The organism is Methylotetracoccus oryzae (genome assembly GCF_006175985.1).
GTDB lineage: Bacteria > Pseudomonadota > Gammaproteobacteria > Methylococcales > Methylococcaceae > Methylotetracoccus > Methylotetracoccus oryzae.
In genome coordinates, this window is sequence record NZ_SRSH01000029.1 from 1 (window position 1) to 48,247 (window position 48,247).

Consider the following 48,247-nt stretch of genomic DNA (forward strand, 5'->3'; position numbering starts at 1 on the left):
GCAAGATGCCACCGACCTCGGGGCGATGCAGCGCCTTGCCCAAGCGGCGCAAGGTCGCAACGAATTGCTGGGTGCCTCGAATCAACTCGCCGCGGCCAATGCCAATAACCTGTTGTCGATCCGCACGCTGATGCTGCAGCAGCAGGCCGCCGAGAATGCCCGCAACGCCACGCTGATGAACCGCGAGGCGGTGCAACAGGCGGCCGATCAGGCCGCCCTGGCCGGGCAGTTCGCCCAGAGCCCGGTGCTGAACTATGCGAAGTATTGAGGTGCGTCGCGGCTTGGTCAGCGGGCGGATCCTCTTACCGCTGTTGCTGTTCGTTGCGGTGGATGCCTTCGCCGCCATCGACAATGCGGGAATCCTGACCAACGTCACCGACCGGTTTCACACGGTCGCCGCGACCTGGGGCGGCGTGATCCTGGGCTATGCCGGAACGCTGTTCTGGAGTCTGGCGGTGATCAGCCTGGTCTGGACCGGCGGCACGCTGGTGCTGCGTCAGGCCGACCCGCAGGAGTTCTTCGCCGAGTTCGTCCGCTTCACGCTGACACTCGGGTTCTTCTACTGGTTGCTGCTGCATGGCCCGGCGATCGGCAAGGCGCTCGTCGACACCCTGGTTCGTATCGGTGGGAATGCCATGGGCACCGGCATCACCGCACCCTCGGGCGTGCTCGACCTTGGCTTCGAGCTGGCGTTTAAGACCTACGATGCGATGAGCCTGACCAGTCCCATCGTCTCGCTGGTGGGCATCACCGTCGCCCTGGCGATTCTGGTCATTCTGGCGCTGATCGCGGCCAACCTCACGGTGCAGTTCTGTGCCGCCTGGATCGTGCTCTACGCGGGCTGCATCCTGCTGGGGTTCGGCGGCAGTCGCTGGACCTCGGACATTGCACTCAGTTACTACAAGACCGTGCTCGGCATCGGCCTCAGCCTGATGACGATGATCCTGTTGCTCGGCGTTGGCAGTTCGATTCTGACCCAATATTTCACCGCGATGAGCGGCGGTATCCAGCTGAAGGAGCTGACCGTCATCCTGGTCGTGGTGCTGATCCTGTTCCTGCTGCTCGATCGGTTGCCCGGCCTGATGGCCGGTATCGTCAGTCACGGGTTCAGTCACGCCGGGATCGGCACGTTTGGAGCGGGGACGGCCCTGGCGGTCGGGGGACTAGCCTCTGCCGCCGGTTCGATCGCCGCACACCGCATGGGCAGCGCGCTCCACGGTGCGGCTGAGATGACCGGTGCCAAAGCGCTATTCGAGCGCATCCGTGCCGGACAGGCCGAGGCCGCTTTGGACGCCTCATTGGGTATGGAGTCGCTGGCTGAGGTAACCCCGAGCGAGTCGGGGGCACAGTCAGAGGAGAACACCGCATGAACGCCTTGCCACCCCCGCACCTGGAACAACGCATCGTCTGTTCCGTCGACGCCGCTCAACACTATGCGATTCCGGCCAATGTATTGCTGGCGGTGGCCGAGATCGAAAACGGGCGACCGGGCCAACGCGTCCGCAATACCAACGGTACCGACGATGTCGGTCCGTTGCAGTTCAACACCCAGTATTTGTCGGGACTCGCCCAGTTCGGCATTCAACCGGCCGATGTCGCCGGAGCGGATTGCTATCCGTTCGAGCTCGCCGCCTGGCGTCTGGCGGGTCATCTCGCGCGTGACCGCGGCGACCTGTGGACCCGGGCGGCGAACTATCACAGCCGCACCCCGCGCTACAACGCGATCTACCGGGGAAAACTGGTGAAGGCCGCGGCGCGTTGGGCCCACTGGCTCACCCAGCATGTTGCCGTGCGCGTGATGCCGGTGCACGGACCTAGCGTATTCACCAATCACAGGACTGGTCATGGCCGATAACCGGAATTCTGGTTATTGCCTGCGCGTCCCGGTGCGGACGGACGAAGCCGTCGCCATCAAGAGTCAGGCCCAGCGCTGTGGGCTCTCAACCGCCGCCTATCTCCGTAATCTTGGTTTGGGGCAACCCGTGACCGGCGTGTTCGATGCCGAGGCGGTATTGGCGTTGAGTCGGGCGAACCGGGAACTCGCGCGCATCGGCGAGTTGCTGGAACAGTGGCTCCAGAACGACGACCGGCTCAGTGTCCTGGGGCGCGCTGCGCTGACGCGGAACATCGGCACCGTGCTGGCGGAACTCCGGACACTGCAGGCGACGCTACTCGCCACCGTGCAGCGGGTGTGAGCGGTCAATCCTGCGCCCTGGGTTTCGTCTCATCATGATCGCCAAGAAAGTCCGCATGCGCCTGCAGCGCAAGAGCAGTATGGCGGGGTTGATCGATTACCTGACCGATGAGCAGACGGTCGGCGACCCGGAAGACCTGGTCGGCTATATGACGAATGGGCAAGGCCTTGCCGAACGCGTCGGGGCGGTCCGCATTACGAATTGCCAGGCCGTCGATGCCGCCTGGGCCGCCGCCGAGATGAAGGCGGCCCAGGCGCTGAACCAACGTGCCCGATCCGACAAGACCTACCACATGATTATCAGCTTCCGGGAGGGCGAGCAGCCGGAAGCGGCGGTGCTGCAGGCGATCGAGGACCGGCTGTGTGACGCCCTCGGGTTCGGCGAGCACCAGCGCATCAGCGTCGTGCATCACGACACCGACAACCTGCATCTGCATGTCGCGATCAACAAGATCCACCCGCGGACCCATACGCTGCATGAACCCTATTACGACCACCGGACCCGCGCCAAAGTGTGTGCCGAGCTCGAAGTCGAGTTCGGACTGCAGCGGGATCCCCACACCGCCCAGCAATCCACCGCCGCGGCGCTGGCCCACGATCTGACAGCCCACACCGGCGTCGCCAGCCTCCTGGACTGGATCAAGAACCAGTGTCAGGCTGAACTGGAACAGGCCCCGACCTGGACCGCATTCCAGGCGGTGCTGCAGCAGAATGATCTCAGCTTCCGGCTCCGTGGCAACGGCGCGGTGTTCGTCGCCGGCGACGGGACGCAGTGCAAAGCCTCTTCGGTCAGCCGCGCGTTGTCGCTGCCGGCGCTGCAAGCGCGGCTCGGACCTTGGACGGAGGTCACGCTCGAAAAGAAGGGTGTACCAGCGGCCCGGTCGTATCGCCGCCGGACCCCGCAGGAGCAGACCCAGCAAACCGCGCTGTATGCGGCCTATCTGGCCGAGCGGAACGCCGCTCGACTCCGCAAGACGGAACTGCGTCGGGTGGCCAAGGCACTACGCGAACGCCGCATCGCTGAAGCCCGGCGGCAGGCCAGGTTGCGCCGCGCCGCGGTGAAGCTGCTGGGCCGCGGCCTTGCGGCCACCGTGGCCTACCAGACCATCCGCAGCCAGTTGCACCGCGAGATCCAGCAGGCGAAGACCGCCTACACGGAAGCCCGGAGGCAGCTCCAGGCCGAACAGCCGCTGCATTCCTGGAAGCAGTGGCAGACGTTGGAGGCCCGCCGGCGCGCTGCTCTGACTGCAGTCCAGCGACCGGGTTTGGAGCGGAGTGCAGATCGGACCAGGACTCCGTCGTCGGGAGCTGCCTCTCTGAACTCCCGCAATCCGGCGCCAACCCGCGACTCGGCGCGCGATGACGAGGAGCGCTCCCGGTGAGCCGGTCCCAAAGCGCCGGTCCGCCGGCTGAAATCGGGCGAGTGGCGCGTCACGCGAAGAAGCCGGTGTTCGCCGCGCTCGGCCTGCTTGGGCTCGGGCTGGCGTCCGCCACCCAGTATTTTGCCCATGAGTATCAGGGCCAGCCGGCGCTCGGCACCTCGGTCGCCGGTCTCTATCCGCCGTGGCGCATCGTGTCGTGGGGCGTCCAGTGGCATACGCAGTGCAGCGAGGCTTTGATGCGCGCCGGTTCGATGGGACTCAGCGTCACCGCCGCCGGACTGCTGGTGCTGCAGATCCGCCGCCGCATCGCCGAGAACACGGCCTGGCCGGAAGTCGACCTGCACGGCTCGGCGCGTTGGGCCAACCGGGCCGACATCGAAGCGGCTGGGCTCCTGGCCAACGACGGGGTTTATGTCGGCGCCTGGATCGAGCCCCGGCGCTGGTGGCGGGCGGCGCGGTTCCATTACCTCCGCCACAACGGACCCGAGCATGTGCTCTGTTATGCGCCCACCCGCTCCGGGAAAGGTGTCGGTCTGGTCGTGCCGACCTTGCTCAGTTGGCCACACTCCGCGGTCGTCACCGACATGAAGGGTGAACTGTGGGCGCTGACCGCCGGGTGGCGGCAGCGCCATGCCGCGAACCGCGTGTTGCGGTTCGAACCGGCCTCGGCCACCGACTGCGTGGCGTTCAATCCGCTGGACGAGATCCGGCTCGGGACCGAGTACGAAGTCGGGGATGTGCAGAATCTCGCCACGCTGCTGGTCGACCCCGACGGACGAGGCCTGAACGATCACTGGCAGAAGAGTGCCCAGGCGCTGTTGGTCGGCTGCCTCCTGCATGTGCTGTACAAGCGGCTGAACGAGGGAACGCCGGCCACATTGGCGGCGGTCGACGCCCTGCTCGCCAATCCCGAGCAACCGGTCGCTGAGCTCTGGGTCGAGATGGTCGAATACCTGCACGCCAACGGCCAGCGTCATCCGATCATCGGTCAGTACGGCCGCGACATGATCGATACCCCAGCGCGGGAAGCCGGCTCCAAGGTCTCCACCGCCAAGAGTTATCTGTCGCTGTACCGCGATCCGGTCATCGCCCAGAACACGTCCCGCTCGGAGTTCCGCATCGCCGATCTGATGCATGCCGACGAGCCGGTGACCTTGTATCTGATCACCCAGCCCACCGACAAAGCCCGGCTCCGACCCCTGCTGCGGGTCATGATCAATCTGATCATCCGCAACCTGGCCGGCAAGATGGCCTTCGAGCACGGCCGGCCGAAACCGCATTACCAGCATCGCCTGCTGATGATGCTGGATGAGTTCGCCAGCCTCGGCCGGCTGGAGATCCTGCAGGAGTCCTTGGCGTTCCTCGCCGGCTACGGCATCAAGTGCTACCTGATCTGCCAGGACCTGACTCAACTGAAGGCACGGGAGACCGGGTACGGGCCCGAAGAGTCGATCACCTCCAACTGCCACATCCAGAACGCCTATCCGCCGAACCGGGTGGAGACCGCGGAGTACCTCTCGAAGATGACCGGACAAACAACGATCGTCAAAACCGCGGTGACGATGAGCGGTCAGCGGACCGGTTGGCTGGGCCAGGCCTCGAAGTCGCTGCAGGAAGTGCAACGTCAGTTGCTGACGGTCGACGAAGCACTCCGTATGCCCGGGCCGCAGAAGGACGCCCAAGGGCATATCACCACACCGGGTGACATGGTGGTGTTCGCCGCCGGGCGCCCCGCAATCTATGGCCGTCAACCGCTGTACTTTCAGGATCCGGTGTTTCAGGCCCGAGCGGAGATTCCGCCGCCAGGGGTGACCGATACGTTCGTCGATGACTCAAGGCGCGACGACGGGTTGGGTGCTGCCCATGTCTCGGTGGTAGGTTCGGAACCGCAATGAGGCGGGTTGCGGTGAGCGCAGTCACCTTGTTCGCATTGTTTGGCCTGTTGGGCCTCGCCGGCGCCCGTGTCAACACCACCGCCTCGTTCCCGATTGGGCTGTATTGGCAGCTCGCTCGTCCCGCCCGAAAGGGCGATTTGGTGTGGTTCTGTCCGCCGGCTGAATCCGTCTTCCTCACCGCGCTGGCGCGCGGCTACCTGAGTCCCGGGTTCTGCCCGGTTGGCACCAGCGCGCTGATCAAGCGCGTGGTCGCCGTCGATGGCGATCACGTCGTCATCGCGCAGAGAGGGACGACGGTCAACGGCGTGGCGGTCCCATACAGCCGCCAGCGCGCGGCGGATCCGGCCGGTCGGCCGCTGCCCCAGCTTCACCTCGACCTGGTGTTACCCGAGGGTCAGGTGCTGCTGCTATCCGATCACCATGCCGCCTCGTTCGACGGCCGCTACTTCGGCCCGGTCGCTGCAACGCACCTACAGGGTGTCGTTGTGCCGGTCTGGGTGTTCGGCCGTGAGGTCGCCCGTTGAGCACCGTGGTGCGAATAAGGCCGGGTGAAGTATGGGTGCCCGGCCTACGGGTAGCCAACTTCACATGTCCTGCCCGTTTTTCTGGATCGATTGTGTTCAATCGGCAGGGTCATTCGGGGTCCATGTCGATCACCGGCGCTCAACGAGTATCAAGTATTAAACAAAGGGATCACCGATTGATGACAGTGACGGGAAGTGACAAGGGAATCGCCGGAAAAGAGATCTCAGTTGAAGCGCAGTTGAAGTCGGGTTGAGTCCATGAGCAAACCATTGGAAGAGCGCATCGCGGAGCGGATTCGGGATCAGCCGGACACGCACCCGGCTTCGGGCCGGGTCGCGTTCCTGGCCCTCAAGGACGACATCGCCCGCGCGGTGGCAGCCGGCTGGCCGGTCAAGTCGATCTGGTACACGCTGTTCGCCGAGGGCCGGATCGCCATCGGCTATCACGCCTTCAACCTCTACGTGAACAAGTACGTCCGCACGTCGCCGGCTTCCTCGCCGGTCGTGCCGGAACCGTCGAGCGCCACCCCCAAGCCCCGCGCGCCGACCGGCTTTACCCTGAATCCCCAACCCAAGAAAGAGGACCTGGTCTGATGGCAAAGATCCATCTGGTGCTGCAAGCCAAAGGCGGCGTCGGCAAAAGCGTCATCAGCGCGATGCTGGCGCAGTACCACCAAGCCCAAGGCAAAGTGCCCTTGTGCATCGATACCGATCCGATGAACGCCACGTTCACGGGCTATGCCGCCTTGAACGTCCGGAAGCTGACTCTTCTGAACGGCGATGAGATCGACGTTCGGAACTTCGATACGCTACTCGACTGGCTGGCCAGTTCCGAGGTCGATGCCATCGTCGACAACGGTGCGGCGACGTTCGTGCCGCTGGTCAACTATCTGATGATCACCCAGACCCCGGCCCTGCTCGCCGAGCAGGGTCACGAACTGGTCATCCATACCGTCGTGACCGGCGGTCAGGCGCTGGTCGACACCGTCAGCGGCTTCTCGCACCTGATCAGCCAGTTTCCGGATCCGGCCACGTTCGTGGTCTGGCTCAATCCCTACTGGGGACCGATCGAGAGTGACGGCAAGCCGTTTTGGCAGTTCAAGGGCTATCTGGAGCATCGCTCGCGCATCGCCGCGGTGATCACCATCCCAGCGATGCAAGCCGCGACGTTCGGGCGCGATGTCGAGGACTTGTTGAAAGCCCGGCTGACGTTCGACGAAGCGCTGGCCGCACCAGACCGTTCCCTGGCGATCCGGCAGCGCCTGAAGCTCTACCGCCAGGCGCTGTTCGAGGAAATCACGGCCTCGGGCGTCCTGTGATGGAGCTGGACGCGCTGATCGGCGAGATCGCCACCCGGCACGGCGTCGCCGTCAGCCGTGACGATCCGGTCATGATCCTGGCGACGCTGAACGAGCGGTTGATCGAGGAGAGTCGGGACGCGCAGCGTCAGTTATTGGAAGACTTTCGCGCTGAGATGGCCGGCGCGTCGCAGCGCTGGAACCAGGAGAGCCAGCTACGCGCGCAAAGTCTGTTGCAACAAGCCGCCGGGTCGAACCGTGCTGCAGTGGCGGCGAGTGTCCAACAGCATCGCACCGCGGTGACCGGCGCGGTGCGCGAGGAAATGGGCGCAGTGCTTGCCGCAGTCTGCCAACTGCGAGCCTTGTTGCTGCTACAACTCGGCGTCAGCGGGCTGACGCTCACCGCTCTGGTCGCCTTCTGGCTATTCCCTCACGTCGGCTGACGATGTGAGGGGAGGCGCGCGGGTTTCGGCGAAACGCGGAATCCCGCGCGCCCGGCTTAAGATAATTTCGATGGCGCCGCGGGCACAATCGCTCCTCTCAAAAGCGGCCGCGTGGCCGTGCCCGGAATGCGGCCGCGCCGGCGGAGCGCCGGGCGGGCAAGCGACCCGCCCGGTGTCCTGGCTTCCGGTCAGGCCGCCACGTCGACCGGTTCGGTGGTCTCGGTGTCGGCCGACTCCGTCGGCTGCGTCGCCAGCAGGAAATCCACTGCCCGCTGCGCATGGGCCGCGGCGTTGAAGATGCAGCGCCGGTCGTCTTTCAGTGCCTGCAGCCACGATCCGATGTAAGCGGCGTGATCCTCCCGCACCTCGGGCGTGATGCCGAGATCGGCACACAGGAAGGCGGCGCCGAGTTCGGCGACCAGTTCTTCCAGGGCGTACCCTTCATCGCCCCAACGCTTCCGGCCGAAATCACGGTCCAGACGGGACCCCGCCCCGCTCCAGTGCGTCAGCTCATGCGCCAGGGTCGAGTAATACGCTTCCCTGTCCTCGAACGCTGCGAATGGCGGCATCTGCACGTGATCCGTGACCGGGGTGTAATAAGCCCGGTTGCCGCCATGCCGCACGAGGGCACCCGTACCCTTGAAGAACGCCTCCAAGCGCGCATCGCGCCCCGCTTCGGGTTCGGTCGGCTGCGCGCCGGTCGCATAGTACGCAGGCGGCAAGCCTTCGATCTGCTCGACGTTGAACACCGTGTACGACTTCAGGAAAGGAACGTCCTTCTCGGTCTCCTCGCCGGTGGCGTCATTCGTCTCGGTCTTGCGGAAGGTGTCGGCGTAGACGACCAGTGAGCCCTTCTCGCCCTTCCGGACATGGGCGCTCAGCGCATCGGCCTGCTTGAAGGTCAACCACGTCGGGTTGCGGTAGCCGTGTTCCAGGGTCGCGCCCCACAGCAGCAACACGTTGATGCCGCGGTACGGGGTGCCATTGGCCCGTAACGGACGGGAAATCCGCCCGACCGTGTTGTCGGCATTCCAGGGCTTCAGCCAGGGGCGAACGCCTTGGGCCAGATCGGCCAGGATCTTGTCGGTGACGCGGGTGTAAAGGTCCAGCTTCGGGGAAGTCGTCTTGCGCATGGTCTTGCTCCTTTATCGGGTGTGGTCTGCAGCAGCGGCTGCGGGCCTGCCCGTCGGCGAGACCGGGGGGTAGCAAGGGCCAGAACAATCACGGAAGGTTTGCGGCGTTAAGCCGGGAAAGCCGTTATTGTTCTGGCCGGCGCTAGGGGGCGGGGTCCCCTTAGCAAAGCATTCTCCGAAAGAGCCGGTTCATGCCCGGAGGCGGAGCCCCGGGGCGTGATCCGGCAAGAGGCCGCGGCGGTCGCGGCAGCGTCCGCCGGACCGGCGCACTTTTCGTTTTTCCACATAGCTCACCGCGATTGCATTACGACGGCGTTGGGCCGTCTCCACATAGGCGTGCGATGGCGATTTTCTAGGTTCTCAACCGCCGATACGAGAGGTCGTCCCGGCTATTGCAGCGCTGATAACGAGGTGTGTTGACTGAAGATCGCCGACGGGGTTCGAGCGCCACCGGGTACAGGACCAAGTCGGAGGATTGCGGTCCAATCGGCCGCATCAAGGACATCGAGGTAGTCGTATCAAGCGCTGTATCTCTTTGAGCCACCCAGACGTACAAGAAAGGCCCAAGTTCAGCTGACTGTTTATTCCAGACGAAGGCGACCGATGATTTCGGAGCAACGTGACCGCCGACTCTCGAGGATCGTGATTGGTCGATTCGGTCGAATGTGACCGATTTCTACGGGATTCCGAAATAGCGGTACGCGTTAACCCCAAATCCGCAAGCTGACGTGTCCGACTTGAAGGCCGATCAAGACCGCGCATTATCACTCCGTGCTTGACATGGATAACAAAATTGTGATATTTTCTTGATCGCTGTCCTGGATAGGGCGGCGGATGAAGCAACCCGGACGGGCTGGCTGACGAATATGTAAAGATGATATCGACGGATGGAAATCCGATTGGTTGAGTCAAAGCAGTCGAGTGCCAGCCTCCCTCACAAACGTGATTGGAGGTTTTTTTATGTCTACCAAAACTGAAATCAGAGCAACTGAAGTAATCCTACGCATCCAAAATGCGGCCCGCCAGAAATACAGGCTGCAAAAAATCACTGGAAATATCCAACTGTCGTCGCTTATCGACCTGATCCATGTCCTAAATCTCGACGCGAATCCGCGTCTCGCGAAGACTGGGCCGGTTACGCAGGGAATCCAAGAAAGTCTGGTTAGTGAAAGCGAAATCTTTCATTTTATGACAAAAGGTATTCTTCTCGCTGCGAGTGAGGTGGAGGAACTCGAACGAAATCGTTTCCGCTTACGTATTGAGGACCCACAGCTTGAAGGCATCTTAGACGGCGGACATAACACGTTGGCGGCCGGACGTCAGATTCTAGCCGACGTACTCAGCGCTGAGATGGACGAAGAAGCGGTCACTTCAATCCTGAAATCTATCAAGACATGGGAGGATCTCAAGGTCGGATGGAATAGTCACCGTGCGCTACTTCTAAAGAACCGCGACGCCGTCACGAGCGCTTTAATGCCTGTGGAAATTGTTTTCCCCGGCGAAGAGCCTGGTGCTTATGAGTTTTTCCAGGAACAAGTTCTCGTAATTAATGCGGCGCGTAACAACAATGCTGAACTTACTGTAGAGACGAAGGCAAACAAACGGGGCTTCTATGACGAGATTCGTGAGAATCTCGATCCGAAGCTGGTAGATGAGGTTGAATGGAAGACGAACGACGGTGGGCGAATCAAGGTTCGCGATTTGGTATCCCTCGCTTTAGTGCCACTTTCTGTCTTGCCCCATAAATCACTTAAAGCAATCTCAACTAACCCGACCGTTTTGTTTTCATCAAAGGGCCAATGCATCCAAATATATAACGATTTAATCAATGAGAATGGCGTGGTTTCGGAAGTTAAGGGAAACATCATCAAGATTGCAGACTCAAGCGTGAAAAGCGCGTTAGCCCTGATGAAGGATATGCCTCGCCTGTTTGACCTGATCTACAAGGAAATGCCATCTGCCTATAACGCTGCAGGTGGAAAGTTCGGCAAGATAGAACATGTGGTGATGGCTTCGGAGGGAAAGAAGTGTCGCTCACGCTATTACAAGCAACCCGTACAATATACCTACGGGGAAGGTTACATTTACCCGTTGGTCTATGCGCTTAGTTCGCTCATCAAGAATGAGTGTGGGCTACTGTCATGGAAGACTGATCCTGATAAATTCATCTTGTCTCGCCTAGATGAAATCATGAAATCATTTTATTCCATGATACAGGGACAAAACTTTGATCCGGCCAGGGTCGGCAAGGCCGGTGGTGCGTACAACTTAGCACGCGATATGTTTGCCGCGGCATACAAGGACGAGATCCTCAAGCAGCATGGTCTGGCCTGATCTTGACTAGCTTCGCGTCCCAACGGCTCGGGACTCTTATTTTCCGAGCCGCCTTTTTGTCTGCGCGACACGATAAGCGTACGATGCGTCGCGGGGATTCAGATGCAGTTGTCGACGCGCAACTCTTCTCGGGTTAACTTCGTCGCTGAGGTTGAAGGTGTTCTTCAGATACAATCGTGGGGCCACCGGTCGGATCGGTAACCTTGGCTGGCCTGCGGCACGGAGGCTACCGCCGACCGTCCGCAGCGTCCGACCGAACAGGCCGGCGACCGCCACCACGCGATCAGCGCCTTTCCTCCGCAGAAAGGACGGTCCCAACACCGCTTCAAGTTGCTCGCAGGTAATCCGACCTGCCAACACCGCCAGCGGATGCAGTAGGGCGACCTTCTGCTCCAAACGTACCCGGGAGGATTCGTCGGTCATCGGTCAGCCCCCGAACTAAAATTGCTCAGGTATTGCCATCTATTCCAGCAACATTGGCGCGATTCCGGTACCCACCAGCGAAACGCCAAGACTCCACGTGCCATTTTGCTTCCATCCATTCTGTAGGGCCGACTAGGTGGCCGCGCTCACCCTTCGTTGAAACAGTAGGTTACGTCAACATCCCAGGCGAAGCCTTAAGGGCCAGTCAATACAGTGCGGAAGACACAGGCTCGCTCTCGCCGTCCCCCAAAATCTCAGCCAGCCGGAGTGTCGGTTGCTCGATATCCGGCAAGACCAGACGACCGATTTGGGCGCGAGCATCCCCCAGATTAGTTCGGCCTGAGTCATACGGGCCTGTACGAACCCCAGTCAGATCAGGTCAGAGCCGATGCTGCTTGCGGATCCCTCCGCCTTGTTCGGCGCGAACCGCAATGAAGCCCGACTCACTACTTGGAAGATTGCCTGCTGATCGGTGGCATCGGTCACAATCGCTTGCAACTAAGGCTAAACGAACAACCTGCAGAGCGGTCAGCTCTAGTCTGCGGCTAAGTCCCTGAAGCTTTCGCGCCACCGCACGCGCAGATGTGGCTATTCAAGGCTGCTGGTTGGCGGAGCTTGCTCAGCGCCCTTGTCCTCCGAGCAACGGGGGGGTAACTTGACCGGAGACCGCTGACTATAGCTTCCGGAGTCTTGACGGGCGATACTCTGCTGTGACATCGCTGGCCAGCGCGGGAACAGTCCATATCGTCGACTCCCTCCTGATTCTCGTTTCATCCTGCCGGGTACGCCCCGGCTTATAGAGCTAATCAGGGTCCGGTTGTCCTGTCGAGTGGGAACGTTCGATGCGCAGAAGCCCGCTCTTGGAAAGAGCATGCTTGCGCGTCACGAGCGTCGCTGTCGGCGTGCCAATGCGCTGGATAGAAGTTGCATCGGTTCCTCTTCAAAAAACTAATTAAATGAACCTTTCCGAGGTTTCCTGGCCATCATTTCTGGAAACATCGTCGAGCGACCTAGTACGGGATTTCTTCGCTCCCGCACTATCGTCCTCGGTGCGCTATGATCGTGGAGTGGGTTTTTTTTCATCCGGTTGGCTCCGCGCGAACGCGTTGGGCATGGCAGGTTTTGCGGAGGGTGGCGGGCGAGCTCGCTGGATTACCAGCCCTGTCCTTGATCCAGATGACTGGGACGCCCTCTTAAGGGGAGACGAAGCGAGCCGTGAGCCCATTCTGCGGCAGGCGCTCCTAAGGAATCTACCTGATATTTTGATCGATATCGAGAGTAATACGCTGAATGCCCTAGCATGGATGGTAGCTGATCGTATTCTTGAATTTCGTTTGGCGCTTCCCGCGAATGAGCTGGCAGGGGGGGAATTTCACGATAAGTTCGGGATCTTTACAGACTCGCTCGGGCAAAAGCTAAGCTTCAATGGGTCTTACAACGACAGCATCCAGGGCCTAAGAAATTATGAGTCGATCAAGGTGTTTGTTTCCTGGAAGCACGAACATAAAGACTGGGTGGTTGCTGACCAGAAGCGATTCGACACGCTCTGGGACAATGGAGACCCAAACGTGCGAATTTACAGACTCCCGGAAGCTGTTAAAGCGGAGATCTTGAAGCTCAGAAGTCGCGATCGTCCCTACGAGTGGAAGCCCTCCCCAGATGACCGCTCGGCTCCTTCCAATTTGGAGCGCTACCAACTTTGGCCACATCAAATTGAAGCGCGAGAGAAATTTCTGCTGTTAAAACGTGGCGTTATTGAGATGGCAACCGGGACCGGGAAAACTCGACTGGCGGTTTCCACTTGCGACAAACTCCTTTCGGACGGAAGGGTTGACACCGTAATCATCTCGGCTGATGGCACCGATTTGCTGGACCAGTGGTACGGAGACTTGCTTGATCTGGTGAAGGGCTATCAGCCTCGGTGGGCCATCCACCGCCACTATGACAATTATAAGGAACGGGACAACTTTCTGCTTAACCCTGCGCGCAGCATCTTGCTCACGTCTCGGCTCTTTCTGCCGCCTTCACTGAAGGGTCTTACCGCGGCCGGTGCTCGGCGGACGATATTAATACATGACGAGGTGCACCGCTTGGGTAGTCCGGCCAACCGTGACGCTCTGGCGGGGCTCTCGTCAGCAATCGGCTACCGGATGGGACTCAGCGCGACGCCGGAACGTGAGTATGATGTCGAAGGAAATAAATTCATAAGCGCCGAAATCGGCGATGTGCTCTTTCGCTTTAGTCTTGAGGAGGCAATTTCCCAGCGCATTTTGTCCCCTTTCGACTACCACCCGATACCCTACGAACCTAGTGAAGAAGACCGTACACGCATTCAAGCCGTCTATGCCAAGAAGGCGGCTCGAAAACGCGAAGGAAACCCAATGAGCAAGGAAGAAGTGTGGACTGAGATTGCTAAGGTTTACAAGACGTCAAAGGCCAAGATTCCTCCCTTTCGGGAGTTCATCGCGCTGCGACCTGATTTACTGAATCGGTGCATTGTTTTCGTGGAGACCAAAGAGTATGGCGAGGAAGTCCTTGAGATTATTCATTCGCACCATCATGAGTTTCACACGTACTTTGCCGAGGAAGACTCAGAAACATTGAAGCGTTTCGCGAACGGTGAGCTCGAATGTTTGCTGACCTGCCACCGACTTTCGGAAGGCATCGACATCCGCTCATTATCTTCAGTAATTCTGTTTTCCTCTGCTCGGGCACGGCTGGAGACTATCCAACGAATGGGCCGTTGTCTCAGAGTCGATCCTGAAAATCCTGGTAAGCGTGCACACATCATTGATTTCGTCCGTAATGACAAGGACATAACAGCAGACGCCGAAAGGGCGGAGTGGCTTGTTAACCTCTCCAAGATCCAGCCGCAAACGGAGGTGGTTTAGATGGAAAGCGAAATTGAGTTGGCAATTCGTCAGGCAGTGCTGAAGCATGGGCAATCAGCAGACTTAGCGAACAAACTAGTCGCGTGGATGAAAGCGTTGAAATCTGGCAACGATCAGATCGAGGACCGTCAGAGCTATGCTCAACGCACCAACGTTCTCTACGAATCCGTAATCATTGGTGAGTCGGACGACTAGAGCCATGGCTACCGAATTCATTCTCATACGCTGGAGAGCAGAGGGGATGCGATGTCCAGATCACGAGATTACACTCGTTGATTCAGAAGGGGCACCGAATCCCGTAACACTTATCCAGATGCCCAACGGAACTGGCAAGACCACTACGCTACAGCTCCTGCGAGCTACCCTTTCGGGTGAAGCACGTGAGTGGCCCTCAGAAACTGTTCGCTCGCTCAGCAAGAAAGGGGCTGTTTCAGAACGAGGCCAATTCCTCATCGAGGCGCTCTGCGACGGAAAGCGTCTAACCATCGTGCTCGACCTGGATTTTTTAGAGGGTAGTGCTTCGTACAGCACTACGTTTGGTAGCGGAAATAAACCCGGGTTCCACCCCCCAAGTATACTACAGCGTTTCCTCCGTCCGGATTTTGTCAGGCTTTTCGTATTTGATGGCGAGCAAGCGGAACACTTGCTTAATCACAAGCATACTAATGCTCATGATGCGATCGACAGCTTGTTTCAGCTTCGGTTTTTTGATGGCATGAGAGACAGGGTAAATGAAGTATGGAAGGATCACATTAACAATGCAAAAGCGAAGGATGAAAGGGGTTTTTCGCGAAGGAAAAATCGAGTTGAAACACTCAGAGAACGATTGGAAGAATGCCGCAAAGAATACAGCCAGGCCTGTATCATACTGACGGGTTTACAGAAGCAACTAGATACCAAGAAGCGACAGTTCAGAAATGACCTGATAGCCCATAAAGAATATTCGGAACGCCTACGGAGAGCTGATCAAGCACTTCAAGGCGCAAAGAACGACGTTCACACTAAGGCAAGTGAAGCGCATGCTAGAGTTCGCGATCCGCACGCTTTGTCACCTCGAATAGCGAAGCAGCTTGCAGATTTGCGAGCGAATCTCGATCGTGTGAAGTTGCCAGAGTCGACAGCGCGCGAGTTCTTTGAGGAACTGGCTGCGGAATTAGAGTGTGTTTGTGGACGCCCGATGGATGATGCGTGCCGCAATCACATCCGCGAGCAAGCAGGCCGATATCTTGGGTCCGACGATGTTGCATTGCTCAACGCAATGAAAAGCGACATTTCCAACTTCATTGGGACTCACTCAGAAGAGCATGCAATTCAATTGAATGAGCAGCTAGATGCGCTGAGAGAAGCGGTACGGAAAGAAAGCGAGGCCAGGACGATCAAGGACGCCATAGAACATGATGCGGTTGCCGACACCGAGCATCCCGAGTTTGAGAGGGTTCACGATGAGATCAGTCGTCTCGAAAAGCAGGTGGCTGAGTCCCAGAACCTTGTCGAGAAATATCAAGATCCCAGCGATTCACTCGGCGATGACTATACCTTTGGCGTCGAAGTCTTGGAGCGTCGCTATAAAGATGCGGAGCGCAAACTTGCCGAGATCACGCAGACGATGGAACTGCGAACCAAGAGAGACATCCTTGACAAAATTCTCGCAGATGCGCATGCACTTGCACGGAGCTCGATTGCCCAGGCCACGGCTCAGCAGGCAAATGACCGTATCGATACATTGATGCCCAGCAATAACATACGTATCAAGGAAATACGCAACTGTCTAGTACTAGAGGGGCAGGAGGGGGGCAGCATGGGCGAAACGCTCTCAGTGGCCTATGCATTCCTAGCAACCTTTTTTAATAGTGCCGACCACATATTTCCCTTTATCGTTGACAGTCCCGCTGGTTCCATCGACAACGATATACGTCCACGAATCGCGGATCTAGTGCCTAAATTGACTAAGCAGTTTGTTGCGTTTCTCATCTCCAGTGAACGGCCCTTCTTCAGCGATCGCCTCCTTGAAAAGGCCTCAAACGAGACTACATTTGTCACGCTGTTCCGGAAGGGTAGCCATCCTATGGAGGAAAGGGCGAAGGGCGCCGGTGACTGTCAGGAGACACTGGATGGACTTTTGGTACCCAGCGTCGATTTCTTTAACCAATTTCAGAGCCCCAACGACTAGAAATTGCTATGGCTTTCCGCCTTCGAAAAGATGCTCGTACCTGGTTCAAGACACTTGAGGGGTCTCTCTCGTCTTCGGCACCACTTTTTGAGCTGTATTACTTTTGCGTCGCTGTTGGTCTTTCACGCAACCGAAAAGCAGAAATCTCTAACGATGACACGGATGAACTTGTCGACTATTACCCTGGCGAGTTTCGATCCAGAGGACGCGTCATAACTGCGTGGTTGATCACCAAGGAGCTTGAGGGCCTTGGAATTTCATTAAACGAGCGACCGCAAATTCATCAGGCCATTAGCAAACTTGTTGATCCGCAGTCTCCATCGTGGCTGAGCGAACATGGTATGCGGGAAATAAACCGATATGCATCCGGCGGATTTGATGCCCTGAGCGAGTACATTTCTGATCCTCCGCGTAGCCTTCCAAGTTTCTTAATCAGCTTCCACAGGATCGTCACGCCTGATAATTGAAAAGTTTAATCTGGTGTTGCGCACAGCCTCTCAAGGCATCAACGGTGGGCCTCTCAGGGTTAGTTTGCGGTCGTGAGCCAGCGTCTGGTTAAGTCTGACAGGGAACGGGTGGTGGTTCCCGAAGCAAGATAACTGAGGCCTCGATGGAGGTGTGCCCTGAGACAGGCAGCGGCACCGTCTGGGGAAGTAGGGAAATCATCTTGTGAGGCTCGAAGTTGCGTGAGTGCCGCGTAGATATCGCTCTGCTCACCGGCGAAGACCTTCCAAGTCATTTCGACACCGCCGTCCAGCTTCTCTAAAGATGGGGTTGGGGGCTTGGGGTCACGCAACGATACACAAAAAGCCCACCTGCAGAGCACATTCCAATGCTCGATGCCCGTTTGGCGGCGAAGTTTGAGGAGTTGGTCTTTCCCCTGACGGCTAATTCGAACGGTCTCGACGGGCGGTCTCATTGCGCGAAATACCCTGGCTGAATTTGCGTTGTACCGGCCTTCTGGTCGTTCGCCAGCAGGTAGGAGCGGGCGATATAGGGACTCAGGTCATCCAAGCAGGGTCCGATGAGCTCTTCATCCGTTGACAGCAGCAACACCTGATGCGAAGCATTCGGGAAATATCGGTTCACTAAGTTGCTGCGGTGTTCGGAATCAAGCCGACCCAACGGGGTGTCAATCACCGTCGGAACCGGCCGACCGGAGGCCCGAGCCAAACCCCAGAGCATGCTCGTTGCGAGAAGCTGGCGTTCCCCCGCGGAAAGACGATCAAAAGGCAAGGTTTGGCCGTCACGCCCAATCAGGGTGGCTTCAAAAGTTGCTGGATTGATGCGAAGGTCACTGACTAGCCCCGATTTGTGCAACAGCTGCTGGAAGGACTCCAGCATCAAGGACTCCATCTTGCGGGTGTGGCGCTGCACCACGCGGGTTCGGAGTCGCTGAAGCGTATCGCGTGCTTTCTGAGAGTGCTTCAACATGCGCTGACGGTCATCCTCGGCCAGGCGCGCATCGCCTTCCAGCTCGCCGATTTTGTCGAGCCGTGTTTCCGCCTCGGCCCGCTGCCGCCGGAGCATATCGATTTTTGCGCGAAGCGCTTCCAACTCAGCCAATTTCTTCGCATGAGCCCGGCGAGCGAGTTCCAGTTCCGCCTGCACGATGGTCATCCGATCGGAGTCCGGCACACGTGCTAAGTCCCCTTCGACGCGTGCAATGCTCTCGCTCAGCGCAGTGATTCGCTCAACAAACCTACTTACTTGGTCTTGCGCTTCAGGAAGTACCACTGAGCGCAAATGAGCGATTCTTGGAGCCAGTTCATCACTCGTATCGAGCAAGAGGGGCTCTTGTGCAATGCCCCGACGTCGCTCCCGGTCCGCCGAAAAAAGCTCGCTTAGAGTGCTCGACACGTCGGCGTCTATGGCCCTGCTTTCCATCATCGCGAGCACTTCGTTGTCTCGTTCCTCCAGGGCTTCCACCAGAGCGTGCGCGTGACGTATTTCGCGCTCGTGGCGCACTTGCTTCTCGGCCTTGACCAGAAGACTGTCGAGCATTAGCAGCGGGAGTGGGCCAGCAACCAGTTCGCGAAATTCGCCCTCCAAGTGGGCGCGCTGTCGCTGAAGTTCGACGAGTTCTTTCTCCAAATCGGTGCGTTGTAGGAACAGTTCACCACCTTCTGTTCGGAAGGTTTCTTCCCGGGTCAGGACCTCTTTCGCGAGTCTTCCAGCCTGGTTGACCAGAGCACCTTCTTCGTTGGCGAGCTGTTCCTGCTCCTGATCCAGCTTTTCGATCGCACCGCGCAGTTGAGTGAGCTGTTCTGTCGCCGCAGCGTCCAGAGCCTCGGTGCGCTTTCGCCGCTCAAACACCTTGAGGTCTGTATCGAGGCGCTCTACGAGGTCCAAACCCAATAGGGAATGCACTGCCGTGCCGAGGATCTCGGCTGCATGCCCACCTTCCGCAAGCTCCATAATCTGCTCGCCATCGAAGAAAAACAGATGGGCGATACCGCTGGGTAAGTATGCCTCGATCACCTCGTCCCAATGGTCGGTAAAGACGTCATCGAGTCTTCCGTCACGCAACACGCGAACGGTTTCTTCGATGCCTTTCACACCCTGCCGCCAACTCCGAGAGAGTTCGAAGTAGCGAGTTTCACCTTCGATCATCCGGCGGAAGCGCACCACGACACTTGCGCCTTCTCCGGGATCACTGCCACGGTGAATTGATTCGCGGAGATAGTCCTTGTAGGCGCGGCGGCCACGGTTGGAGAGACGGGCCTTTGGCCCGTAAAAGGCCAGCTGGATTGCGTCGAGCAGTGTCGTTTTGCCACCGCCGTTCAATCCACCGAACAGGATGATTGGCTTACCCGCCTCGGGGGTCAGCTCGGCTTCCTGGCGACCGCCGTATGCCCCGAAGTTTTCCAGGATGATGGTGTCAAGGATCATTCCGGAAATTCCAAGTAGGCCGTCGAGGGTTCCTTGATGCTGCCGAGGCTCGCAAATTCACGCTCCCGTTTTCGCTTCTCGCGTTCGTTTGCAAGGGACTGAGCACGCGTGATCGCATCGTCTTTATCATCGTAGAAGTGCTTTTTGAAGGTCTTCTCCAACTGCTCGAAAAGACCCGCGCGCCGCCCGAGAGCACGCTGTTGGCGAGTGATACTCAGAAGTTCACGTGTGAGCTCATAGTGGAGGCGGTCGTCTCCGCAGAGGTCAGAGAGTTCCCGCATCTCCGCTTCGCCAAGGACGAGATCGTCATCGAGTGGCCGGCCGGGATACGCGTCGCCCGTCACCTCCTGGTAGATGCGGGGGAGACTATCTTCCAACTCGTGCTTGTCGATTACCCAGATGCGGCGGATTTCCTGCAACTCTTCCAGTGTGATGAGTTCTATCGCTCTGACATCGGGTGGGCCGTGGCGCCGAATATGGCTCTGAGCGGCCAATAGCTTGGCAAGCCAAGCCTCTCGGGAAGTTTGTGTGTAGGGTCCCGGCACCGGTTTTCCATTCGTCATGAGCTGCACGGCGCCCGTCAGCCTGCGAAAATCACGCAAGTGGTGATCGCTGGACTCGTCTGAACCGTCGTGATTGTTTCTGAAATCGAGGGCATTACGCAGATCAAGCAATGGCATGAGCCACTCTTTGTCGGCGTCGTTCTGTATCATCGCAGTCATGGATTTGTCCTTCTCCACCAAGGTACAAACCCAGCAGCCGAATCGCGAATCCCCGCAACTCGGCGTTGAATCATCGACGACTAGCGGGCATTCCCCATCGGGGGACGCGCCTGCATACATTCCCATCAGTTCCTTGTTGCTCGCGCCCCAGGGATTCTTTTGGTTATTGAGGAAAAACCAGATGTCATCGCTGCTCCATGACTCGACGGGCGTATAGATCATGCAGCCGGGTAGGGTGGAGCTCGGGCTTAGCCGATCGCGCACCCGATAACGCGAGTTCTTGTCGAGAACCCGTGCTCTCGCCGTGCTCTCATCCCGTCGCGCACCAAGACAGAGAATCGCTTCACCATTTTCTGTAACGATCTGACTGATAAAGGAGTTCGAAGGGCGAATTTTCAGCCGTTCGGTGCACCATCGAAATTTGGGCCTTGGGGCCGGATACCCGCGTCCAATCAGATTGACCCAGAAGGAGTCTTCTAGCTTGGGGTGAAGGAGGCGCGGGAGCACCGGAGTTCCTTGCTCGTTGGCCGCAGCGCGCATCGCGCTGAGGGAGGCGCGAACCCAGGCGGAAACGATCGGATTTTCGACAAGCGTATCCGTCGAAATCACATAGACGGTCTTCTTCCGTTGTTCAGCCGGCAGCTGCAAGATTGCGCCCCACACCAATTGCAGCGTGGCGGTGGAATCCTTGCCACCGGAGTACCCAATGATCCAGGGAACGTCATCGGCCAAGTAGAGTTCACGAATTTCTTCATGAAGCAGCGCAATAGTTGCTTGAAAACCAAGCTCGGCGAATGCGGAGCGGCGCGGCGTTGTCGCTCTAGGCGAACGCGGACCCGAGCCGCTCGCCTCATCTTGCCCAAATTCCAGTTCGTGTTGCACGGGGATAGCCTGCTTCGTGTCGCTTGACGGGGTGGTCGTTGATTCCATGGAATGCTCTGTGGGATTTATCGCTCAGACTTTCGCCCGAGTGCGGCTTCGACCCGTTGCTGTTCGCTGTCCAAAGACAGCGCCAAGGCCTTTTTGATGACGTTGGTGGTCAGAACAACGTTCGTGGTCACCTTCGAGACTTTGCCGCCAATCATGGCTCGGCCTTCCCACAGTTGAGCGTTACTCCGCGACCAATCGATCTTCTTCAAGCCGTTGAGATGTTTCCGCCAATCCTGCGGGTGTTCCCGCAGCAGCGTGTTGCCGGCCTTGCCCAGCGCTTGCAACGCGATGCCGTGGGAGTGGATATAGCCTTCTCGCACTTCGCTGGCGGGGAGTCGGCCTTCCAGCACTTGGCGCCAGGCTGGAAAATGTTCGGCGACGGCTTCCCAGTAGGTCCGCGCCAGATTGGCATCCTCCCCGAGATCGCCCGTTGCCATGCCTTCGATCAGGTCGGCGCAGGCGTTGTGGAAGGCGGATAAGGTGAACAGTTTTCGCGACCGTCGCGCAAGCGATGATTTCTCCATATCCACGATGTCACGGAACACCTCGGATTTCATGATGACCAATTTCGCGAGGCGGGCTTTGTCGTTGCGATGATCGTAGAGTAGGCCGAGCGATCGGCTGGGCCGGACCGCATGTCGGTTCAGGTCGGCGAACATCTGCTGGCAGCGTTCCAACCCGATGTCCAGAAAGAACACGACAGCGATGGTCTCGTGACCCAGTTCCGGACGCTGGTCCAGGGCCTCGATGATGGCGGCGCGACGGTGCTGCCCATCGTTGATGATGAAGCGGGCATCCATCGGCACGCGCAGCAACCCCAACTTGTCTTGGCCCGACAAGGGTTCGAAGTGCACGTCGGAGTCGATCGAGACCGTCAATGCCGAGAACACGTAGTCGTCGGGGTTCTCCAGGATGTAATCCGAGATCTCGGGGATACGAGCCTTGTTGAGTGTCCGCTGCGCGCGCAGTTCAGGGGGAAGCTCATCTTCGTCGAAGATAGAGATCTGCCGTAGCATGCGCAGTGACCACATCGCGACGTAGTATTCGCGGTGGGCCTGGAGGCCACGAATGACCGGGAAGGTGATCGTAGGCTCAGTTTCCATAGTGGATGCGGGGACCAAGATCTTGGTCGTTGATTGCCAAAACAGCTGCCTCAGCCGTCTATGTTTTTTGTTATCGTACGCCGTGTACGCCAAATTGCAATAGACAAATAACATACACAGCAAGACCCAACGATGAGCGCGATTTACCTGGACTGCAATGCGACCACTCCCTTGGAACCGCGGGTACGGGATGTGTTGATGCACTTCTTGACTGAGGAGTTCGGCAATGAGGGCAGCCGTACACATGCTTACGGCGCGCGTGCCAAGCAGGCTGTGCAGAACGCGCGCGATCAAGTGGCAATGGTCGTCGGGGCGCAACGAGACGAGGTGATCTTCACGAGTGGTGCGACTGAGAGCAACAACCTGGCACTGCTCGGGCTGAGCGCAGCGGCGCGAGAACAGGGACGATGCCATGTGATCACGACTGCGATAGAACACAAGGCGGTGCTGGAACCTTGTGCGGCGTTGGAGCACAGCGGCTTCTCCGTGACTTACCTCCCAGTCACCGAGGGCGGTTGGGTCGACGCGAAGGCGGTGTGTGCAGCGCTCCGCCCGGACACCGGGCTGGTGTCGGTCATGGCTGCAAACAACGAGACCGGAGTCCGGCAACCGCTGGCCGAGATCGCTGAAGCATTAGGGGATCATCCGGCGTACTTCCATACGGATGCGGCGCAGGTCTTCGGCAAGGAGATCGATATGTTGCGCAACAAGCGCATCGACTTGCTTAGCATTAGTGGACACAAGATTTATGGGCCTAAGGGGATAGGCGCACTGATTGCGAGACGACGGGGATATGAGCGACCGCCGCTGCGGCCATTGATGTTTGGCGGAAGTCAGGAGCGCGGACTCCGGCCAGGAACCCTACCCGTCGCACTCATCGCCGCGCTGGGCGCCGCAGCTGAAATCAGCCAGCGTGAGGCTGAGAAACGCCGGGCACAGTGTGCGGCTGTCCGAACACAGCTGATGGCCGCATTGGAGCCGTTGGGGCCGCGACTGACCGGTGATCAGTCGCAGGTAATGGAGCACACTGTCAATCTTGCCTTCCCCGGGCTCGATTCCGAGGCCCTGATGGTTGCCGTCAAGGACTTAGTGGCCATCTCGAACGGTTCAGCGTGCACGTCTGCCAGCTACACCCCGAGCCACGTGCTCAAGGCAATGGGACTGTCTGATGATGAAGCCAACGCTTGTGTTCGAATCAGTTGGTGCCATTTGACCGAGTCCGTCGAGTGGGGCGCGCTAGCGGACCGGCTGCGACAGTTTTTGTAACGAGTCCACCTTAGTTTTCTTAACCGCCTGGGTCTCTTGCGGGGAGGTCAGAGAGAAGTGTTACGCATTCTTGTAACCGCTCTCGTGCGCCGCAGAGGCAGGAGTCGGCCGGAGCTACTTTTCTTCATTTCTATCACTTGATGAGAAAGTTCGGGGCCATAGCTCAAGTGGATGGGACGAGATGGGCCATACAGGTACAACCGGTCGAACGGCAGATTTTCGGCGATCCAGGCTGCAACTTCGCTCATGTTTTCGTATTCGACGAGGAAATCTACCGCGGCTCCACCGCGGTCACAAATCGGCCTGCCCATTCTATTTCGCTCATGAGACGCATGTTGATCGAGCTTCGGAGCGATTCGCGCCGGGATCTCTCTGGCGAGTTCTGGCGAACAGAATCCGTAGGTCAGATCAATCATCCCGAAGTATTCGATGATGGGATCAAGCAGATTGAAGCAAAGATCGCATAGTGCGGTGTAGGTTTCTGGCTGTTTTGGGATGTTAGGTAATTGGGTGCGCGTACGGGTTTCTCCGCATTCGATCAGGTCGCGATACGTGAAGTAGTGCCCGCAGGCGGTGTCGAGATTAGGTATGGTGCGGCACCGGGTCAGACTGAATCCGTCGATCTCCCACCGTGCGTTCGCGAGAATCGAGTCAAATTCGTTGGGGGGAGGGCCGTATCCTGCGAAGTCGAACAGGCCAAGGCGTTGGAGTGCGTCTTCGAACTGCATCTGCTCCGCGAAGTTCGGTAGTTCCTCGTTGATGAAGCGTGATTTTCGATAGAGATAGGGCGGTTCGTACGCGTCCCCATACTCGAAGTAGTCGAGATCCAAGTCCCGCAAGCGAACCTTGACGCGTCTGAACATGCGGGGCAGCGGTTTGCCGAGGAAGTCATCGAAGCTCATCAGGGTCAGCTTTCCTGATTGGATATGGATCTTGATCAAGTCGGCGCTGCTGAAATCCCCATAGAGTTGAAGTCCGCAGTTGACGTAAACGCGGAGTACCGGCGGTAACTGGGGCACCAAGCTGCTGTGGAGTTGTAGGGAGTGTCCCGCGTCTAGCCAGCCGATGCCCTGTTCTGCTGCGGACTGACAGGCGGACGCGATGGTCTCAACTTGTCCTGCGGCAAACAGCAACTCACGAGCCTGAGCAAGCGCCTCGCGGTAATCACCGAAGAACGTGCGAACGTCACGCTGTAAGCGGCTCTCCAGTTGCCGATAGGCTCGTCGGCGGTCGAACTGAAGCTGCGCAAAATAGACCGTCAGGTCCTCGGATCTGGCCCGCTGGGCATCGGTCAGAAAGCCCTCGGCGTTCGGCTTGCGGCTTTTCACGAAACGCAGCGCCGAAGGCACTGAGCCAAAGTGTTGCACCAAGTACTCGATGTCCGAAACCTCGGAGCGGTCGGGCACGCGGCCGAGTGACAGCGCCAGTTCCCACAAGCGTTCCAGTGCTGCGTGATGCTCTTCGTATTTCGCCTGCGCGCGGTCGATGCGTTCCGGCCTAACCGGGCGCGATAGCAATGTCAGCCGCAGAACGTTTCTGCGGTTGCTCTGCCGGCCGACACGAAAGCGTTGTTCGGCTTGTTTGTCGCGAAAGACGAAGTAGATTCCTGGGGCGACGGGTAAGGGGTCTTCGTCCAAGACCTCGGCAATGAACTGCCCCAGTTCGCCTTGCGAATAATACTTCTGAAACGTATTGCGCGAGGTGATGACCCCGTCCCCGTAGGGCCGTCCTCGGACGGCCTCTTGATTGGCCAGCATGGCCGATATGACCAACAGTTCTTCAGCCAGCGTATAGGCGCCGCGCAAGGCCTCGATGCGCTCATCGAGATCCTCGATGACATTGATGACGAAGCCGAGGTTGACGATGGCAGCGGATTGGCGAGCTTGTTCAGGTGCGTAGTGTGGATCCCAGCCCGACGCCGGGATGCCGTTTTCCTGAAGTCCTCGCAGGTCGTCGCCCCGACCGCAGCCGTAGTCGAAAACCGACTTCGATCCGTCCAGAAAGCCGAAGCGAGCCAACGTTTGGATGGGCGCCGACGGGCTGTAACGTTGCAGGGCGGTAAGGTGACGTGCCACACGGCCGAATTCCGAGATCTCGTCAACTGATGGTATGTCTTGCTCATCGTTGCCGATCGGGACAAGTTCGTGTCCCACGACTCGGTACCCCCGATCTACGAGCAGCGCTTCCCACCCCCGCAGAAAGCCAATCCGAACGGGATCATGAAAAAGACCGAGTTGTTCGGCGGCTTGGGTCAGTGCCTCGAACGCTGGACGGGCGGGGTGCTGCTCGGAAAGGAGCAACTCCTTACGGTGCAGGATTGGAGGGTTGAGCGAATTCTCGTAGGTCCGGAAACGAAAACTGCGCAACGACAGATCGACCGTCCAAGCCGCTCGCAGCCGCGGAAAGGCCTCATCAAATAAGTCGGGGTAGGACAGTAGCGAGACGCCGTTGCCATCGTCGGAGAGCTTGACGATGTTGAATTGCTCGCCCGGCAGAACCCCCGAAATAGTGCAGGCCTCTGCCACCGCTGTACGTGTCGCTTCGCCCAACGCGGAGATCAGCGACTCGTGGAAATAGCGTTGGAACGCGACCTTTTTGCCGATCTGACGCAGCTCATCGTTTTGCGATACCGCATCTCCGTTCATGTGTCATTTGCCCCCGGGCTTTCGGGAGGTTGGATTTGTCTATCGTATGAAGTGACGCTGTAGAAGCCACCACGCATTGAAGACTTTTTGTTCCAGGAACACGCGATGCGTCGGTACTGACTTTCTTATCCCTGCCGCCCGCTCCCCGAATGCAACGCTTGGGCCGCTGCGTATTCCTTGTCGATATCGAAGCCCGAGTCGAGGTTTGGATCGATCTGCTTCAACCCGACGTGCATCATGCAGACGATCTGCAGCGCGCTGAATTCGCCGTGCAATAACTGGAGCCGGAATTTCTTCGTGGGATCGTTCACCGGCAACCCGCCTTGCCCCAGGTTTGCCATCTCCATGACGATCGGCATCAGCGTGTCCCGGCCCATTCCGTCGAAGCGTTCGAACGCATCGAGACAGTAGTGCAGCGCATCCGGCCGGACACCTTCGCCAGCGCCACCGCGAAACCGGATTGCGGCAAGCTTTCCCAGCGCCTCCTTGGCCTTCTCGGCAACTTCGCCTTGCGGTGACAGCCTCAATACCTCGCGCAGCAGGCCGTCCGCTTCCAAGGTATTCCGCTCGATGTCCTGATCGATCAGGCCCTTGGCCAGCGTCAACCGCGAGACCGGATCGTCGGGCGACAAGGCCACAGCGCGCCGCAACAGCTCGATCCCGCGGTCGGTCTGGCCGTTCATGAGCCCAAGCGTACCTAGTGACCGAAGCGCATGGGGGTTAGCCGGATCGAGTTCGATCGCCCGTTCCAGCGCGGTCTGTCCCGCTTCCGTGTCGCCGGAGCGCAGCGCTGCGACGCCGAGTGCGACCCAGGCGTTCACATAATCCGGCTGTGCGTCGGTGGCACGGCGCAGCAGCTCAATGGCCTCGGCCAAACGCCCCTCATCGCTGTAGACCATGCCGAGGTTGTACAAGGCATCGTGGTCCCGCGGGTTGGCCTGGAGTGCTGTCTCCAACAACGGCTTGGCTTCGTCGTAGCGGCCACTCTGGAGTAATGCCAGGACGGCCGCTCGCGGGTCCTCGTCGGCCGTCCTCGGTATCCACGTGACGCTGATCTTGCCGTTCTCGAACAAGACCGTCGTTTCTCCGGCGAAACCGCGGTACTGCTGTTCGAAAAAGGCCTGCACCTGGGCCCGGAACGCGCTCGAACCGACGGTCCGTGCATTCTCCGGCAGCAGCGTCAGGTCAAAGGCGGCCTCATCAAGCTGATAGTGGATGGGTTCACTCATGGTCTTCGACTTCTGTACGGCTTCAGCCTAACGGCGCCCAGTCCAGCCAATCCGCGACATTCAGCTGCTCGGCCCAGGCGACGATCAGCTGGCGATCATTGATCACTTCGATTGGCTGCCCAGTAACGTGTTGGAGCAGCGCCGTGCCCACGGACTCCAGCCCGGCGGCCCGATACGGAATCGCCAGCTGCGGCTGTTGGAGCAGATCGGCGGCGAACAGGGCATAGGCCGCGTTCATCGCGCGGTTGCCCTGGACGATGCGTTCCGGAAACTCGCGGTCGTACTTGCCCGAAAGGCAATTGACGTTCCCCTGGCACTGCGTTTCCAGGTTCTGCCGTTGCTGCGGACGGAGACCCGGGTAGTCCCGGTAGAGCCATAGATCCAGCAGGATCCCGACGGGACAGGACCGCAGCTGGAGCATCAGACCGTCGAACAACTGACCACCCACTTCGCGGACCAGCTTGTCGGCGAGTTCGGGGTTCAGCCGCTTGAACTCCTTGATGACCTGCTCCCGGCAGCCTGGCCGCGCTCGCAACTGGAAACGGTCCTCGGGAGACATGGAAAAGAGGCGGATCGCGTAGCCCGCTTCGACTGCAATCTGGTAATCCCGCGACACGACGCCCGGCCGATAGCGAATCAGGTGGAGGGGCCGGTCCGGTGTTCCGGCGCTGATGGTCGCCAACGTGCCGATTGCGGGATCGGCGACACAGGAAACGGGATAGCCGCTCAGGGCCTCCAGTTGCTCAATGATCGCTTGTGTGTCAGGCAGCAGCGCTTCGCCGGTCATCTCAAATGCTGTTCCGTTTTTTCCATTCTATCCGGATAGAGGCGGCGGAGTTGGGCAAGAGCGTCATGACTGCGGCGATGAGTCTGTGCAATTGCATCGCGTTTGTTCGGAAGGTGAGGCACTGCGCGAGTGTCCGACGAGGACGAAGCCCGCCGGATCATCGAGGCATGCCTGAAACGGCCAGTGAGTTCGCCGACGCGCTTTGGCGTCGGCTATGATTTGAACCATCTTCGAGGAACGATACTTATGGATAAGTCGAACAGATGATTTTCGGCTACCTGAAGAATATCCGGCACAGATACTGTGCCGAAAAAATACCCGCCGTACACGACAAAATCAACCAGAGGAATGGTTCCCAAAACGGGTAAAAAGATACGCCATCAAATTTGTACGCTAGTCCATTAAAAACGTTGCCTGGATCCCATGTGAAAAGAGAATAATTGCCCGCGCCATTCCAGTCCGTGACTATTGTTGTAAACATAACATGGTGGAAGCGAATCAGTCCGCCCAATGGGAAGATCACAAAAAGTACTAGGAATATGGCTTGATAGGCCTTTCCTTCTATTGAATAACTGTTGAATTCGACGTTGAAAGCTTTTGGAATGGCTGTATTCCAGCATGATGCTGACGTCCTCTTTGCATACCTTAATCCAAGGTAACTTGTAGCTGATAGCAAGATCGAGCAGACTGGGATAGCAAACAGGACACAAGCTCTATCCCCAAAATTTTCAAACAGGTTTAGTGGTAAATTGAATTTGGCCTGAGCAGTCTTTGCCCATGTATTGAATACAATTTGAAGCAACATCAATCCTGTCCCTGTCCAAATCCATGTTAAAACTCTCTTATTCATGCTTTTATTTTTGGATAGATTTTTTTATCAGTTCAGAAGCCTGTGCGGCAGTAAGCATGGCTTTGAAATTAACGCGGGCGGCGAGAGCGCCATCCGGCGCAGCAAAGAAATTTACGTCTGTAATTTCAGGGTCATAGGCTTGAATCTCAGCCGGCAAACTCTGACGTAGCTCGCCGGCATCCACGGCCGTGCCAACAGCCTTCTCTGCGACGCTGCTCAAATTACTGTTGAAGATACCAGCGATTTGATTGGCGAATCGACCAAGGTCTCCGCGCGGGATAACATTAATAGACCCCGGAGAAAGCTCGATGGATTTGTGGTCACGGGTAACTAGGGACAGCGATACGTTGCCGACAAGGCCCTCCTTAAGAAGGACGTTCTTTATATCGGAACCTCGGCGAACTTCCATCGTGTCGGGAACATCTGTACAAATACCGAGTAAGCACTTCGTTTTCATTCTGACGGTGGTTCCTGCAAGGGGTAGCCCCTCTTGGCAATCCCAAACTACGACGTTAACCTTTGCAGTCAGTAATGCTTGACTTCCCACGCTATCCAGTGAGGCGCTCTCTACTGTAGGGAGAACATGCTGCCCATAACCTGGGCAGTTGTCGTTTGGCATTGGAAAGCTCTTAACGAGGGTATCAAATTGTGACTGTAACTCTTTCATATTAATGTCAGCTGCTACCTGTAGTTCAACGCCGGACTGGGTCGTCGCCACGGAGAGATCAAGAGTAACTGGAAACGTGATCTTATGCCCCCCGATGTCAGAGGCAAAATCAACGGTTTCTAGTGAAATGGCATGAACGGTCGCCACCGGCAAAAAAAGCGCTAACGCCGATAGCAAGAGATAAGTGACTGCCATGTTGCATCCCCTATGTGTGAACAGTGGTGGCTCTGGAAGGTTAGATAGAAGTTTGTCGTGCCTCGGTGGTCTTGCCGATTTAGGAAGTGATGCCTTGGGGAGAGTAAGTTTGCGCGTGGACAATTGTAAGGCTCTACCGCCAACGGGAAAACGGCCAGTGCGAAGGCTGGCCGTTTTCCCGTTGGTGGTCATCGCGTACCCTCTGTACCGTGACTCTAGGGCTCCTAGATCAGGCAGCAAGTTTGGCCTCCTCCAAGAGTCGGTTGATGGCGTGGCTAACGTGAACGAGAGTCGGTGGCGCACACTCGGAAGGGAGCGCGGTTGGTCCAAAGCGAGGGCGGTGCGGAAGAATCGAGCCTCAGTGCGGGTGGAGAACAGCGCGATGCGCAGACCGTCTTCAGTCACCCGGTATCGGTTGTGTTGGGGCTGTCGCTGGATCAGACTGTGTAGCCGGAGGCGTCTGAGGTCGTAGGTCATCCGGCCGGCGGAGTAGGGGACGGGGTCTTGGCCCGAGATTACCGCCACCTCAAGGCGCACATCGGCGTTGGCAAAGCCCTCGGCGAGTAGCCCGAACAGACACCGGGCATAGCACAGGGCGAGCACGCGGGGATCACCGAAGGGCAAGGCATTGGCGTGTTGACCGTCGGTGACTGTGGACCGGATCACGGACTGGAAACGGTTGTCGACGAGGTTGCAATCATTGATGAGAGTTTGAACGTCGAGCAGACGTCGGTTGGCAGTGAAGCCGATCGCCCGCAGTGTGGGCAGATTGCGCAGCTTGCGGCCTACGCGAAAGTCGTAGGTGTCGTTACTCGAAGGTGACAGCCCTTCGGTCAATACCCGGGTTCGGAAGGTGTCGGGTGTCCGTCGGCCAAAGATCACGTGCAGCCGGTCAGGCCGACCGAGATCCAGGTTTTCGCGGATGATTTCCTCGAAGAGCTGCCGTCCGGTGCGGGGAAAATCCAGGACCTGCGGCAGCGAGAACTCGGCCGGTTCGGCGTATCACCGGATCGTGAATGGGGTGCCTGTTCCAGGGGGGATTCCTTGCCTAAAATTCTTCGGCCGGAACCGCTAGGTCATTGGTCGAAAAGGCGCGGAATCGCGCGTTTTATTAGGCAAAAATACCGTAAATCTATGTATTTAAATTGAAAATCTAAGGTCTCTTAATCCGTTTGTCGTAGGTTCGATCCCTACATGGCCCACCAATCACCAACCGCAGAACCCTTCTCTGTTTTGCCCGGCGCCCCCGGAACCGCACGGCTGGCGCGGGTTCCACAATTGGGCTGTTGACAACGCTTCGCCGGATTCCCCGATTTTTGGCTGAAACTTAGCCATTTCGCCTCTCAGTTCTCTGTCGAGCTGTTGACTGTCAACCGACCCGATCCAGCATTCATGCGGGTTTCAGCAGGGCGGGTTGGTGGGGGATTTTGGTTGGCAGATGGAACTCGCAGTCGAAACCTGAATCGGACGCGGCCGTTATCCAAGGGATCGCTTGACCAGACATCGTGCGACTCCCTTTCCCGTCTGGACCCCGGGCCGGCCGCTCAGCCGCCGTCCCGGCTCCGTTGACAAGGCCTCGGAAGCAGACGCATCCGCACCTGCCTATGGGCGGGAGCGCTCGTTGAATTGCTTCTAACGGCCTAAGGCGAAGTAGCCCAGGATCAGGTAGCACACCACCGCTGTTGCACCGTGAAGGGCAACAAGACCTCTTGGACGGATGCCTTTGGCGCGCTGGAAGGAAATGTAAATGCCGACCACGATGATCGCCACTGCAAGACCGATATTAACGAAGACACGGCTATCGCCTTGAAGCGCCGCGATGATAACAAGCGCTGAGCCGAGCAGAGCCATGCCGCCATGAACGAGCGCATAGAGCTTCGGCGTGCCTCGGCCTTGGAACACGTCGCAGGCCATGCTCAGGCCCATCACCGCCACGAGGGTGAAAACAGCCAGTGAGAACATCAACATAAGCGCCTCCTTGAGGATGGCTTCGTGCATCACTTCGGGAAGTGACAGCACGTCGAGGAATGTGAGCGAGGTGGCATCCTAGCACAGCGGTTGAGCGAGGCGGCTGCAATGTCCGCATTGTGACGCCCGTTACCGGGACGCCTAAACGGCGGCGACTCCGGTCAGGAACCCCGCGGCGGACGCAGGTTCCACGATTGGCCTTTTGACTGTCAACAGGCCCGATCCAACAATCATGCGGATTTCAGCGGGTCAGGTGGGAGCGGGGGATTGGTAGGCGGGCGGAACTTGGGTTGGAAGTTTTGATCTTCCGAGGCAACGTGCGGGTCATCTGGATGTCCGGCTCCCAGGCACCATGCACCGATGAAAATACGTCGCCTCTACACGAGGAGATGTTTGGTGGTATCTCTTCACCGCGGCACCTACCGTTCACTGAGATGCACGTAACGACGCCGGCTGAAGCTTCAGTCCATAGAGCTTGCCATCGGACGCCTCAAACACGACCACCGCATGGACCGCTGCGGGTTACAGGGCACCTTGGGCGATGCCTTGCATGCGGTCCTGTGCGCCGCTGGCTACAACCTGCGCTGGCTGATCCGGGCGGTTCTGCGCGGGCGGATCAAACCCCTTTTTTGGACGTTGTGGTTACGCGCATGGTTGGCTTACTGGCCCTACCCACCGCCACCGCCCGTTCACGCCCCCGCTCCCGGTGTCTCGAACTCAGCTTGCCGCCATCGGCGTGGGAACGTCAAACGCGGCCCACCGCAGCTTGAACGAATTTCGCAGGGCCGACTAATTAGGGTTAACTAAAATGCTGAGTATACTGCCGCCATCGATAAAGCCTTGAGGGTTGATTGGAGGGCAAACCCCGGCATCGCCCGTTACTAGCACGGTTGTATTAGTGGACGCGGAAACCAGCGCAGTGGTAATTAATTTCGAATCCGTTGTGGTGAAGTTATATAGATCTCCTATCCGATTTGTTCTCACGCCTACGTTTGTCGCAGCGGTTCCTCTTTGAACGAATACCCCAGGAACGCCTCCTGTTGCTCTGCATACAGCCAGCGATACCGACGGAAGCAGACTAACCGTGGCGACGAGCGCGATTAGAGTAAGTAACTTGTTCATATGTTATCTCGTCTGAATGGCGAATCGAACGTTAATCCAAGAAGGGGAATGACGTTTCTCCTCCCTGCCCTTTAAGAGTGCACGGAAAACAGAACGTTGTATGTGCGGAAGCACACATAGGGGCTTTTTTGCGAGTTTTTTTGCTTGACGCTAGCTACAGGTCTATGGAATACCTGGGTCCGCAGGTTTTCTGCGGGTGGTCACGAGGCGAGCATGACCAAGGCCGAAAGCGGCGCAGCCGTCGAAAATCCTAGTCTGCGATTGCAGTCCCGCCGTTCCTGAAACCCTGCGCAGCCAGGTTTTCGCGCCTTTTTCCGGCTCGATAAATCGCGGCGCCGCGAACGCGCGCGGACTGGGCTTGGGTCTCACCGTTGCGCACACGGTCATGCGCCACCAAGCACCAAACGCAGAAACTTTTTGCCGGGCCGATGCCGCTGGCCGACCGCAAGAGCTTGTCCAACTCGGCGTAATGCGCCTGGACGTGGCCGACCATCTGCGCATCTAGGTCGTCGAGTTGTTTGCGGATGGTTTCGATCATGGACTCGATGCCTGGACGCACGACGGCCATGGCCAATTGCAGCTGCTGGCGCTCGGACAGCATCATCGTCACGAGTTGGCGCCTGCGAGTGACCATCGCCGCCAGCGCCTGCTGCTGTGAATCGGCCAGCGGACGAATGCAGCTGGCCAGATCGTCGCGGCGTACGAGTACGCCGGCCAACTCCGCCAGCATGCGCGCGTCGATGGCATCAGTCTTGGCCAGCCGTCCCATGGACTTGGCGAAATCGCGGGCCTGGCGCGGATTGACCACCGCCACCGGCAAGCCCGCGGCCTGCAGCGCACAGGCCAGCGCCGCTTCGTAGCCCCCAGTGGCCTTCATGACCACCAACGCCACGCACAACGGTCTGAGGGCGGCGACCAGCGCCGAATGCGCCTCGGCCGCGTTGTCAAAACGCTGGACATCAAGCTTGGCGCCCAGCCTCCAGACATCCACGTTCTCCTTGGCTATGTCGATGCCGACCGCCACCGAGGAAGCAGACATGGTCTTCAGATCCCTTGCTTGTGAATGCGCGCTCGGACAAGTCGGCGCGCGTAACCATTCGGGCTTCAGGAAGACCAGCACGGCAACCGTGCGCGACTAACTTGAGCGGCTGACGAGCATGAAAGAAATATCATCAGATGATATCCTTGGAGCATGAAGTCTGACCCCGGCATCGAGACCCTGCTGGATCTGCACGGTCAGATTATCGATCAGGGAAGCGGCTATTGGGTCAAACTCGAAGCATACCGGGTCGCGCCGACAGCAGAGGTGCCCCATGGCATTCGCTATTGCCTGACTCTACATGAACCGTATGGTAAGCGGATATTGGGTTACGACAATGCGCATGCCATCAAGCTGCCGAAGAAGTTCAAATATGCCGGGCGACGCCTGACGTTTGATCACCAGCATCGCCATGCCACGGATCAGGGGGTTCCCTACGAATTCAAGGATGCGCACCAGTTGTTGGCGGATTTTTTTGCGGAGGTTGACCGCGTGCTATCAGAGGTGAGGAAACGATGAAAGCGATCGTGATCGGCATCATGCCCCAAGACAAGATTCGTGAGCGGATCCTGGCCATTGCGCGTGGAGATCTCAAGCCCAAGCCTGGCGATCCGACTATCTGGTTTACCTCGATCCGGTCGCTGGCGGAAGTCCTAAGCGACGACAATCGGGCCTTGCTCAAGATCATTCGGGATACCGCGCCGGCGTCGATCGCCCTGCTGGCCGAACAAACGGGTCGCAAGCCCGGCAATCTTTCCCGCACGCTGAAGACGATGTCTCATTACGGCCTCGTGGAGATGCGGCGCGAGAAGAACCAGGTGCGGCCCATCGCCAAGGCGACGGAGTTCAAGATCATTGCGGCCTGAGCACGGTTGCAAGGCCGCTTTGGTGAAACGGAGCTCGTGCGGAGCACTGACTGGTTTGGCCGCCGTGTAACGGATCGGGCCGCACGGCATGAAGATGACGGGTTGTTGACCGTCGCGGCGAATCGGCGTCGCGGTCAGGCCGAGCATGAACTTGGCACCCGCGCGCTTGAGTAACGCATCGAAAGAGACGCCGCCAACGAGATGACCCTCGTCTACGATTGCATGGCCTGAATTCTCTGCATGGCCGGAAACAAGCCAATGGCCCGGCTGTTTGGTCGGTCTGGAGCGGAGAAAACGGGGCGCTGGTGCGGGGCAAGCGCAAATTTGAACCTGCCTGTTGCGGACTCGCCGCTGCGCCACCCCCGCTGTCGAACGTGGCAACGCCTGCTAAACGCCGGAATACAGCCACGGTCGGGTTCGAAGGGGCGTTCATGACAACGGCTCCGGTTGAGAGGGGCTGTATGAACGCGCTTCCCTGGCGAACAGCTAAGGCTAAATTCGGCCTCTCGGAAGCGGTGCACCAACATCCCCAACGCTGATGCTCGGGTAAAATACCGGTCCTCTCCCAGACACCTCACTGTCCCATGCGCGATCCGATGGCCACCGTTGACCTGTTTGATGACCTTAATGGAGATTCGGACTCGCACCCGGCACGCCTACGGAGTCTGGTTCTGTCGGGAACAGCCCCGCTTAACCCGGATCAGAAGAAGTTCAATCGTCTGATCAAGCAGATCGAAGCCCGCCGCACCCAATTGGCCGACTGGAACGAGGCGATTCCGGCCTTCCGGCAACGCTATGGCCGCGACCTGCATCCCTTGCTCGAACGGGAGCGGGCGCTCAAGGCCCAACTGGCAGAACATCTGGACTGGGGCTACGACCAGAAAGGACTGACCAAGACCGAGCGGCATAAGCTTTCGGCCCTCATCATCGACCTGGCTTTGGACGTGCTCGGGCAGGGCGGGCCGGACGAGGCGATGAAGGCACTCTACAACAAGCACAGCCGGTCGGATTTCGACGCGGAGGAGACCGCCCAGATGGAGCAGATGAAGGCCATGCTGGAGGATACCCTGGGCGTTGAGTTGGGCAACGACCTGGACCTGACTTCGCCGGAAAGCCTGTTCGAAGAACTGCGAGCACAGTTCGAGGCGAAGGACCAAGCCCGCGCCGAAAGAGCCAAGCGCCGCAAACCTACTGCCAAGCAACAGGCGAAGGAAGCGCAGCGGGAGGCGGAAGCGAAGCAAGTCAGCCAGTCAATCCGGGAGGTTTACCGCAAACTGGCCAGCGCTCTGCACCCCGACCGGGAAAGCGACCCGGAGGAACGGCAGCGCAAGACCGCGTTGATGCAAAAGGCCAATGAAGCCTACGAGCGGGGCGCCTTGCTGGAACTCTTGGAGCTGCAACTCCAACTCGAACACATCGATGAAGCCCATCTGGCAAACCTCGGGGGCGAGCGGCTCAAACACTACCTCAAGATCCTGAAAGACCAGGTGCGCGAGTTGGACAGCGAACTGCAGCGAACCAAACAGGACCTTGCGGCCGAATTTGGCTTCCCTCCCCACGGCCGTTTATCGCCGGACGTGCTCATGGCCCGGCTCCGGTCCGATGTGGCCGCTACGGAAAGCCAGCTGCGCAGCCTGCTGCAGCAGATCGATACCATCGGCGACGTCAAGTCGCTGAAAGCGTGGCTGAAAACGGTGACGCTGGAGAGGCCGCCAGTATTTGCTTTTGATCTCCCGTTCTGACTTCGGTCGGGCACCGGCTGGCAGGCAGGCTACATAATCCCGTCGCCAGCGCTGCCAGACCGCGGTTGCGGGGCTGCGCGCGTGGTCCTCTATCGGGCCCACGGCCTCGTCCACTCCGGGGGAGCTGACCCTATCCAAATCATTGCCTTCTCACGCAGCCGGCCGATCTGCCGGTTGCCGAAAACCAGCCAACGATGGAGGGTGCGCAAATCTGCCCACCCTCGCCGTCGCCCGGCACCGCGAAGCGGCTGCCACGTATCTCGAGGTGACAGCCGCAGGTCAAAAAACTTGAGCCCTAGGCCGCTTCACTTAGCGTGGGCGCTTTGCGACTCTCGCCCTTGCCGATCGTCAACAGGTCCCAGACCAGCAGAACCACGCCGCCGGTGGTCACCAGACCGAACAACAGGCGCCAGTGCATGGCCTGCTTGAACCAGACCTGATTCTGCGCCGCGAAGTAGCCTTCCCAGGTCGAACCACCCACGGCGCGCTCCACGAAGGACTGCTCGTAGCCGGCGATCAGGAGTGCCACCGTCATGCCCATCACGCCCAGGTTCAGCAGCGCCAACGCCCATTTCCATTTCCAGCCGTTGCCCGGCAGGTCACCACCCATCCAGACATCGCCGCGCCATTTCTGCGCGGCCAGATAGAAAAAGGCGATGTTGATCGTCGCGTACGCACCGAAGAACGCCAGATGGCCGTGTGAGGCGGACCACTGCGTGCCGTGGGTATACAGGTTGATTTGCGGCAGCGTATGCATGAATCCCCAGACACCGGCGCCTAAAAAGTTGCCGAAAGTGTGCGCGATGATCCACGCCAGCGCCGGATGGTTGCGGCTCCTGAAGTTGTGCACACCGGCGTCATAGACGGAATGCACGACCATCGCGACCAGCGGAATCGGCTCTAGTGCCGAGAAAAAGCCGCCGATCGAAAACCAGTAATCCGGCGTGCCGATCCAGAAGTAATGATGGCCGAGGCCCAGAATGCCGGAGCCAAACATCAGCGCGACTTCGATGTATAGCCAGGTCTGGACGATCTTGCGGCGCGCGCCCAACAGATGCATCAGGGACCACGCCATGATGCAGCCGACCAGCACTTCCCAGGTCGCTTCGACCCACAGATGGATCACCCACCACCACCAGTACTGATCCGCGGTGATATTGGTCAGGTAGAACATGCCGGCGACGTACAGGCCGGCCAGCGCGACCAGGTCCAGGGTCAGCACGCCCGCGATACCGGACCAGCGGCCCTTCATGAACGTCCCGGCGACGTTGTAGAAGAACACCAGCATGACCGCCACGATGCCGATGTCGGCCCAACGCGGGGCTTCGATATATTCGCGGCCTTCGTTGATGAACCAGATGCTCGCATCCTTGCCGGGACCGGTCTGGATCAGCAGGTACACCAGCACGACCACGGTGACTGCGGCGGTCAGCACGTAGAACGCAACATTGCCCCACTTGAGACCGGCGATCTCGGTGCCGCTTTCATCTTCGAGAAACCAGTAGATCGAACCGATGAAGCCGTACAGCAGCCAGACGACCATCGCGTTAATGTGCACCATCCGGTTGACGTTAAAGTCGAGGATGCCGTGCAGGAAACCGGGCGCGACGAACTGGATGCCGGAGAGCATGCCGAACAGCACCTGTGCGAGGAAGAGTACAACTGCAACGGCGAAATACTTGACCGCGAGTTGCTGACCGCCGTTCAGATGCGGGCTGTCCAGGGCATCGAAAGCGCCGGCGATGCGGTGGGGTAGTGCGGCGACGGAGTAGATCATGGCTGCACCTGTGCGTTCAGGGTCTTGAAGTTATGCGGGAAGCCGTTGGTGTCGATGGCCGACATCCATTTCAGGAAGGCGACCACGCCTCTCGCTTCCTCGTCGGTCAGACCGAGGTTGGGCATCACCCGGCCGGATCCGAAAGTCCGCGCGTTCCGCTCCGGATCCTTCAGAAACGTGAGCATCAAGGTTTCACGGCTGGCGGCGCTGATCCAGCCGGGATCGAGCCAGGCTTTCGTGAGGTCGGGGGCGTAGTAGGCCCCATTGCCGAGGAGGGTATGGCAATTCATGCAGTTCTTGGTCTGCACGGTTTTCTTGCCCAGGTCCACCAGGGTCTCCGCTTCCGCCTCGCTCAACGGCTTGCCGAACAGCGGCTCATCCTTGCCGATCACCGGGGCGTAGCGATTTTGTTTGTCGTCGAAGCGGTAGTCGATCTCCTGGTTGATCACGCTGTAGCTGCGCACCCGTTGGCCCCCGACGGATGTTTTCGACAGCGTGTCGAAGGTCAGCACGATCAGGATCACGAACGATCCGGCGGTGACCCAGATCGCGACCTTCTTCCAGAAATCCTCCGATGACCATCGGGGCGGGTTTGCGCTCATGGCGTTTTCCTTGCTGCAGTTGAAGAAAGAGGGTTGTCTCCGTCGTGGTCCGCGGAGACTTCCCGGTTTTCGGCATGCTCAGCGCGGTGGGTGGCCGCACACAGATGCCAGATCGCTTGCGGGGCCAGCAGATAGCCCAGCAGCATCAGGACGGTCACCAGGGTCCAGTTACCATGCAGATGGGCGGCCTGGGCCAGCGCGTAGACGGCGATGGCCAGCGTCGCGTAGCAAGCATAGGCCCAGGGCATCAGATGCCGACGGTTGCCGAGCCGCGCCCAGGCGAACAGCCCGGCATAGCCGGCACCGAACAGAATCACCGCCGCGGCCGAAAAGAAAGTCACGAAAAAATCCTGAAGTGCGACGGGTTCGATCACGGTTTCGATGCCTCGGCGACCAGGAGCGTCATCGGTAGTGGCTGTCCGCGCTCCGCAGGGAAGCCCGGTGTGCGTCGCCGCTGACGGGACGACGGCATCGCCTGGCTCATCCTGCGTCGGCGGCCAGTGCGCGGGCTGCCGGGAAAAGTACGTTTTTTTCCAGATGGATGTGCCGCATCAGACCGCGCTCCAGTGCTTCCAGCGCGCGGTAGTCGAAGCGGTAGTCTTCGAGCACGCGCGCGCCGGCGTTCGACGACGCCAGGTCCTTCAGTGGTATCTCTGGCGTGATGACCATCGGGGATCCTCCTTCAGTTGGTGTCGCTGGCGCCGGGTGGGCTGACGACAAAGGCGTCGGCATAGATGTCCTTCATCGATGCGCCGGCCAGGAATGCGTGCTTCTTGGCCGATTTGACCATCTCGGGATGGCCGCACAGGTATACGCGCCAGTTCTTCAGCGACCCGGTTTCCTGTAGCGCGATGTCGTGGACGCGGCCTCGCGCGTGGCCGGGGGGTGCCTCGGGTCCCGAAAGGCACGGTGTATAGTCGAAGTTCGGCTGGCTTCGGGCGAGATCCCGCAACTCGCGCGTCAGATAAAGGCCGCGGCGGTCACGGCTGCCATGGAACAGGCGGATCGGCCCGGAATGTCCACGCTGCAGTGCGTCGCGCGCGATCCCGAACAGCGGGGCCAGGCCGGACCCGGTACCCACCAGCAACAGGCCCTGGTCCTTGTCGCCGTCCGTGTAGAAGCATTCGCCGGCCGGGCCGCGGATGTCCACCCGATGGCCGGGACGAAGCTCCTCGTGTACCCAGCGACTGGCCCGTCCCTGCGGAACGCGTCGGACATGCAGATGCAGGTGTTCGTCGTGTTCCGGCACGCTGGCGAGCGAATAGCTTCGGCTGAGTTGCGCATCGCGGACCAGATTGATGAATTGGCCAGCTCGGTAATCGAGCGGGTCATGGCATTCCAGTACAACCTTCATGACCTCCGCGTTAAGCAGTTCGAGGCCTCGAACCGTTGCGGGAATGCTGCTGTCGTGGGCCGTAGCCTCCATGCTGGCGACTGCCAGGTTCTCGGTTGGCTGACACACACACGCGAGGAAGTGGTTGCGGGCCTTCAAGCTGTCCCGCAGCCCCTTCTGGGCGGCTGCGGGTGGCGTCCCATCGACGGCTCGCATCAGGCAGCTTTGACACAGGCCGCTGCGACAGGAGTGCGGGACAGGGATTCCTTGTTCCAGCAGACAGTCCAGCACTGACTGCCCTTCGCGGATGGGCCAGGAGTCGCGGCCGTAGCGCAGGATCGGCATCTCTCTCGTTCCTTAGTATTCGGCAGCTTGCTTGATGCGCGCAGTTCGTTGCGCTTAGCGGTTCAGCACGTCACTGCGGGTACTTTCCGCGATCGCGCCGACCTGGGCGATCAGTTCCTCGCGGACTCCCAGTTCTCGCAGCGTCGAGGCCAGATTCTCGATAACGGCATTCACGTGGCCGTCGCTGAGACCTCGTGGGACCAGGTGCGCGTGAGCGCGACGCATGTCCTGGCCGGTGTAGTGGTGCGGGCCACCGAAGGCCATGGTCAGGAAGGCCTTCTGCTTCGCAGCTTGCTGGTCCATATCCACGTCTTCGAAGAAGTGGCTGATGCGGTCATCGCTCAGCACCTTGCGATAGAAGATGTCCACCGCGGCGTCCACTGCCGGTTCTCCTCCGAGTTGTGCGTACAGGGAATCGTGGGTCTGGGTCCACCAATCGCTCATCTTGCTGGTCATGCGTTTGATCTCCGCGGCTTTTAAAATGGATTTATGATACAAGTTATCGCGCAGGGGCAGGCCATCGCCTTCCTTGATGTATCGATACGAACATGTATCTGAGATGTAAGAATAAGAAGCTGGTTGCGTGATGTCAATGATCTTGCTCATTGAGTAGCGCGTAATCTCGAATTTTTAAGAAGTACAAGCGATGCAGCTTACGCAGTTCACGGATTATTCGCTGCGGGTGTTGATCCACCTGGCGAGACTGCCGACACCCGGGGTCGCGACCGTCTCCGACATCGCCCGTCACTACGCTGTCTCGCGCAATCACCTCGTCAAGGTCGTGCACAATCTCGCGACTCACGGTTTCATCCAGACGACCCGGGGCAAAGGCGGCGGGATGCAACTGGCGAGGCCGGCGCGCATGATCGGCGTGGGCGAGGTGGTGCGCGTGACGGAGCCCAACATGAATCTGGTCGAGTGTTTTGATCCGAAGCTCAATGAATGCCGGATCGTCCGAGGTTGCTACCTGAAGGCGATCCTGCACGAGGCGCGACGATCGTTCATGCAGGTGTTGGACCATTACACCCTCGCCGACGCAGCCGGCGTCGATGCGTTGGTAACGAACGAGTCGGTAGCGTCCAGCGAGCGTGCTTCGGAGGTTGCTGGCTCCGGGGGTGGGAAATGAGGGATGTCATTCCTGTTGTCGAGCGGCGCTACTTCGCGATGCGGAAATTGCCAAGCAGCGTTATGTCCCGCTGGAGGGAGGGGCGCCGTTGCGGTTCTCGATCCGCTGCGCCGGTGAGTCTTGATCGGAGTCGTGTCTTACGCGAATGCGCCGACGACAACCCGGAATGCGGCGCCAGCCAAGCTTCGGCCAAAGCATCATCCATGCCTAATGACCGCCCCTCCGCCCAACTCGTCGCCGTGATCCTGCCGTTCCGATGGGACGTCGGCGGTGTGTTGCACGAAGCGAATCCGATAACCTCAACGTTAAGCGAGTCGCATGATGCGTCCGAGCCGATCCCACGTTCTTTTCAGCTATGGCTTCCGGCCTTTCTTTCTGCTGCTCGGCGTCTACGCGGTCGTCATCGTCACGCTCTGGGGTTTGACCCTAGCGGGTGTGCTGGCCTGGCGTGGTTCAGTCTCTGCGTTCATCGCACACGGCCATGAGATGGTGTTCGGGTTCGCCGGCTGCGCCATTGCCGGGTTTCTGCTGACGGCTGTCGCGACCTGGACTGGCCGGCCCCCGATCGCCGGACTGCCGCTGTTGCTGCTGAGTGGACTCTGGCTTCTCGCTCGGATCGCTGCATTGTGTCCGGATCGGTTGAGTTTCTCGGTCTGGGCCGCCGGAAGCTGTCTGTTCTGGCTGACGCTGTCTTTATTGATCGCACGGGAGGTGTTCGCAGCGCGCAATACGCGAAACTACAAGGTGCCGGCACTGTTGCTCGCCTTTTTGATCGCCGAGGCGGTGTTCTTCTCAGCGGGTCCGGAACACGGTGACGTTCAGGCTGCCTGCTTGCGGGTGGGGTTGTTCCTGGTCCTGGGGATGATTTCACTCGTTGGCGGCCGCATCCTGCCCGCCCTCACCCAGAACTGGCTGCGCGCGAACCGGCCGCAGCTCGCGATTCGGCTGCCGACATTCGACCGTCTCGACCGGGTGGCGGTGTTGCTGATGGGGATGTTCGCCGTGGCCTGGGTGGTGGTGCCCGATGGAGGGGGCACCGGCTGGCTCGGATTGGCTGCGGCGGCCGCACAGGCGGCGCGCGTGATCCGTTGGCGCGGCTGGCTGGCGGGTTCGGAGCCGCTGTTGTGGATCCTGCATCTGGGTTATGCCTGGATACCAATCGGTTTCGCGCTGCTCGGTCTTGCGTCGATCACCGGGTGGGCGCTACGCGATGCGGGTTTGCATGCGCTCGCCTACGGCGCGATCGGAACCCTGATTCTTGCGGTCGCGGCACGCGTGGCGCTCGGCCATACCGGAAGGCCCCTGATGGCCTCGGCCCGAATGCGATGGGCCTTCGTACTGATTAGCGTGGGGACCCTGGGACGGCTTGCCTCCGTATTCGCGAGCGAAGGCTTATGGCTGTCAGCTGGGTCGTGGGTCGTCGCGTACGGGCTGTTTATCTCCCAGTACGCGCCGATCCTGCTAAAGCCGAGAGTGGACCACAAGTGCTAGCAGCGCGTTGGGCCGATATGGCCGAGGTGACCTGACGGGCCGAATGGTGGCAGGTCTCCCTGAACCGTGAAACGCGGGCGTCCGCACTGTGTTCGTCGACTGCGGGCAAGCCGGAGCAAGTGACCCCGATTCAGTTCCTGAGTCCGGCTGGTAAAATGTGACCCCAGGTTCCCAGCTCACTGAGCGGCACCGGCCACACCTGGTCAGATGAATATCTTCAGTCAATTCGGTGTGTGAAATGGTTCCGAAGCGCAGCCCCATAGTCGGACCCTGGCTCGGTTCGGTCGCCTGCGGCGACGCGATGAGCGCACTGATCCGTACCAAAGACTGGTCGGCTACGCCCATCGGGCCACCTGAGGGCTGGTCACCCGCCTTGCGGATGATCGTGCAGCTCATGCTCGCGAATCGCTTTCCCATGCTGCTGTGGTGGGGCGATACGTTCTGCTCGATCTACAACGACGCCTACGTCCCCATTCTCGGCGCGAAACACCCCTGGGCGCTTGGCCGGCCCGTGAGCGAATGCTGGAGCGAGATCTGGGACGTACTTCAGCCCCTGATCGAGACGCCGTACCGCGGTGGCCCGGCCACGTGGATGGACGACCTCTGTCTGGAACTCAACCGGCGGGGCGTCCTCGAGGAGACCCATTTCACCATCGCGTATAGCCCGGTGCCTGACGAAACGGCGCCGAACGGCATCGGCGGCGTGCTGGCCACAGTGCACGAGATCACTGGGAAGGTTATCGGGGACCGGCGCGTGGCCGTCTTGCGCGATCTGGGCGCACGGTCTGCAGAGGCGCGGACGGCGGATGAAGCTTGTGCCGCCGCAGCCGAGTCGCTTTCCCGGCATCCCAAAGACCTTCCCTTCGCCCTGCTGTACCTGATCGACCCGGCCCGCAACGAGGCCCGTCTGGCGGGTGCCGCCGGCGTCGAGGCAGAACACCCGGCCGGTCCGGCAGTGATGTCTCTGGAAGACGTGCCGGATGAAACGCTGTGGCCGCTCCGGGCGGCGCTGCGAAGCGACGCACCGCAAACCGTGGAGAACCTGGATCTCTGCCCGGAAGACCGGGTGCCCGCCGGCCCGTGGTCGGATCCACCGAACATGGCGGTGGTGATGCCGATTCCGTCCAACAAGGCGCATGTCCCGGCAGGGTTTCTGGTGGCCGGTGTCAGCGCCCGAATCAGTTGGGATGACGCGTACCTGGATTTTCTGACCCTGGTAGCCTCCCAGATTGCCACCGGCATCGCGAACGCGCGCGAGTACGAGGAAGAACGGAAGCGCGCCGAAGCGCTGGCCGAGATCGACCGGGCCAAGACCGTCTTCTTTTCCAATGTCAGCCATGAGTTCCGCACCCCGCTGACCTTGTTGCTGGGTCCGACCGAAGAGGCCCTGGCGTTGCCTGACCAGGCCCTCCGGGGTGAAGGCTTGGCCACCGTCTTTCGGAATGCCCGGCGACTGCTGAAACTCGTCAACACCTTGCTGGACTTCTCCCGAGTGGAAGCTGGGCGGGTACAGGCCTGTTACGAACCGGTGGATCTTCCCGGCCTCACGGCCGACCTTGCCAGTGTGTTCCGAGCGGCGATTGAACGCGCGGGCTTACGGTTCCACGTGCACTGTCCGGCACTGCCCGACGGCGCAGAACCCGCCTATGTCGATCGGGAACTGTGGGAAAAGATCGTCCTGAATCTGCTGTCGAACGCCTTGAAGTTCACGTTGACCGGCGCGATCGAGGTGCGCGTCGAATCCCGAGGCGCGCAGGTCCAACTGGTCGTGCGCGATACCGGGATCGGCATTCCCGCGTCGGAACTGCCCCGTATTTTCGAGCGTTTCCACCGGGTACAAAACCGGGGGGGGCGAAGCCACGAGGGTTCCGGTATCGGCTTGGCCCTGGTGCGGGAACTGGTCAAGCTGCATGGCGGCAATGTGAGCGTCGACAGCGCCGAAGGCCGAGGCAGCACGTTCACCGTTACGCTGCCGCTGGGCAAGGGTCATTTGGATCCGCGACGGATCGGCCCGCCGTCGGGTCCGTTGGACCACGGCACCCGAGCGTCACCGATCCTTGAGGAGGCCTTGAACTGGCTCCCGGATGCCGAGCGGTCAGCAGAGCGGCCCGGGAGCCTGGAGCACGAGGTGTTGTTCGAAGCCGAGCCAGGTCGACGCGGGGAGCCCCGGTTGCGGGAGCTGTCAGGCCGTATCCTGTGGGCCGACGACAACGCCGACCTGCGTGCCTATGTGGCGCGACTCCTGGGCGAGCGCTTTCAGGTGGAAGCCGTGGCCGACGGTGAGGCGGCACTCGCTGCGGCCCGCACGCGACGGCCCGATTTGGTACTCGCCGACGTGATGATGCCCCGGCTGGACGGGTTCGGTCTGCTGCGTGCCCTGCGCGACGATCCGGCGACGGCCGGGATCCCGGTCATCCTGCTTTTAGCCCGGGCCGGCGAGGAAAGCCGGATCGAGGGTATGGGGGCCGGTGCCGATGATTATCTGATCAAGCCCTTCAGCGCGCGGGAGCTTCTGGCTCGGGTCGAGGGTGCTCTCAAGCTCGCCCGTCTGCGGCAGGAGAACGAGGATGCGCTGCGCGCGAGCGAGGAGCGGCTGAGCTTCGCACTGGAAACGAGCCGTATCGGAGCCTGGGACCTGGATCTGGTGGAGCACACCGCGTTCCGCTCCCTGCAACACGACCGCATCTTCGGTTACGAGCACCTTTTGCCCCACTGGACTTACGAACTGTTCCTCGAGCATGTGCTGCCGGAGGATCGTGCAGCCGTGGACGCTGCGTTTCGAACGGCCACCGACACGCGTCAGGACTGGAGCTTCGAATGCCGCATCCGGAGCGCCGATGGCGAAGTGCGCTGGATCTGGGCGGCCGGCCGGCACGGCATGGACGCCGGTGGCCGGCCGTGCCGGATGGCAGGTATCGTCCAGGACATCACCGAGCGCAAGCGGGTGGACGAGCAGCGCCAGCAGTTCGTGTCGCTGGTGGAGACCAGTCACGAGTTCATCGGCATGTGCGATCTTCAACTGAAGCCGTTTTACATCAACCCGGCCGGCTTGCGGTTGGTCGGTCTGCGGGATTTTGAGCAGGCGCTGGCAACGTCCGTGACGGACTTTTTCTTTCCCGAAGACAGGACGCTCATCATGGAGGAGTTCTTTCCCGGGGTGCTGAGGAGCGGCCACGGCGAAATCGAAATCCGTTTCCGGCATTTCAAGACGGGGGAGCCGCTGTGGATGATTTATGCCGTGTTTGCCCTCCGGGACGCGGCCGGTCAGACTAGCGGCTACGCGACGGTGAGCCGCGAGATCACCGAGCGCAAGCGGACGGAGCAAGCCCTGCTCGAGGCCGACCGCCGCAAGGACGAGTTTCTGGCGACGCTGGCGCATGAGCTGCGAAATCCGCTGGCACCGATACGGAACGGCTTGACCCTGCTGCGGCAAGCCGGAGGGGACGGGGCAAGCGCTGAACCGGTCCGCGCGATGATGGAGCGTCAGGTGGACCATCTGGTCGAGCTAGTTGACGATCTTCTGGAAGTCTCGCGGATCACGCGGGGCAAGATTGCGTTGAGAAAAGCGCGGATCGTGCTTTCGGATATTCTGGGTCAGGCACTGGAAACCAGTCAGCCGCTCATTCAGGCCGGTGCACATCGGATTACGGTCACCCTGCCGGAAGAACCGCTGCGCTTGGAGGCCGATCCCTCGCGACTCGTCCAGATTTTCTCGAATCTGCTCAACAACGCGGCCAAATACACCGATGCCGGCGGGCAGATCAGCATTACCGCGGAACGGCAGGGCAGCGAGGTCGCGGTCAGCGTCCGCGATACCGGGATCGGCATTCCCGCCGAGATGCTGCCCAAGGTCTTCGACCTCTTTGCCCAGGTTGACCGCACCCTTGGCCGTGCGCAGGGCGGCCTCGGCATCGGGCTGGCACTGGTGCGGCGCCTGGTCGAGATGCACGGAGGACGGGTCGACGTGCGTAGTGACGGCGCCGGCCAGGGCAGTGAATTCCTCGTGCATCTGCCTCTCGCGGTCGAGCCTACGGTCGGAATCGAATCGCCGGCAGCGAGTCGGGCGGCATCGATCGGTGTGTCAGCGGGTCGTTTGCTGGTGGTGGACGACAGTCGTGACGCGGCGGACACCCTGGCCTTGCTGTTGCAGACGTCGGGGGCTGAGGTCCGGGTGGCCTATGACGGGCCGTCGGCCTTGAAGGTGGTCTCGGAATTCAAGCCTGCCGCGGTGCTGTTGGATCTCGGAATGCCGGGAATGGACGGTTATGAAACGGCGCGCCGTATCCGGGAGTTGCCGGGCGGCACCGAGATGGTGCTAATTGCTTTAACCGGCTGGGGCCAGGATGACGATCGACGCCGCACCCGCGAGGCGGGGTTCGATCACCATTTGGTGAAACCGGTCAACTTCAGTCTGTTGCAGACCCTACTGGCGTCCTTGGGGCCGGCCGAGCATAAAGCCTGACGCCCGTGAGTCGTCCGCCGTCTGCCCTGGAGCGGTGACGCCCTCGTTTCGCATGCGCCCTGAGCCACATGGCTGGCGTGTGTTACGCGAAATGGCTGTTGACGGCTCACCCCAGATCTCCCGTTTCTTGGCGGATTTCCGGTCACTCCGCCTCTCCGCATGATTTGGGCTGTGGACCGCAGCACAGCGCGGATTCGGCCAACAAGCGGGTTTCGACGAGTTGGGCCGGAGCGGGAGTTGTGCGGTTCGTGTCCGATGCGCCGAGCTATCTCTCAGGTGGCGCATGAAGAGGCCAGAATCGCCTGGAGGAACTGCAGCACACAACCGATCTTGCCGCGGTGTGCGGAGGGAGATATGGGGTCAGGGAGCTTGCTGGTTGGGGCTGGGCCAGCGCAGGGGCG

Annotated in this window: 40 protein-coding genes and 2 pseudogenes; 23 read left to right on the forward strand and 19 right to left on the reverse strand. The window is 59.7% G+C overall.

What is annotated here, in order from left to right; genetic code table 11:
- The 10 genes from BWR02_RS21005 to traM all read left to right on the forward strand — a co-directional run.
- A partial coding sequence (locus tag BWR02_RS21005) for a TrbJ/VirB5 family protein (protein ID WP_236102463.1) occupies positions 1–268 on the forward strand: 268 nt, incomplete at its 5' end.
- Positions 255–1,370, forward strand: a complete 1,116-nt coding sequence (gene trbL / locus BWR02_RS19985) for a P-type conjugative transfer protein TrbL (RefSeq protein WP_139559676.1) — start codon at positions 255–257, stop codon at positions 1,368–1,370. The genes BWR02_RS21005 and trbL, both read left to right, overlap by 14 nt.
- Positions 1,367–1,855: a lysozyme family protein gene (locus BWR02_RS19990; RefSeq protein WP_139559677.1), complete on the forward strand. Its 489-nt coding sequence runs from the start codon at positions 1,367–1,369 to the stop codon at positions 1,853–1,855. Before trbL ends, BWR02_RS19990 begins: the two co-directional genes overlap by 4 nt.
- Positions 1,845–2,195: a plasmid mobilization protein gene (locus tag BWR02_RS19995; RefSeq protein WP_139559678.1), complete on the forward strand. Its 351-nt coding sequence runs from the start codon at positions 1,845–1,847 to the stop codon at positions 2,193–2,195. The genes BWR02_RS19990 and BWR02_RS19995 overlap by 11 nt, the downstream gene beginning before the upstream one ends.
- 34 nt (positions 2,196–2,229) lie before the next feature.
- Positions 2,230–3,576: a TraI/MobA(P) family conjugative relaxase gene (traI, locus tag BWR02_RS20000; RefSeq protein WP_139559679.1), complete on the forward strand. Its 1,347-nt coding sequence runs from the start codon at positions 2,230–2,232 to the stop codon at positions 3,574–3,576.
- Entirely contained in the window at positions 3,573–5,471 is a 1,899-nt protein-coding gene (locus BWR02_RS20005; protein ID WP_139559680.1) for a type IV secretory system conjugative DNA transfer family protein, read from the forward strand. The genes traI and BWR02_RS20005 overlap by 4 nt, the downstream gene beginning before the upstream one ends.
- 11 nt (positions 5,472–5,482) lie before the next feature.
- Positions 5,483–5,995, forward strand: a complete 513-nt coding sequence (gene traF, locus BWR02_RS20010; RefSeq protein WP_162560259.1) for a conjugative transfer signal peptidase TraF — start codon at positions 5,483–5,485, stop codon at positions 5,993–5,995.
- 258 nt (positions 5,996–6,253) lie between these two features.
- Complete coding sequence (locus tag BWR02_RS20015) at positions 6,254–6,589, forward strand: TraK family protein (RefSeq protein ID WP_139559682.1); 336 nt, start codon at positions 6,254–6,256, stop codon at positions 6,587–6,589.
- On the forward strand, positions 6,589–7,314 hold the full coding sequence (locus BWR02_RS20020; protein WP_139559683.1) for a nucleotide-binding protein: 726 nt from the start codon (positions 6,589–6,591) through the stop codon (positions 7,312–7,314). The genes BWR02_RS20015 and BWR02_RS20020 overlap by 1 nt, the downstream gene beginning before the upstream one ends.
- Positions 7,314–7,736 (forward strand): conjugal transfer transcriptional regulator TraM, encoded by a 423-nt coding sequence (gene traM / locus BWR02_RS20025; protein ID WP_139559684.1) that lies wholly within the window; start codon positions 7,314–7,316, stop codon positions 7,734–7,736. The genes BWR02_RS20020 and traM overlap by 1 nt, the downstream gene beginning before the upstream one ends.
- Positions 7,737–7,924: 188 nt before the next feature.
- Here the strand turns inward: traM and BWR02_RS20030 are convergent, their stop codons facing one another.
- Positions 7,925–8,869, reverse strand: a complete 945-nt coding sequence (locus tag BWR02_RS20030; protein WP_139559685.1) for an ArdC family protein — start codon at positions 8,867–8,869, stop codon at positions 7,925–7,927.
- A gap of 960 nt (positions 8,870–9,829) precedes the next feature.
- On the opposite strand from BWR02_RS20030, the gene BWR02_RS20035 reads away from it, so the two are divergent.
- Complete coding sequence (locus tag BWR02_RS20035; RefSeq protein WP_139559686.1) at positions 9,830–11,203, forward strand: AIPR family protein; 1,374 nt, start codon at positions 9,830–9,832, stop codon at positions 11,201–11,203.
- Between the two features lie 36 nt (positions 11,204–11,239).
- Here BWR02_RS20035 and BWR02_RS20040 read toward each other — a convergent pair whose 3' ends face one another.
- Complete coding sequence (locus BWR02_RS20040; RefSeq protein WP_139559687.1) at positions 11,240–11,626, reverse strand: hypothetical protein; 387 nt, start codon at positions 11,624–11,626, stop codon at positions 11,240–11,242.
- A gap of 956 nt (positions 11,627–12,582) precedes the next feature.
- Here BWR02_RS20040 and BWR02_RS20045 point away from each other — a divergent pair.
- From BWR02_RS20045 to BWR02_RS20060, 4 genes are read left to right on the forward strand one after another with little or no spacing between them, the layout of a single operon-like run.
- On the forward strand, positions 12,583–14,517 hold the full coding sequence (locus tag BWR02_RS20045) for a DEAD/DEAH box helicase family protein (protein WP_139559688.1): 1,935 nt from the start codon (positions 12,583–12,585) through the stop codon (positions 14,515–14,517).
- Positions 14,518–14,712 carry a CxC ATPase DNA modification system associated small protein gene (locus BWR02_RS20050; RefSeq protein ID WP_139559689.1) on the forward strand — a complete coding sequence of 65 codons (195 nt, stop codon included), beginning with the start codon at positions 14,518–14,520 and terminating at the stop codon, positions 14,710–14,712.
- Between the two features lie 4 nt (positions 14,713–14,716).
- Positions 14,717–16,687 carry a coiled-coil domain-containing protein gene (locus BWR02_RS20055; protein WP_139559690.1) on the forward strand — a complete coding sequence of 657 codons (1,971 nt, stop codon included), beginning with the start codon at positions 14,717–14,719 and terminating at the stop codon, positions 16,685–16,687.
- 8 nt (positions 16,688–16,695) lie between these two features.
- Positions 16,696–17,154 carry a hypothetical protein gene (locus BWR02_RS20060; protein ID WP_139559691.1) on the forward strand — a complete coding sequence of 153 codons (459 nt, stop codon included), beginning with the start codon at positions 16,696–16,698 and terminating at the stop codon, positions 17,152–17,154.
- 59 nt (positions 17,155–17,213) lie between these two features.
- On the opposite strand, the gene dndE is transcribed toward BWR02_RS20060, so the two are convergent.
- The 4 genes from dndE to dndB are packed head-to-tail and all read right to left on the reverse strand — an operon-like array spanning position 17,214 to position 22,334.
- Positions 17,214–17,606 carry a DNA sulfur modification protein DndE gene (gene dndE / locus BWR02_RS21745; RefSeq protein WP_139559692.1) on the reverse strand — a complete coding sequence of 131 codons (393 nt, stop codon included), beginning with the start codon at positions 17,604–17,606 and terminating at the stop codon, positions 17,214–17,216.
- On the reverse strand, positions 17,603–19,579 hold the full coding sequence (dndD, locus tag BWR02_RS20070; protein WP_139559693.1) for a DNA sulfur modification protein DndD: 1,977 nt from the start codon (positions 19,577–19,579) through the stop codon (positions 17,603–17,605). The genes dndE and dndD overlap by 4 nt, the downstream gene beginning before the upstream one ends.
- Entirely contained in the window at positions 19,576–21,231 is a 1,656-nt protein-coding gene (gene dndC / locus BWR02_RS20075; protein ID WP_139559694.1) for a DNA phosphorothioation system sulfurtransferase DndC, read from the reverse strand. Before dndC ends, dndD begins: the two co-directional genes overlap by 4 nt.
- Before the next feature lie 17 nt (positions 21,232–21,248).
- Entirely contained in the window at positions 21,249–22,334 is a 1,086-nt protein-coding gene (dndB, locus tag BWR02_RS20080; protein WP_139559695.1) for a DNA sulfur modification protein DndB, read from the reverse strand.
- A 132-nt stretch (positions 22,335–22,466) separates the two neighbouring features.
- Between dndB and dndA the strand changes: the two genes are divergently transcribed.
- Positions 22,467–23,600 carry a cysteine desulfurase DndA gene (gene dndA, locus BWR02_RS20085; protein ID WP_139559696.1) on the forward strand — a complete coding sequence of 378 codons (1,134 nt, stop codon included), beginning with the start codon at positions 22,467–22,469 and terminating at the stop codon, positions 23,598–23,600.
- Positions 23,601–23,647: 47 nt separating this feature from the next.
- Here dndA and BWR02_RS20090 read toward each other — a convergent pair whose 3' ends face one another.
- The 6 genes from BWR02_RS20090 to BWR02_RS20115 all read right to left on the reverse strand — a co-directional run bounded on the left by BWR02_RS20090 (position 23,648) and on the right by BWR02_RS20115 (position 31,971).
- Entirely contained in the window at positions 23,648–26,245 is a 2,598-nt protein-coding gene (locus BWR02_RS20090; RefSeq protein WP_139559697.1) for a DNA phosphorothioation-associated putative methyltransferase, read from the reverse strand.
- A gap of 125 nt (positions 26,246–26,370) precedes the next feature.
- Positions 26,371–27,474: a tetratricopeptide repeat protein gene (locus tag BWR02_RS20095; protein WP_139559698.1), complete on the reverse strand. Its 1,104-nt coding sequence runs from the start codon at positions 27,472–27,474 to the stop codon at positions 26,371–26,373.
- 22 nt (positions 27,475–27,496) lie between these two features.
- Positions 27,497–28,261, reverse strand: coding sequence for a hypothetical protein (locus BWR02_RS20100; protein WP_139559699.1), 765 nt, complete (start codon positions 28,259–28,261; stop codon positions 27,497–27,499).
- Between the two features lie 274 nt (positions 28,262–28,535).
- Positions 28,536–29,111, reverse strand: coding sequence for a hypothetical protein (locus BWR02_RS20105; protein WP_139559700.1), 576 nt, complete (start codon positions 29,109–29,111; stop codon positions 28,536–28,538).
- A gap of 4 nt (positions 29,112–29,115) precedes the next feature.
- Positions 29,116–29,973 carry a hypothetical protein gene (locus BWR02_RS20110; RefSeq protein WP_139559701.1) on the reverse strand — a complete coding sequence of 286 codons (858 nt, stop codon included), beginning with the start codon at positions 29,971–29,973 and terminating at the stop codon, positions 29,116–29,118.
- Between the two features lie 1,632 nt (positions 29,974–31,605).
- Complete coding sequence (locus BWR02_RS20115; RefSeq protein ID WP_139559702.1) at positions 31,606–31,971, reverse strand: hypothetical protein; 366 nt, start codon at positions 31,969–31,971, stop codon at positions 31,606–31,608.
- A 432-nt stretch (positions 31,972–32,403) separates the two neighbouring features.
- On the opposite strand from BWR02_RS20115, the pseudogene BWR02_RS21395 reads away from it, so the two are divergent.
- Positions 32,404–32,598: pseudogene (locus BWR02_RS21395) on the forward strand (IS5/IS1182 family transposase); the annotation flags it as partial.
- Positions 32,599–33,466: 868 nt separating this feature from the next.
- On the opposite strand, the pseudogene BWR02_RS20120 reads toward BWR02_RS21395, so the two are convergent.
- A pseudogene (locus BWR02_RS20120) lies at positions 33,467–34,102 on the reverse strand (IS110 family transposase); the annotation flags it as partial.
- Positions 34,103–34,255: 153 nt separating this feature from the next.
- Here BWR02_RS20120 and BWR02_RS20125 point away from each other — a divergent pair.
- The 3 genes from BWR02_RS20125 to BWR02_RS20140 all read left to right on the forward strand — a co-directional run bounded on the left by BWR02_RS20125 (position 34,256) and on the right by BWR02_RS20140 (position 36,710).
- The gene (locus tag BWR02_RS20125; RefSeq protein ID WP_139559703.1) at positions 34,256–34,621 is read left to right on the forward strand and encodes a toxin-antitoxin system TumE family protein; all 366 of its coding nucleotides are present in this window, start codon (positions 34,256–34,258) and stop codon (positions 34,619–34,621) included.
- The gene (locus BWR02_RS20130; RefSeq protein ID WP_139559704.1) at positions 34,618–34,968 is read left to right on the forward strand and encodes an HVO_A0114 family putative DNA-binding protein; all 351 of its coding nucleotides are present in this window, start codon (positions 34,618–34,620) and stop codon (positions 34,966–34,968) included. The genes BWR02_RS20125 and BWR02_RS20130 overlap by 4 nt, the downstream gene beginning before the upstream one ends.
- A gap of 584 nt (positions 34,969–35,552) precedes the next feature.
- A complete protein-coding gene (locus tag BWR02_RS20140) occupies positions 35,553–36,710 on the forward strand; it encodes a J domain-containing protein (protein WP_201276345.1) in 1,158 nt (385 codons plus the stop codon).
- Between the two features lie 295 nt (positions 36,711–37,005).
- Here BWR02_RS20140 and BWR02_RS20145 read toward each other — a convergent pair whose 3' ends face one another.
- The 6 genes from BWR02_RS20145 to BWR02_RS20170 form a co-directional block, all read right to left on the reverse strand.
- Entirely contained in the window at positions 37,006–38,487 is a 1,482-nt protein-coding gene (locus BWR02_RS20145) for a cbb3-type cytochrome c oxidase subunit I (RefSeq protein ID WP_139559705.1), read from the reverse strand.
- Positions 38,484–39,089 carry a c-type cytochrome gene (locus BWR02_RS20150; protein ID WP_139559706.1) on the reverse strand — a complete coding sequence of 202 codons (606 nt, stop codon included), beginning with the start codon at positions 39,087–39,089 and terminating at the stop codon, positions 38,484–38,486. The genes BWR02_RS20145 and BWR02_RS20150 overlap by 4 nt, the downstream gene beginning before the upstream one ends.
- Positions 39,086–39,463 (reverse strand): hypothetical protein, encoded by a 378-nt coding sequence (locus BWR02_RS20155; RefSeq protein ID WP_201276346.1) that lies wholly within the window; start codon positions 39,461–39,463, stop codon positions 39,086–39,088. The genes BWR02_RS20150 and BWR02_RS20155 overlap by 4 nt, the downstream gene beginning before the upstream one ends.
- A gap of 106 nt (positions 39,464–39,569) precedes the next feature.
- Positions 39,570–39,758 carry a hypothetical protein gene (locus BWR02_RS20160; RefSeq protein ID WP_139559707.1) on the reverse strand — a complete coding sequence of 63 codons (189 nt, stop codon included), beginning with the start codon at positions 39,756–39,758 and terminating at the stop codon, positions 39,570–39,572.
- A 13-nt stretch (positions 39,759–39,771) separates the two neighbouring features.
- A complete protein-coding gene (locus BWR02_RS20165; protein ID WP_139559708.1) occupies positions 39,772–40,767 on the reverse strand; it encodes a 2Fe-2S iron-sulfur cluster-binding protein in 996 nt (331 codons plus the stop codon).
- 54 nt (positions 40,768–40,821) lie between these two features.
- Positions 40,822–41,223, reverse strand: a complete 402-nt coding sequence (locus BWR02_RS20170) for a group I truncated hemoglobin (RefSeq protein ID WP_139559709.1) — start codon at positions 41,221–41,223, stop codon at positions 40,822–40,824.
- A 190-nt stretch (positions 41,224–41,413) separates the two neighbouring features.
- Between BWR02_RS20170 and BWR02_RS20175 the strand changes: the two genes are divergently transcribed.
- The 3 genes from BWR02_RS20175 (at position 41,414) to BWR02_RS20185 (ending at position 47,846) form a co-directional block, all read left to right on the forward strand.
- On the forward strand, positions 41,414–41,893 hold the full coding sequence (locus BWR02_RS20175; RefSeq protein ID WP_139559710.1) for an RrF2 family transcriptional regulator: 480 nt from the start codon (positions 41,414–41,416) through the stop codon (positions 41,891–41,893).
- A 321-nt stretch (positions 41,894–42,214) separates the two neighbouring features.
- Entirely contained in the window at positions 42,215–43,384 is a 1,170-nt protein-coding gene (locus BWR02_RS20180; protein WP_162560260.1) for an NnrS family protein, read from the forward strand.
- A 238-nt stretch (positions 43,385–43,622) separates the two neighbouring features.
- Positions 43,623–47,846 (forward strand): ATP-binding protein, encoded by a 4,224-nt coding sequence (locus tag BWR02_RS20185; RefSeq protein ID WP_139559712.1) that lies wholly within the window; start codon positions 43,623–43,625, stop codon positions 47,844–47,846.
- The last annotated feature ends 401 nt before the right edge of the window (positions 47,847–48,247 follow it).

Excerpts from the sequence above, each read along its gene's own strand:
- traI (WP_139559679.1), top strand. The coding sequence starts at position 2,230 with ATGATCGCCAAGAAAGTCCGCATGCGCCTGCAGCGCAAGAGCAGTATG.
- BWR02_RS20020 (WP_139559683.1), top strand. The coding sequence starts at position 6,589 with ATGGCAAAGATCCATCTGGTGCTGCAAGCCAAAGGCGGCGTCGGCAAA.
- BWR02_RS20145 (WP_139559705.1), bottom strand. The coding sequence starts at position 38,487 with ATGATCTACTCCGTCGCCGCACTACCCCACCGCATCGCCGGCGCTTTC.
- BWR02_RS20160 (WP_139559707.1), bottom strand. The coding sequence starts at position 39,758 with ATGGTCATCACGCCAGAGATACCACTGAAGGACCTGGCGTCGTCGAAC.
- dndC (WP_139559694.1), bottom strand. The coding sequence starts at position 21,231 with ATGGAATCAACGACCACCCCGTCAAGCGACACGAAGCAGGCTATCCCC.
- BWR02_RS19990 (WP_139559677.1), top strand. The coding sequence starts at position 1,367 with ATGAACGCCTTGCCACCCCCGCACCTGGAACAACGCATCGTCTGTTCC.
- BWR02_RS20035 (WP_139559686.1), top strand. The coding sequence starts at position 9,830 with ATGTCTACCAAAACTGAAATCAGAGCAACTGAAGTAATCCTACGCATC.
- BWR02_RS20180 (WP_162560260.1), top strand. The coding sequence starts at position 42,215 with ATGCGTCCGAGCCGATCCCACGTTCTTTTCAGCTATGGCTTCCGGCCT.
- BWR02_RS20165 (WP_139559708.1), bottom strand. The coding sequence starts at position 40,767 with ATGCCGATCCTGCGCTACGGCCGCGACTCCTGGCCCATCCGCGAAGGG.
- trbL (WP_139559676.1), top strand. The coding sequence starts at position 255 with ATGCGAAGTATTGAGGTGCGTCGCGGCTTGGTCAGCGGGCGGATCCTC.
- BWR02_RS20175 (WP_139559710.1), top strand. The coding sequence starts at position 41,414 with ATGCAGCTTACGCAGTTCACGGATTATTCGCTGCGGGTGTTGATCCAC.
- dndE (WP_139559692.1), bottom strand. The coding sequence starts at position 17,606 with ATGAGACCGCCCGTCGAGACCGTTCGAATTAGCCGTCAGGGGAAAGAC.
- BWR02_RS20130 (WP_139559704.1), top strand. The coding sequence starts at position 34,618 with ATGAAAGCGATCGTGATCGGCATCATGCCCCAAGACAAGATTCGTGAG.
- BWR02_RS19995 (WP_139559678.1), top strand. The coding sequence starts at position 1,845 with ATGGCCGATAACCGGAATTCTGGTTATTGCCTGCGCGTCCCGGTGCGG.
- dndA (WP_139559696.1), top strand. The coding sequence starts at position 22,467 with ATGAGCGCGATTTACCTGGACTGCAATGCGACCACTCCCTTGGAACCG.
- dndB (WP_139559695.1), bottom strand. The coding sequence starts at position 22,334 with ATGGAAACTGAGCCTACGATCACCTTCCCGGTCATTCGTGGCCTCCAG.
- BWR02_RS20045 (WP_139559688.1), top strand. The coding sequence starts at position 12,583 with ATGAACCTTTCCGAGGTTTCCTGGCCATCATTTCTGGAAACATCGTCG.
- BWR02_RS20030 (WP_139559685.1), bottom strand. The coding sequence starts at position 8,869 with ATGCGCAAGACGACTTCCCCGAAGCTGGACCTTTACACCCGCGTCACC.
- BWR02_RS20055 (WP_139559690.1), top strand. The coding sequence starts at position 14,717 with ATGGCTACCGAATTCATTCTCATACGCTGGAGAGCAGAGGGGATGCGA.
- BWR02_RS20150 (WP_139559706.1), bottom strand. The coding sequence starts at position 39,089 with ATGAGCGCAAACCCGCCCCGATGGTCATCGGAGGATTTCTGGAAGAAG.
- BWR02_RS20110 (WP_139559701.1), bottom strand. The coding sequence starts at position 29,973 with ATGGCAGTCACTTATCTCTTGCTATCGGCGTTAGCGCTTTTTTTGCCG.
- BWR02_RS20090 (WP_139559697.1), bottom strand. The coding sequence starts at position 26,245 with ATGAACGGAGATGCGGTATCGCAAAACGATGAGCTGCGTCAGATCGGC.
- BWR02_RS20185 (WP_139559712.1), top strand. The coding sequence starts at position 43,623 with ATGGTTCCGAAGCGCAGCCCCATAGTCGGACCCTGGCTCGGTTCGGTC.
- BWR02_RS20105 (WP_139559700.1), bottom strand. The coding sequence starts at position 29,111 with ATGAATAAGAGAGTTTTAACATGGATTTGGACAGGGACAGGATTGATG.
- BWR02_RS20170 (WP_139559709.1), bottom strand. The coding sequence starts at position 41,223 with ATGACCAGCAAGATGAGCGATTGGTGGACCCAGACCCACGATTCCCTG.
- BWR02_RS20100 (WP_139559699.1), bottom strand. The coding sequence starts at position 28,261 with ATGACCGGCGAAGCGCTGCTGCCTGACACACAAGCGATCATTGAGCAA.
- BWR02_RS20125 (WP_139559703.1), top strand. The coding sequence starts at position 34,256 with ATGAAGTCTGACCCCGGCATCGAGACCCTGCTGGATCTGCACGGTCAG.
- traM (WP_139559684.1), top strand. The coding sequence starts at position 7,314 with ATGGAGCTGGACGCGCTGATCGGCGAGATCGCCACCCGGCACGGCGTC.
- BWR02_RS20060 (WP_139559691.1), top strand. The coding sequence starts at position 16,696 with ATGGCTTTCCGCCTTCGAAAAGATGCTCGTACCTGGTTCAAGACACTT.
- BWR02_RS20040 (WP_139559687.1), bottom strand. The coding sequence starts at position 11,626 with ATGACCGACGAATCCTCCCGGGTACGTTTGGAGCAGAAGGTCGCCCTA.
- BWR02_RS20050 (WP_139559689.1), top strand. The coding sequence starts at position 14,518 with ATGGAAAGCGAAATTGAGTTGGCAATTCGTCAGGCAGTGCTGAAGCAT.
- dndD (WP_139559693.1), bottom strand. The coding sequence starts at position 19,579 with ATGATCCTTGACACCATCATCCTGGAAAACTTCGGGGCATACGGCGGT.
- BWR02_RS20015 (WP_139559682.1), top strand. The coding sequence starts at position 6,254 with ATGAGCAAACCATTGGAAGAGCGCATCGCGGAGCGGATTCGGGATCAG.
- BWR02_RS20140 (WP_201276345.1), top strand. The coding sequence starts at position 35,553 with ATGCGCGATCCGATGGCCACCGTTGACCTGTTTGATGACCTTAATGGA.
- BWR02_RS20095 (WP_139559698.1), bottom strand. The coding sequence starts at position 27,474 with ATGAGTGAACCCATCCACTATCAGCTTGATGAGGCCGCCTTTGACCTG.
- BWR02_RS20115 (WP_139559702.1), bottom strand. The coding sequence starts at position 31,971 with ATGCACGAAGCCATCCTCAAGGAGGCGCTTATGTTGATGTTCTCACTG.